Annotated in this window: 54 protein-coding genes and 1 pseudogene (1 of these 55 running past the window's edge); 24 read left to right on the top strand and 31 right to left on the bottom strand. The window is 73.3% G+C overall.

The window, feature by feature from the left end; all coding sequences use genetic code 11:
* On the bottom strand, positions 1-1,228 hold the 5' portion of the coding sequence (locus ACZ4EF_RS19860; protein ID WP_467505671.1) for an MFS transporter. It extends 383 nt beyond the left edge of the window; the window shows 1,228 of its 1,611 coding nt (coding positions 1-1,228); it begins with the start codon at positions 1,226-1,228; the stop codon falls past the left edge of the window.
* Between the two features lie 181 nt (positions 1,229-1,409).
* Here ACZ4EF_RS19860 and ACZ4EF_RS19855 point away from each other — a divergent pair, with 181 nt between their 5' ends.
* Positions 1,410-2,033 (top strand): helix-turn-helix domain-containing protein, encoded by a 624-nt coding sequence (locus ACZ4EF_RS19855; protein WP_467505803.1) that lies wholly within the window; start codon positions 1,410-1,412, stop codon positions 2,031-2,033.
* Here the strand turns inward: ACZ4EF_RS19855 and ACZ4EF_RS19850 are convergent.
* Positions 2,030-3,004, bottom strand: coding sequence for an NAD(P)/FAD-dependent oxidoreductase (locus ACZ4EF_RS19850; protein WP_467505801.1), 975 nt, complete (start codon positions 3,002-3,004; stop codon positions 2,030-2,032). The two genes, ACZ4EF_RS19855 and ACZ4EF_RS19850, sit on opposite strands and share 4 nt — an antisense overlap.
* Positions 3,005-3,287: 283 nt before the next feature.
* On the opposite strand from ACZ4EF_RS19850, the gene ACZ4EF_RS19845 reads away from it, so the two are divergent.
* The 3 genes from ACZ4EF_RS19845 (at position 3,288) to ACZ4EF_RS19835 (ending at position 6,183) form a co-directional block, all read left to right on the top strand.
* Positions 3,288-3,890, top strand: a complete 603-nt coding sequence (locus ACZ4EF_RS19845; RefSeq protein ID WP_401313763.1) for a helix-turn-helix domain-containing protein — start codon at positions 3,288-3,290, stop codon at positions 3,888-3,890.
* A gap of 204 nt (positions 3,891-4,094) precedes the next feature.
* Entirely contained in the window at positions 4,095-5,003 is a 909-nt protein-coding gene (locus ACZ4EF_RS19840; RefSeq protein ID WP_467505668.1) for a class I SAM-dependent methyltransferase, read from the top strand.
* Between the two features lie 307 nt (positions 5,004-5,310).
* Positions 5,311-6,183 (top strand): hypothetical protein, encoded by an 873-nt coding sequence (locus ACZ4EF_RS19835; protein ID WP_401724437.1) that lies wholly within the window; start codon positions 5,311-5,313, stop codon positions 6,181-6,183.
* 25 nt (positions 6,184-6,208) lie between these two features.
* On the opposite strand, the pseudogene ACZ4EF_RS19830 reads toward ACZ4EF_RS19835, so the two are convergent.
* Positions 6,209-6,944 (bottom strand): annotated as a pseudogene (locus ACZ4EF_RS19830) (sigma-70 family RNA polymerase sigma factor); the annotation flags it as partial.
* A gap of 191 nt (positions 6,945-7,135) precedes the next feature.
* The gene (locus tag ACZ4EF_RS19825) at positions 7,136-8,041 is read right to left on the bottom strand and encodes an alpha/beta fold hydrolase (RefSeq protein WP_467505666.1); all 906 of its coding nucleotides are present in this window, start codon (positions 8,039-8,041) and stop codon (positions 7,136-7,138) included.
* A 314-nt stretch (positions 8,042-8,355) separates the two neighbouring features.
* Between ACZ4EF_RS19825 and ACZ4EF_RS19820 the strand changes: the two genes are divergently transcribed.
* Positions 8,356-10,431 carry an AfsR/SARP family transcriptional regulator gene (locus ACZ4EF_RS19820; RefSeq protein ID WP_467505664.1) on the top strand — a complete coding sequence of 692 codons (2,076 nt, stop codon included), beginning with the start codon at positions 8,356-8,358 and terminating at the stop codon, positions 10,429-10,431.
* 46 nt (positions 10,432-10,477) lie between these two features.
* Entirely contained in the window at positions 10,478-10,984 is a 507-nt protein-coding gene (locus ACZ4EF_RS19815) for a macro domain-containing protein (protein WP_467505662.1), read from the top strand.
* A 396-nt stretch (positions 10,985-11,380) separates the two neighbouring features.
* On the opposite strand, the gene ACZ4EF_RS19810 is transcribed toward ACZ4EF_RS19815, so the two are convergent.
* Positions 11,381-11,923: a potassium channel family protein gene (locus ACZ4EF_RS19810; protein WP_355341990.1), complete on the bottom strand. Its 543-nt coding sequence runs from the start codon at positions 11,921-11,923 to the stop codon at positions 11,381-11,383.
* A 250-nt stretch (positions 11,924-12,173) separates the two neighbouring features.
* Between ACZ4EF_RS19810 and ACZ4EF_RS19805 the strand changes: the two genes are divergently transcribed.
* Entirely contained in the window at positions 12,174-12,623 is a 450-nt protein-coding gene (locus ACZ4EF_RS19805) for a MarR family winged helix-turn-helix transcriptional regulator (RefSeq protein WP_355342340.1), read from the top strand.
* A 28-nt stretch (positions 12,624-12,651) separates the two neighbouring features.
* On the opposite strand, the gene ACZ4EF_RS19800 is transcribed toward ACZ4EF_RS19805, so the two are convergent.
* Entirely contained in the window at positions 12,652-13,875 is a 1,224-nt protein-coding gene (locus ACZ4EF_RS19800; protein ID WP_467505660.1) for an FAD-dependent oxidoreductase, read from the bottom strand.
* 212 nt (positions 13,876-14,087) lie between these two features.
* Here ACZ4EF_RS19800 and ACZ4EF_RS19795 point away from each other — a divergent pair, with 212 nt between their 5' ends.
* Entirely contained in the window at positions 14,088-15,206 is a 1,119-nt protein-coding gene (locus ACZ4EF_RS19795; RefSeq protein WP_467505658.1) for a MerR family transcriptional regulator, read from the top strand.
* Positions 15,207-15,252: 46 nt separating this feature from the next.
* On the opposite strand, the gene ACZ4EF_RS19790 is transcribed toward ACZ4EF_RS19795, so the two are convergent.
* Entirely contained in the window at positions 15,253-16,254 is a 1,002-nt protein-coding gene (locus ACZ4EF_RS19790; protein ID WP_467505656.1) for an ADP-ribosylation family protein, read from the bottom strand.
* Between the two features lie 145 nt (positions 16,255-16,399).
* Here ACZ4EF_RS19790 and ACZ4EF_RS19785 point away from each other — a divergent pair, with 145 nt between their 5' ends.
* The 3 genes from ACZ4EF_RS19785 to ACZ4EF_RS19775 all read left to right on the top strand — a co-directional run bounded on the left by ACZ4EF_RS19785 (position 16,400) and on the right by ACZ4EF_RS19775 (position 19,439).
* On the top strand, positions 16,400-17,152 hold the full coding sequence (locus tag ACZ4EF_RS19785) for a M15 family metallopeptidase (protein WP_467505654.1): 753 nt from the start codon (positions 16,400-16,402) through the stop codon (positions 17,150-17,152).
* 93 nt (positions 17,153-17,245) lie between these two features.
* Positions 17,246-17,968, top strand: coding sequence for a flavin reductase family protein (locus ACZ4EF_RS19780; protein WP_355341975.1), 723 nt, complete (start codon positions 17,246-17,248; stop codon positions 17,966-17,968).
* Positions 17,969-18,143: 175 nt separating this feature from the next.
* Positions 18,144-19,439 carry a M14 family zinc carboxypeptidase gene (locus ACZ4EF_RS19775; RefSeq protein WP_467505652.1) on the top strand — a complete coding sequence of 432 codons (1,296 nt, stop codon included), beginning with the start codon at positions 18,144-18,146 and terminating at the stop codon, positions 19,437-19,439.
* 287 nt (positions 19,440-19,726) lie between these two features.
* Here the strand turns inward: ACZ4EF_RS19775 and ACZ4EF_RS19770 are convergent, their stop codons facing one another.
* Complete coding sequence (locus ACZ4EF_RS19770) at positions 19,727-20,851, bottom strand: HesA/MoeB/ThiF family protein (protein ID WP_355342337.1); 1,125 nt, start codon at positions 20,849-20,851, stop codon at positions 19,727-19,729.
* A 305-nt stretch (positions 20,852-21,156) separates the two neighbouring features.
* Between ACZ4EF_RS19770 and ACZ4EF_RS19765 the strand changes: the two genes are divergently transcribed.
* A complete protein-coding gene (locus ACZ4EF_RS19765; RefSeq protein ID WP_355341969.1) occupies positions 21,157-22,440 on the top strand; it encodes a M14 family zinc carboxypeptidase in 1,284 nt (427 codons plus the stop codon).
* A gap of 84 nt (positions 22,441-22,524) precedes the next feature.
* Here the strand turns inward: ACZ4EF_RS19765 and ACZ4EF_RS19760 are convergent, their stop codons facing one another.
* Both ACZ4EF_RS19760 and ACZ4EF_RS19755 read right to left on the bottom strand, forming a co-directional pair.
* Entirely contained in the window at positions 22,525-23,565 is a 1,041-nt protein-coding gene (locus tag ACZ4EF_RS19760) for an aspartate-semialdehyde dehydrogenase (protein ID WP_355341966.1), read from the bottom strand.
* Between the two features lie 113 nt (positions 23,566-23,678).
* On the bottom strand, positions 23,679-24,554 hold the full coding sequence (locus ACZ4EF_RS19755) for a dihydrodipicolinate synthase family protein (protein ID WP_401724461.1): 876 nt from the start codon (positions 24,552-24,554) through the stop codon (positions 23,679-23,681).
* An 84-nt stretch (positions 24,555-24,638) separates the two neighbouring features.
* On the opposite strand from ACZ4EF_RS19755, the gene ACZ4EF_RS19750 reads away from it, so the two are divergent.
* Positions 24,639-25,079, top strand: a complete 441-nt coding sequence (locus ACZ4EF_RS19750) for a GNAT family N-acetyltransferase (RefSeq protein WP_355341960.1) — start codon at positions 24,639-24,641, stop codon at positions 25,077-25,079.
* A gap of 76 nt (positions 25,080-25,155) precedes the next feature.
* Here the strand turns inward: ACZ4EF_RS19750 and ACZ4EF_RS19745 are convergent, their stop codons facing one another.
* The 3 genes from ACZ4EF_RS19745 to ACZ4EF_RS19735 form a co-directional block, all read right to left on the bottom strand.
* Positions 25,156-26,298 (bottom strand): aminoglycoside phosphotransferase family protein, encoded by a 1,143-nt coding sequence (locus ACZ4EF_RS19745; RefSeq protein ID WP_355341957.1) that lies wholly within the window; start codon positions 26,296-26,298, stop codon positions 25,156-25,158.
* Positions 26,299-26,430: 132 nt separating this feature from the next.
* The gene (locus ACZ4EF_RS19740; protein ID WP_467505648.1) at positions 26,431-27,156 is read right to left on the bottom strand and encodes an HAD family hydrolase; all 726 of its coding nucleotides are present in this window, start codon (positions 27,154-27,156) and stop codon (positions 26,431-26,433) included.
* The gene (locus ACZ4EF_RS19735) at positions 27,153-28,055 is read right to left on the bottom strand and encodes a GntR family transcriptional regulator (RefSeq protein WP_401313738.1); all 903 of its coding nucleotides are present in this window, start codon (positions 28,053-28,055) and stop codon (positions 27,153-27,155) included. Before ACZ4EF_RS19735 ends, ACZ4EF_RS19740 begins: the two co-directional genes overlap by 4 nt.
* A gap of 235 nt (positions 28,056-28,290) precedes the next feature.
* Between ACZ4EF_RS19735 and ACZ4EF_RS19730 the strand changes: the two genes are divergently transcribed.
* The gene (locus ACZ4EF_RS19730) at positions 28,291-28,458 is read left to right on the top strand and encodes a hypothetical protein (RefSeq protein WP_355341949.1); all 168 of its coding nucleotides are present in this window, start codon (positions 28,291-28,293) and stop codon (positions 28,456-28,458) included.
* Positions 28,459-28,512: 54 nt separating this feature from the next.
* Here ACZ4EF_RS19730 and ACZ4EF_RS19725 read toward each other — a convergent pair whose 3' ends face one another.
* The gene (locus ACZ4EF_RS19725; RefSeq protein ID WP_355341946.1) at positions 28,513-29,769 is read right to left on the bottom strand and encodes a GNAT family N-acetyltransferase; all 1,257 of its coding nucleotides are present in this window, start codon (positions 29,767-29,769) and stop codon (positions 28,513-28,515) included.
* Between the two features lie 202 nt (positions 29,770-29,971).
* Positions 29,972-30,658, bottom strand: a complete 687-nt coding sequence (locus ACZ4EF_RS19720) for an RsiG family protein (RefSeq protein ID WP_391049725.1) — start codon at positions 30,656-30,658, stop codon at positions 29,972-29,974.
* Between the two features lie 201 nt (positions 30,659-30,859).
* Between ACZ4EF_RS19720 and dtd the strand changes: the two genes are divergently transcribed.
* On the top strand, positions 30,860-31,285 hold the full coding sequence (gene dtd, locus ACZ4EF_RS19715) for a D-aminoacyl-tRNA deacylase (protein ID WP_391049727.1): 426 nt from the start codon (positions 30,860-30,862) through the stop codon (positions 31,283-31,285).
* Between the two features lie 123 nt (positions 31,286-31,408).
* On the opposite strand, the gene ygfZ is transcribed toward dtd, so the two are convergent.
* The 7 genes from ygfZ to ACZ4EF_RS19680 all read right to left on the bottom strand — a co-directional run bounded on the left by ygfZ (position 31,409) and on the right by ACZ4EF_RS19680 (position 37,268).
* On the bottom strand, positions 31,409-32,419 hold the full coding sequence (gene ygfZ, locus ACZ4EF_RS19710; protein WP_355341940.1) for a CAF17-like 4Fe-4S cluster assembly/insertion protein YgfZ: 1,011 nt from the start codon (positions 32,417-32,419) through the stop codon (positions 31,409-31,411).
* Positions 32,420-32,448: 29 nt separating this feature from the next.
* Entirely contained in the window at positions 32,449-32,886 is a 438-nt protein-coding gene (locus ACZ4EF_RS19705; RefSeq protein WP_355341937.1) for a Fur family transcriptional regulator, read from the bottom strand.
* A 139-nt stretch (positions 32,887-33,025) separates the two neighbouring features.
* Entirely contained in the window at positions 33,026-33,589 is a 564-nt protein-coding gene (locus ACZ4EF_RS19700; protein WP_355341934.1) for a heme-binding beta-barrel domain-containing protein, read from the bottom strand.
* 258 nt (positions 33,590-33,847) lie between these two features.
* Complete coding sequence (locus ACZ4EF_RS19695) at positions 33,848-34,762, bottom strand: hypothetical protein (protein WP_467505644.1); 915 nt, start codon at positions 34,760-34,762, stop codon at positions 33,848-33,850.
* Positions 34,762-35,631 carry a hypothetical protein gene (locus ACZ4EF_RS19690; protein WP_467505642.1) on the bottom strand — a complete coding sequence of 290 codons (870 nt, stop codon included), beginning with the start codon at positions 35,629-35,631 and terminating at the stop codon, positions 34,762-34,764. The genes ACZ4EF_RS19695 and ACZ4EF_RS19690 overlap by 1 nt, the downstream gene beginning before the upstream one ends.
* Positions 35,628-36,470, bottom strand: a complete 843-nt coding sequence (locus tag ACZ4EF_RS19685; protein WP_467505640.1) for a hypothetical protein — start codon at positions 36,468-36,470, stop codon at positions 35,628-35,630. The genes ACZ4EF_RS19690 and ACZ4EF_RS19685 overlap by 4 nt, the downstream gene beginning before the upstream one ends.
* Before the next feature lie 54 nt (positions 36,471-36,524).
* Positions 36,525-37,268 carry a hypothetical protein gene (locus ACZ4EF_RS19680; RefSeq protein WP_401313726.1) on the bottom strand — a complete coding sequence of 248 codons (744 nt, stop codon included), beginning with the start codon at positions 37,266-37,268 and terminating at the stop codon, positions 36,525-36,527.
* Between the two features lie 181 nt (positions 37,269-37,449).
* Between ACZ4EF_RS19680 and ACZ4EF_RS19675 the strand changes: the two genes are divergently transcribed.
* The gene (locus ACZ4EF_RS19675; protein WP_355341920.1) at positions 37,450-37,812 is read left to right on the top strand and encodes a DsrE family protein; all 363 of its coding nucleotides are present in this window, start codon (positions 37,450-37,452) and stop codon (positions 37,810-37,812) included.
* Positions 37,813-37,823: 11 nt separating this feature from the next.
* On the opposite strand, the gene ACZ4EF_RS19670 is transcribed toward ACZ4EF_RS19675, so the two are convergent.
* The 8 genes from ACZ4EF_RS19670 to ACZ4EF_RS19635 all read right to left on the bottom strand — a co-directional run bounded on the left by ACZ4EF_RS19670 (position 37,824) and on the right by ACZ4EF_RS19635 (position 43,808).
* Complete coding sequence (locus ACZ4EF_RS19670) at positions 37,824-38,210, bottom strand: DUF3099 domain-containing protein (protein WP_355341917.1); 387 nt, start codon at positions 38,208-38,210, stop codon at positions 37,824-37,826.
* 120 nt (positions 38,211-38,330) lie between these two features.
* Positions 38,331-38,621 carry a DUF1416 domain-containing protein gene (locus ACZ4EF_RS19665; RefSeq protein WP_355341914.1) on the bottom strand — a complete coding sequence of 97 codons (291 nt, stop codon included), beginning with the start codon at positions 38,619-38,621 and terminating at the stop codon, positions 38,331-38,333.
* Positions 38,622-38,640: 19 nt separating this feature from the next.
* Positions 38,641-39,477: a sulfurtransferase gene (locus ACZ4EF_RS19660; RefSeq protein WP_355341911.1), complete on the bottom strand. Its 837-nt coding sequence runs from the start codon at positions 39,475-39,477 to the stop codon at positions 38,641-38,643.
* 167 nt (positions 39,478-39,644) lie between these two features.
* Positions 39,645-39,725 (bottom strand): putative leader peptide, encoded by an 81-nt coding sequence (locus ACZ4EF_RS19655; RefSeq protein WP_355342331.1) that lies wholly within the window; start codon positions 39,723-39,725, stop codon positions 39,645-39,647.
* 236 nt (positions 39,726-39,961) lie between these two features.
* Positions 39,962-40,663 carry an LmeA family phospholipid-binding protein gene (locus ACZ4EF_RS19650; protein WP_355341908.1) on the bottom strand — a complete coding sequence of 234 codons (702 nt, stop codon included), beginning with the start codon at positions 40,661-40,663 and terminating at the stop codon, positions 39,962-39,964.
* Between the two features lie 247 nt (positions 40,664-40,910).
* Positions 40,911-42,551 (bottom strand): hypothetical protein, encoded by a 1,641-nt coding sequence (locus ACZ4EF_RS19645; protein WP_467505636.1) that lies wholly within the window; start codon positions 42,549-42,551, stop codon positions 40,911-40,913.
* A 1-nt stretch (position 42,552) separates the two neighbouring features.
* Entirely contained in the window at positions 42,553-42,840 is a 288-nt protein-coding gene (locus ACZ4EF_RS19640; RefSeq protein WP_391049740.1) for a MoaD/ThiS family protein, read from the bottom strand.
* 113 nt (positions 42,841-42,953) lie between these two features.
* Positions 42,954-43,808, bottom strand: coding sequence for an alpha/beta hydrolase (locus ACZ4EF_RS19635; protein ID WP_391049742.1), 855 nt, complete (start codon positions 43,806-43,808; stop codon positions 42,954-42,956).
* Positions 43,809-44,249: 441 nt separating this feature from the next.
* Between ACZ4EF_RS19635 and ACZ4EF_RS19630 the strand changes: the two genes are divergently transcribed.
* The 6 genes from ACZ4EF_RS19630 (at position 44,250) to ACZ4EF_RS19605 (ending at position 50,224) form a co-directional block, all read left to right on the top strand.
* Complete coding sequence (locus tag ACZ4EF_RS19630; protein ID WP_355341896.1) at positions 44,250-45,044, top strand: response regulator transcription factor; 795 nt, start codon at positions 44,250-44,252, stop codon at positions 45,042-45,044.
* Between the two features lie 43 nt (positions 45,045-45,087).
* Complete coding sequence (locus ACZ4EF_RS19625) at positions 45,088-46,113, top strand: LacI family DNA-binding transcriptional regulator (RefSeq protein WP_355341893.1); 1,026 nt, start codon at positions 45,088-45,090, stop codon at positions 46,111-46,113.
* A gap of 221 nt (positions 46,114-46,334) precedes the next feature.
* Positions 46,335-47,534, top strand: a complete 1,200-nt coding sequence (locus tag ACZ4EF_RS19620; RefSeq protein ID WP_467505633.1) for a S1C family serine protease — start codon at positions 46,335-46,337, stop codon at positions 47,532-47,534.
* Between the two features lie 159 nt (positions 47,535-47,693).
* Positions 47,694-47,975: a hypothetical protein gene (locus ACZ4EF_RS19615; protein ID WP_467505632.1), complete on the top strand. Its 282-nt coding sequence runs from the start codon at positions 47,694-47,696 to the stop codon at positions 47,973-47,975.
* A 48-nt stretch (positions 47,976-48,023) separates the two neighbouring features.
* Positions 48,024-48,764 carry a response regulator transcription factor gene (locus ACZ4EF_RS19610; protein ID WP_391049797.1) on the top strand — a complete coding sequence of 247 codons (741 nt, stop codon included), beginning with the start codon at positions 48,024-48,026 and terminating at the stop codon, positions 48,762-48,764.
* Complete coding sequence (locus ACZ4EF_RS19605) at positions 48,761-50,224, top strand: sensor histidine kinase (protein WP_355341884.1); 1,464 nt, start codon at positions 48,761-48,763, stop codon at positions 50,222-50,224. The genes ACZ4EF_RS19610 and ACZ4EF_RS19605 overlap by 4 nt, the downstream gene beginning before the upstream one ends.
* Positions 50,225-50,238: 14 nt before the next feature.
* Here the strand turns inward: ACZ4EF_RS19605 and ACZ4EF_RS19600 are convergent, their stop codons facing one another.
* Positions 50,239-52,038 carry a bifunctional metallophosphatase/5'-nucleotidase gene (locus ACZ4EF_RS19600; protein ID WP_467505630.1) on the bottom strand — a complete coding sequence of 600 codons (1,800 nt, stop codon included), beginning with the start codon at positions 52,036-52,038 and terminating at the stop codon, positions 50,239-50,241.
* A 294-nt stretch (positions 52,039-52,332) separates the two neighbouring features.
* On the opposite strand from ACZ4EF_RS19600, the gene ACZ4EF_RS19595 reads away from it, so the two are divergent.
* Both ACZ4EF_RS19595 and mshD read left to right on the top strand, forming a co-directional pair.
* Positions 52,333-53,529, top strand: a complete 1,197-nt coding sequence (locus ACZ4EF_RS19595) for an MFS transporter (RefSeq protein ID WP_467505628.1) — start codon at positions 52,333-52,335, stop codon at positions 53,527-53,529.
* Between the two features lie 68 nt (positions 53,530-53,597).
* Positions 53,598-54,539, top strand: a complete 942-nt coding sequence (gene mshD, locus ACZ4EF_RS19590; protein WP_467505626.1) for a mycothiol synthase — start codon at positions 53,598-53,600, stop codon at positions 54,537-54,539.
* The last annotated feature ends 114 nt before the right edge of the window (positions 54,540-54,653 follow it).

Below are 54,653 nucleotides of genomic sequence, written 5' to 3'. Positions count from 1 at the left end.
GGGTCATGGTGAGGCCCATGCCGATGCCCATGGCGAGCATGCCGGGCAGGACGGAGAGGTAGCCGCCGTCCACGGAGACGAGGGTGGCCATCAGGGCCAGGCCCGCGCCGCCGAGGAGGATGCCGAGGGCCATGGTACGACGGCTGCCGACCCGTTCGGCGAGACGCGGCGCGAGGCCCGAGGTGGCCATCATCAGGACGGCCATCGGCATGAGGGCCAGCGTGGACAGCAGGCCCGACCAGCCCAACACGGCCTGGAGAAAGGGGAAGAGGACGACGAAGATCCCGGCCTGGACGCCGAAGACGGCCAGCAGCGCGACGGAACCGCCGGCCAGGCCGCGCTCGCGGAAGAGGCGTACGTCCAGCAGCGGGCCGTGCCGCCGCAGCTCCCAGAGCACGAAGCCGGCGGCGGCCAGGACGCCGACCAGCAGGCTGAGCAGGGTCACGGGCGCGGCCCAGCCCCGCTCGGGCCCTTCCTGGAGTACGAAGATCAGCCCGACCACCGCGACCACCGAGGTCAGCGCCCCGACCGTGTCGAAGGAGTGCGTCGCCGCGTCGCGCGAGTCGGGCACGGACCGCACCGTCATCACGGCGGCCACGAGCACGAGCGCCACGGGCAGGACGAAGAGATAGCGCCAGCTCGCCACGTCGACCAGCGCGGCCGACAGGAACATGCCCAGGATGCCGCCGCCGCCCGCGACGCCGGTCCACACCCCGATCGCCCGCCCGCGCTCCTCGGCCGGGAAGGTGGAGGTGATGACGGCGAGCGTCACCGGCATGATCATCGCCGCGCCCACACCGCTCAGCACCCGAGCCGCGATCATGACCTCGGCCGATGTCGCCAGACCGGCGACGACGCTGGCGCCGCCGAAGACGGCAAGTCCCGTGAGCAGCACGGGCTTTCGGCCCCATCGGTCGCCGACCGCGCCGAGCGGCAGCAGCAGCGCCGCCAGGCTCAACGTATAGATGTTGATGATCCACAGGATCGTGCTCTGCGAGGCGTCGAACGCGACGGCCAGGTCCGGCTGCGCGACGTTGAGGCCGGACACCGAGGCGATGACGGCCATCAGCGCGACGCAGACGGAGATCAGGATCGCGCGGCGCCGACGCGGGTCGTCAACACCCGCCGCGTCAGGGGCTGTTACGTCGACCGGTACGTCAACGCCCGTGCCCACGGCTGCGGCTTCGGCACTGACCCGCGCGGGCCGGTTCGGACTCTCCGTACTCATCTGGACGGACCTTTCACCAGGGACGGTCAACAGGGGAAACGCGGGAGCGATCGTCGCCACGACCGGCCCCGATGTGCAAAATTGTTTGCCGATCGGCAAACTGGGCTCCATGGATCACACGGACGGCACGGCTGGCACGGCTGGCACGGACGGCACGGCTGGCGCGGGCGGCACGGCTGGCATGGCTGGCACGGACGGCACCGACGACGAAGTGGGCCGCACCCTCGACGCCGTCGGCCCCCGCCTGAAGAATCTGCGGCTCGGCCGGGACCTGACGCTGACGCATCTGGCGGCGGCGACCGGCGTCTCGGTCAGTACGCTGTCGCGGCTGGAAGCGGGCCTGCGCCGCCCCACGCTGGAGCAACTGCTGCCGCTGGCAAGGGTGTACGGCGTCACCATCGACGAGTTGGTCGACGCGCCCCGCACCGGCAACCCGCGCCTCAACCTGCGCCCGATCGCCTGCAAGGACGGCTCCACCGTGCTGCCGCTGACCCGCAGGCCCGGCGGCATCCAGGCGTACAAATTCGTCCTGCCCGCCCCGCCGCGCGGCCTCGTGGAGCCCGTCCTGCGCACCCATGAGGGCTACGACTGGATCTACGTGCTCAACGGCACGCTCCGGCTGGTGCTCGGCGAGCACGACCTCGTGCTGAAGCCGGGCGAGGCGGCCGAGTTCGACACCCGTACGCCGCACTGGTTCGGCTCCACAGGCTCGGGGCCCGTGGAATTCCTCAGCCTCGTCGGCAAGCAGGGCGAGCGCGCGCACGTACGGGCGGCACCGGACCCCGCCGCGTCAGAGCGCTCCTAGGGCGCGTCCGCCGCGGCGAGAGCCGCCTCGGTGTCGGCGGCGGCCAGGTCGGCGTTGATGTGCGCACCGGCCAGGGCGCCCGCGGCGGCGGAGGCGCCGACCTGGGCCGTCAGGTCGGTGGCGTTGCCCGCGACCCACACGCCCGGCACCGACGTGGTGCCCGCGGGGCCGGTGGCGGCGAAGCGGCGGCCCATCCCGCCCGGCAGGTCCTCCATCGGCAGACCGAGCCCGGCCAGTCCGTCGGTACGGGCCAGCATGCGGGTCGCGACGGCCAGGACGCGGCGCGGTACGAACCGGCCGTCGGTCAGCCGTACGCCCGCGATGTGCCCGCCCGCGGCGGACCCGGAGCCCTCCGTGGGCCCAAGGCTCGCCGTGGACCCGGAGGCCCGCGTAAGCCCGGCGCCCTCCGTGGACCCGGTCGACTCGACCGCCGCCACCGGGGTGTCCTCGACCCGGATCGCGCGGGCGGCGAAGCGCGTACGGGTCTCGTCGTCCAGGTCGGTGCCGCGCGTGAAGTAGACCAGGTCATCGGTCAACTGCCGGAAGAGCAGGGCGTGGTGGACGGAGGCGGGACCGACGGCGAGTACGCCAACGGGCTCGTCGCGCACCTCCCAGCCGTGGCAGTACGGGCAGTGCACGAGGTCGTGCCCCCAGTGCCGGGCGAGGCCGGGGATGTCGGGGAGTACGTCGCGCAGCCCGGTGGCGACCAGGAGGCGGCGGGCGCGGAGGGTGGCGCCGTCGGCGAGGGTGACCGTGAAACGCGGGTCGGCGCCGGGGACGACCTCGGCGGCGGTCACCTCGCCGACCAGCACCTTGCCGCCGTACCGCCGTACCTCCTCCCGGCCCCGGCGCAGCAGCTCCGCCGGGGGGATGCCTTCGAGGCCGAGGAGGCCGTGGACACCGTCGGCGGGCGCGTTGCGCGGGGTTCCGCTGTCGACCACGGCGACGGAGCGGCGGGAGCGGGCGAGCATGAGGGCGCCGTTGAGCCCGGCGGCGCCGCCGCCGATCACCACGGCGTCGAGGGTCGGGGCGAAGGCGTCGGCCCCATCGGCGGGATCGGTCACACCGGCGGGATCGGTCGCACCGGCCGGATCGGCCGGATCGTTCACGTGCGCGGGAAGCGTCGCGGGCATGGGCGTACCTCTCTATACGTGTCGGCTCTCTACGCGTCGGCTTGCGCCCTTGCGCTGAGCGGGAGCCCCGTCCGGGGCCCGGTACGACCACGCTAAGCGGACTTTGCGCGCGAGGCATAAGATGTTGCCTATGACGCAAGACGATGAAGATCTCGACAGCCTGGTGCGCAAGCGGATTCGCGCGCTGCGGGTGGCGCAGGGCTGGTCGCTGGACGAACTGGCCGGCCGCGCCCGGCTCAGCCCCTCCACGCTCAGCCGGATCGAGAACGGTCAGCGCCGCCTCGCGCTGGACCAGCTCGTGACCCTCGCGCGCGCCATGGACACCACGCTCGACCAGCTCGTCGAGACGGCCACGGAGGACGTCATCTCCAGTCCGATGATCGACTCCGCGCACCAGACGATGCGCTGGGCCGTGAAGGCCGACCCGGGTATGACGGTCGTACGGCAGCGCCTGACGAATCCGCCGCCGGACAGCCCCTCCCGGCTGCGCGCCCACCCCGGGCGCGAATGGCTCGTCGTCCTGTCGGGCACGGCCGTGCTGCTCCTGGGCAACCGGCGCTTCCGCGTGGAGACCAACCAGTCGGCCGAATTCCCGACGATGCTGCCGCACGCCATCGGCGCGGAGGGCGGGCCCTGCGAACTGCTGGGCATCTTCGACCGTGACGCGCGGCGCGGGCACCAGCGCGGCGACGAGAAGAGCGGCGGCGAGGGGGACGGGGTCTGAGCCCGTTCGGCGAATCGGGTACGCCGGGGCCCGCGCAGGCCGGGGCCCGCGACTCGAGTACGTCGAGGCCCGCGCAGGCCGGAGCCCGCGACTCGCGCGGGCCAGGGCGCGCGACTTGCGCCGTCGGCAGCCCGGACGCCCACCGTCTTGCCGTTCCCGAAAGCGACCGGGCGGCCCGCCCACGGCCCTCATACGGTGGGCGCCATGACTCACGCAGCCCCGCACGCGGCCCACGACGCCCATGGTCACGCCCAGCACGACCACGATCACGGCACCCCAAAGGCCAGCGCCTCGCACCACGACGCCGAGGCCGACAGCCAGGCGGACATCCTCGACCTCGACGCCGAAGTCCTCGCCGAGCACACCGCCTCGATCACCGCGTGGCTGCCCGTCGAAGCCGCCCCCCGTCACATCGTGGACCTCGGCTGCGGCACCGGAGCCGGGACCCTCGCCCTGCTCCGGCGCTTCCCCGAGGCCGAGGTCATCGCGGTCGACACCTCGGCCGACCACTTGCACCGCCTGCGCCGCAACGCGGAGGCGGCCGGGGTCGCCGGGCGCGTCCGTACGGTCCAGGCCGACCTCGACACGCGGTGGCCCGACCTCGGCTCGCCCGACCTGGTCTGGGCGTCGGCCTCCCTGCACCACATGGCGGACCCGGAGCGCACGCTGCGCCAGGTCCGCGACACGCTCGCGCCCGGCGGGCTCTTCGCCGTCGTCGAGTTGGCGGGCTTCCCGCGTTTCCTGCCCGAGGACGCGCCCGCGGAGCGCCCGGGGCTCGAAGAGCGCTGCCACGCCGCGCTCGACCACCACCACGCCGAGCACGTGCCGCACCGCGGCGCCGACTGGGGGCCCATGCTGAGTGCCGCGGGCCTGACCGTCGTGGGCGAGCGCGTCGTGACCGTGAACATCGGCCCGCCCCACGCCGAGGCCGTCGGCCGGTACGCGCTCACCAGCCTGACCCGTATGCGCGGCGGCATCGCCGAGACCCTGGCGCCGGAAGACCTCGCCGCGCTCGACCGGCTCCTCGACGCCGATGGTCCGGGCAGCATCGCGCGCCGCGACGACCTGACCGTGCGGACCGAGCGCACGGTGTGGGCGGCGCGGCGCGCGTGAGTACGACCGTGGCCCGCGCCTGATCGGGGACGTTCGCCCGTACGACCATCCGCCGGTACGCCCCGCCGTGGACCGGCACCGGATCGGCCGCGGTGCGGGCCGTGCGGCGCGTGGGCAGCGGGCGGTGCGGGCGACCGGACGGACAGTCGAGGCGCCAACGCCCTTGCCCGTCAAGGCCCTTGCCCTCGACTGCCCTTCGGCCAGAGTTCATCCACCACCGGTGGGCTCGTCCGCCGCCCCGCTGCTCCAATGGATGCCGCCGATGGCCAACTGGCCTTGTCAGCGGTCGACATGGAGGTTCGGGCTGATGAAGATCTGGCGAGCGGGAAGCACGGTGGCCGTCGCGGCCACCCTGGCGCTGCTGCCGCAGGCGGCGTACGCGACGACCTGGCAGCGCCTCCCCGCGTACTCCACCTGGACGGGCATCACCGCCCTGGAGCGCGGGCAGGGCATCGCCACCGACGGCACGTACTTCTACTACTCGGGCACGTACAGCCTCGACAAGGCGACGGTCGAGGGGAACCACGAGACGGCCTCCAACGCCCTTGCCATTCCTGGTGCGTTGAGCGGCGCCTACGGTTCCGACCACATCGGGGACATCGACGTGTACGGGGGCTACGTCGTCGCCCCGATCGAGGACGGCAACGGCTACCGGAACCCGCTGCTCGCCCTGTACTCCGCCAACGACCTGAGCTGGACGGGCCGTTACGTACGCCTGCCCCTCGCGCTGCTGCCCGGCGGCGTCCCGTGGGTGGCCGTCGACCCGGCCACCGGCCTCGTCTGGACCGCCCCCTGGAACCAGGACAGCGCCCAGGGCACCGACGAACTCGTCGGCTACCGCCTCAGCGACCTCCTCTCGCTCCCCGCCGGAGCCGAACTCCCCGTCGCCACCACCGTCCGCCTCTCCCGCCCCCTCAGCCGCATCCAGGGCGCCACCATGCTCGACGGCTCCCTCTACGCCTCCGTGGACGGCGACGGCGACAAGGCCGTCTACGCCATCGACCCCGCCACCGGCACCGTCACCCGCGCCTTCACCCAGGACGTCCAGCCCGACGACGAGGTCGAGGGCATCACCGCCCTCGACCTCGGGCCCTCCGGCGGCCGGCTCCACGTCCTCAACGTCGGCAGCGGCTGGAAGTCGATCTTCCTCTACCTCCAGCACTACCAGCCGGTGGGCTGACGTACCGGCGCCGTTCCGACCCGCCTCAGCGGGCGAGGCGGGTCGGGACGGGGCCGAGGCGGGTGAGTTTCTCGGGGTTGGCCACCGCGTGGATGTGGGTGACGCGGCCGTCGCGGACGCCGAAGGTGGCGGCGGCGACGCGACCGTCGACTTCGACGCGGGCGGCCGGGGCGCCGTTGAGCCAGACGGCGGAGACCAGGCGGCCGGGGCCGGCGAGGAGGGCCGCGACGCGGACGGCGCCGTGCACGGGGACGCGGGAGGCGGGGGCGAGGCCACCGCCGTCGGCGACGGCGACGAAGACGACGTCGGGGGCCATGACGCCGAGCAGGTCCTGGACCCGGCCGGTGCGCAGGGCGGCGAGGAAGCGTTCCACGACGGCCTGCCGCTGGCGAGCGGCCGACCTCGACCCGTGGCCGCCGGGCCGCCACGTGGTCGCGGGCGCGCCGGGCGATCCGGCGTACCGCGGCCACGGACTTCCCGACCGCCTCGGCGATCTCCCCGTACGGCGTCCCGAAGACCTCGCGCGGCACGAAGACCGCCCGCTCGGTCGGCCCGAGCGTTTCGAGGACGGTGAGCAGCGCCATCGAGACGCTGTCGGCGAGTTCGACGTCCTCGGCGACGTCGGGGGCCGTCAGCAGCGGCTCCGGCAGCCACTCGCCGACGTACTCCTCGCGGCGACGCGCCAGCGTGCGCAGCCGGTCGAGCGGCTGCCGCGTGACGACCCGTACGAGGTACGCCCGCGGGTCGCCGACCCGCGACCGCGGACCAGATCTCTCCCGTGTACGGGGACCTGCACACCCACCGCGACCAGGCCGAACGGATCTTCACCGTCTGACCGCCGCCGGAGCCGGAAACCGGCGGCACCGCACCCCCGACGGGCACGGGTCCCGCCGGGCCGCCGCCCGACCACGCGTCCCCGACCGCGTCGGGTTCCGGCGGGCGGGCCTCCGGATCAGCGGGCGAGGAGGTCGCGGAGGGCCGTGACGACCGTCGCCGGGGACTCCTCCGCCATGAAGTGGCCGGTGTCGACCGTGGTGTGCCGGAGGTCGGGGGCCCACGCGGACCACAGCGCGGCGGCGTCGAACCCGAGCGCCGCGCCCCAGTCCTGCTGGAGGACGGCGACGGGCATACGCAGCCGGTTGCCCGCGGCGCGGTCGGCCGCGTCGTGGGTGACGTCGATACCGGCCGAGGCGCGGTAGTCCGCGACGATCGAGGGGATCGCGGCCCGGCAGGCGGCCAGGTAGACGGCGCGCACGTCGGCCGGGACGGCTTCGGGAGCTCGGACCCACAGGTCCAGGAAGTGGCCGAAGAAGAGGTCGGGGCCGGCGGCGATCATCCGCTCGGGCAGACCGGGCGGCTGCGCCATCAGGTAGAGGTGGAAGCCGACGGCGGCCGTGGTGCCGTGCATGGCGTCCCACATGTCGAGGGTGGGCAGGACGTCGAGGCAGGCGAGGTGCGTGACCGTTCCGGGGTGGTCGAGGGCGGCGCGGAAGGCGACCAGGGCGCCGCGGTCGTGGCCCGCGAGCGCGAAGCGGTCGTGTCCGAGGGCGGCGGCCACGGCCACGATGTCGGCGGCCATGGTGCGCTTGGCGTAGACGGCTGGTGCCGTCCCGGCGGGGCCGGCCGTGTCGTCGGCCTCGGCCGGCTTGTCGCTCGCGCCGTAACCCCGCAGGTCGGGGCAGATCACGGTGTGGTCGGCGGCGAGGTCGACGGCCACGTGCCGCCACATCAGGTGGGTCTGCGGGAAGCCGTGCAGCAGGACGACGGGCGGCCCGGAGCCGCCGACGGCGGCGGTGAGGGTGACGCCGTCGGCCGCGGGGACGCGGCGGAGGTCGAAGCCGGGGATGGCGGGTGGCATGGGGTGCCCCTTTCGGTGGGTGGACGTACGCGGGCCGTGCCCCGTACGCGGCGGTGCCGGTCGGTCGTACGCGAGCCGTGCGCGTACGCGGGCCTGGTCCGTAGGCGGTCCTGGTCCGTAGGCGGGCCTAGTCCGTACGCGGGCCTGGTCCGTACGCGGTCCGGGCGTATACGCGGTCTGTGCGCGTACGCGGTCCGGGTCGTACGCGGGCCTGGCGCGTCAACGGGCTCGTGCTTCCAGCGTGTGGGCGGCGGATGAGCAGCCGATGAGCGCGCTACCGTGACCTGGGGGAACTCCCGGAGAGGCGGTACGCGGTGCGGGTGGCGTTCGGCGTGCTGGGGCCGGTGGCGGCCTGGGCCGAGAGCGGGGACGGCCCGGACGAGGCGGTACGCGGTGCGGCCCTCGCGCTGAGGGGGCCACGGCACCGGGCCGTACTGGCCCGCCTGGTCATCGCCCGCCGCCGTGTCGTACCGGTCGCCCGGCTGGTCGAGGACCTGTGGCCGGAGCGGCCGGGGAACGACGGCGCGGGTCCCGGCCCCTCCCCCGCGCCGCCCGCCGACCCCGTTGGCACCCTCCGTACCTTCGTCGCGGCCCTGCGCCGCACCCTCGAACCCGACCGGCCGCCGCGCGCGCCCGCCCGGCTGCTGGTCACCGAGGGCCCCGGCTACGCGCTGCGCGCCGCGCCCGACACGGTGGACGCGTGGCGCTTCGAGCAGGCCGTGACCGAGGCCGCCGGGCTGCCGCCGAAGGACGTACTCGCCCTGCTCCAGCGGGCGTTGGGGTGGTGGCGCGGGCCCGCGTACGCCGAGTTCGCCGACCAGCCGTGGGCCCGCGCCGAACGCTCCCGCCTCGCCGAACTGCGGCTGCACGCCGTGGAACGCCGGGCCGAGGCCCGCCTCTCCCTCGGCCTGGCCGCCGAGGCCGCCGCCGACCTCGACGCCCACGCGGCGGAGCACCCCTGGCGCGAGGACGCCTGGCGCCTGCTGGCCCTCGCCCTCTACCGTTCGGGCCGCCAGGGCGACGCCCTGGCCGTACTGCGCCGCGCCCGCGCCCTCCTGGTCGAACAGCTCGGCGTCGACCCCGGGCCCGGCCTGCGCGCCCTCGAAGCCGACATCCTCCGGCAGGACGACGACCGCCTCGACCCCGGCGCGGGCGGCGCCGAACGCGTCTGGGCCGAGGCCACCGCCGCCTACGACCGCACCGTCCCCACCGGCGCCCGCGCCCGCCTGGAATCCACCGTCACCCTCCTGCGCGGCCTCGCCGTCACCGGTGGCGACGGGCTCCGGTCCGCCCGCCGCCACCGCCTCGCCGCCGTCTCCGCCGCCGAAGAACTCGGCGACCCCCACCTCTGCGCCCGCGTCATCGGCGCCTACGACGTCCCCGCCGTCTGGACCCGCCTCGACGACCCCGCCCAAGCCGCCCAAGTGGTGGCCGCCGCCGAACGCACCCTGACGGCCCTGCCGCCGGGCCCCGCCGAAGAGGCCCTGCGCGCACGGCTGTTGGCGACGATCGCGCTGGAGACGCGGGGCGCGGACGTCGGCGGCGCGAACGTCGGCGGCGGGCGCGGTGGCGGCGGGCGCGGGGCGCAGGCGGCCCGGTTGGCGCAGGAGGCGGCGCGGCGGCTGGACGATCCGGTGCTACTGGCGTTCGCGCTCAACGCGACCTTCATGCAGACGTTTCAGCGGGCGGGTCTGGCGCCGGAACGCGATGCGATCGGTGCGGAGCTGGTCGAACTCTCCTCGCGGCACGGCCTGTTCACGTCCGAGGTGCTCGGCCGGCTCATCCGGCTCCAAGCGGCCTGCGCACGGGGCGACTTCGGGGCGGCGGACGAGCACGCCGCCGCCGCCGACCGGCTGGCGGAGCGTCATGAGCTGCCGCTCGTAGGGGTGTTCACCCGGTGGTACGGGGCGCTGCGGCTCGCGGAGACCGGGACCTTCGAGGCGGCCGAGGCCGCGTACGGGGATGCCGCCGCCGAGCTGACGGGGGCCGGGATGCCGGGGCTGGAGCGCGGGCTCCTCCCCCTCGCCCTTCTGTGCCTGCGGCTCCGGCACGGCCGCGACCTGCTCGTCCTCGCGCGGACCGACGCCGACTGGGGCCCGTACGCCCCGTGGGTCCGCCCCCTCCTCCTGCTCGCCGAGGACCGCCGCCCCGAGGCCGCCGCCGCCCTCCGGGGTGCCCCCGCGCCCCCGCACGACCTCCTCTACGAGGCCATGTGGACCCTCACCGCCCGCGCCGCCCTCGCACTCGACTCCCCGCCAGCCGCACGGCGTGCCCACGCCGAACTGCTGCCCGCCGCAGGTGAGCTGGCCGGCGCCGCCAGCGGACTCCTGAGCCTCGGCCCCGTCGACAGCCACCTGCGCGACCTGGCCGCCGCCCTGCGGACCCCCTGACCGAATTCGACGTGCCCGACCCGCCTTCCCCCGCCATCATCAGTCCATGGTCCACATCGAGGTCGTCCAGGGCGACATCACCAAACAGGCCGTCGACGCCATCGTCAACGCCGCCAACGAGTCCCTCCAGGGCGGCGGCGGAGTCGACGGCGCCATCCACTGGGCCGCCGGCCCCCGTCTCGCCGAGGCCGGCGCCGCCGTGGCGCCCTGCGCGCGGGGGGACGCCGTCGCCACCCCCGGGTTCGACCTCGACCCCCCGATCCGGCACGTCATCCACACCGTCGGTCCCGTATGGAAGGGCGGCGCCTCCGGCGAGACCGACGTCCTCGCCTCCTGCTATCGCCGCTGCCTCGAAGTGGCCGACACCCTCGGCGTCTCCACCCTCGCCTTCCCCGCCATCTCGACCGGCATCTTCGGCTTCCCCGCCGACCAGGCGGCCCGCATCGCCGTCGCCGTCCTCACCCACGCGTCGACTCGCGTCGAACACGTACGCCTCATGGCCTTCGACCGCCCCTCCCACGCCGTCCTCACCACCGCCGTCGCCGAAGCCTGACCCCTCCCCGGGACCCGTGGCGACACTCAGCCCCGTCGTGCCGCGTCGCGCCCACGCGGCGCCAGCCGCCAATAACACACAGCCCCGCGCCCCTAAAAACCTCGACCCACCGACCCCGCACGAGCCCGAGCCCCACAGGGGCGCGAGGAACTGCGCGGACAGCCACGGCGGTGGCGCGCCGTTCGCACGGCGGGTCGTGCCCCGAAGGGGCGCGGGGAACGGCGCGGACAACCCCCACCGGACCGGCGGCCCGGAAACCACCGAGACCACCCCGAACCGACCGGCGAGGCCGAGCAGGCCACCGCAGGGGCGCGGGGAACGGCGCGGGCAAGCCCTGCCGGACCCGGGAGGCGGGAAAGCGGGGGGGGCCGGGCCGGGAGGGGGCGGGACCCCCCGTCAGGGGGGCTGGTCGCGGTGGAGGGTGAGGCGGGTGAGGTCGATGACCAGGCGGAGCAGAAAGGCGAGGAAGACGAGGTCGATGAGGACCTGGACGCTGACGAGAATGCGGGCGAAATCGCTGGTGGGGGCGATGTCGCCGTAGCCGACGGTGCCGAGGGTGACGATGGCGAAGTAGAGCCCGGCGGTGCGGTCGACCGGCTCGGTGAAGCTGCCGGGTGAGAGGTGGGAGAGGGAGACGTAGGCGCTGGCGAAGAGCGCGAGGAAGAAGGCGAAGGTGACGACGAGTGTCTCCACGGCGCGGAGCTGAGGAAGATCGGCGTGGAGGATGCGGCGGAGTTCGAGGAGCATGACCGCGACGAAGACGACGGCGCCGATGCCGAGCCGGATCAGGGCGGCGGCGTCGGGACGGCCGCCGTTGAGCGGCAGGAAGTAGTACAGGACCAGGATCGCCGCCGTGGACAGCACGCAGCGGACCACACTCGCGGCCATCGCCCGGCGCCGCTCGGGGCGGTCGAGGTCGGCCAGCCGCCGCGCGCTCATCGCATCACTCCCTCGCCGGACGGACCGCCGGTCTCGATCGTCCGACGCCCGCACCCCGGCGGCAATCCGGCCGGGTCCGAACGGGTCCGAACGGGAACGCACGGGAAAGGACGGGTCCGAACGGGAACGCACCGCGTTCCCTATTTCCCCTCCTCCCCCTCCCACCCCTTCCATAGTTCGCGTCACGAACCACCACCCGATCGCCCCTATCCCGTAGGCTGGCCGTATGGGGAAGGACGCGGGCGAGCACATGGGAGTCGTCACCGCATTGGTGCGCTCCTCCTTCCTGGTGAACGCCGTGTACGCGGAGGCGGGCCGGGGGTACGGACTGACGCCGCAGCAGGGGCAGTTGCTGTGCGTGCTGATGGGACAGCCCCTGGGGATGGGCGAGTTGGGCAGCATCCTGGGGCTGGCGAAGTCGAGCCTGACCGGTCTTGTGGACCGCTGCGCGCAGCGCGGGCTGGTACGGCGGGAGGCCGATCCGAGCGACGGCCGCGCGGTACGGGTCGCGCTCACCGCCGAAGGGCGGTCGCTGGTCGACGCGTTCTACGCCGACACCTGCCGCCGCGTCGAGGAGTTGCCGTCCGGCCTGACCGAGGCGGAACGGGTCACGCTCGCAGGTCTGCTCAGCCGCGTGGTCCGCGACAACAAGGTGCCCGCCGTCTTCCTCGAACTGGACGAGGGCCCCGTCGCGCACTGAGCGCGCGCCACGTCCCGTACCCGAGGGCTCAGCCCGTGCCGAAGAGCGCCGCGAATCGCCCCACGAGCAGATCCCGCCCCTTGTACGCGGCCACCCGCTCGGCCGGCAGGAGCACGGGTACGGGGGTCGGCCGGTCGTCGGACAGGGTCTGGCCGACACCCCCGCCGGGCCCGAGCGGCAGCAGCACGGACGGTACGGGCGAGGGCCGGTAGACGGCCGAGGGCCGTTCGCCGCGCACCTGGGCGAGGATGTTCTCGGCGACGACGGCGGCGTGCTTCATGGCGTACCCCGCCATCTTGGCCTCGGCGAGGTCGGTGAGGTCGCCGAGCGCGTAGACGTGGTCATGGACGCGGTCGTACGTCCCGCCGTTGCCATGGACGTTGAGCGTGTCGGTCACGCGGACCTGCCCCTTGGGCGTACGGGCGGTGAGGCGGCCGTCGGCGAGGTAGTGGCTGTTGACGCGTACGCCGTAGCAGCGGAACCAGATGTCGGCGGTGACCTGGTCACCGGAGGACGTGGCGACCGTGAACGTCTTCGCCTGCCCCGGCTCGGTCGGCGGCTGTGCGGCCAGGGTCGTACCGAGGCGCAATTCGATGTCCAGCGCGTCCAGTTGGCGCAGCAGGTCGTCCCGAAGCTCCGGCATGAAACCGGACAGCAACCGCTCGGCCGGGTCGAGGACGACGATGTGCTTGTCCGGCCACACGGCCCTGATCTCACCGGCGAGTTCGAGCCCGACGGGGCCCGCGCCGACAATCAACACCCGCTCGGACAGCGCCAGTTCGTCGTGACCGACGCGCAGCCTGCGCAGCGCCTCGGCCGTGGAGTCGGTCTCGGTCTTCGCCGGGAAGGCGTAGTCGGAGCCGGTGGCCAGGACGAGGAAGTCGGCGTCGACGCGGGCGCCGGAGGCCAGCGTGACGCCGCCGGGGTCCACCGAGGCCGCGCGCTCGCGGACCACCCGGCCGCGCGCCAGCAGCCGGTCGTACGGGAAGAACATGTTCGCCGCCCAGTCGGGCCTGACCAGGGCGCGCAGCGCGCCCGCCGCATGCACGAAGGCGTCCTTCGGCTCGATCAGGACGACGTCCGTGTCCTGGTCCAGCGCCTTGGCGACGGCGGCGCCCCCGTACCCCCCGCCGACGACCGCGACCGTCCGCACCGCACCCGCCGCACGCGCCGCGCCCTCCGTACCCGCACCAGCACCAGCACCAGCACCACCACCGACGCCGGAACCCGCACCCGCACCCGCACCCGCCATGTTCACCACTCCCCGCACGCCTCGACATCTCGTTCGCTCTACGAACCATATTAGTTCGTAGAGCGAACCGTAAAGCCGCGCAGGTGAGGGCGCGGACGGCGGGAGAGGCGGAAGGCCGCGGACACTGCTTGACTCTCACGTCGGGGAAGACCCCAGCATCGGACGCGCGCCGGACGGAGGCCCGGCGCGAGGAGGGACGGAGGAGCGCGGGCATGGAGCGGGACACGGGACCCGGCCTGATGGGCATCGGGGCCTTCTCGAAGGCGGCCAGGCTGTCGCAGCGGGCGCTGCGGCTCTACGACGAGCTGGGCCTGCTCTCCCCCGCCCGCGTGGACCCGGCGACCGGCTACCGCTGGTACGCACCGGAGCAACTGGAGAAGGCCCGCCTGGTGGCGTGGCTGCGCCGCCTCGGGATGCCGCTGGCCGGAATCCAGGAGGTCTGCGCCCAGGAGGGCCGGGACGCGGCCCTGTCGGTCCGCGCGTACTGGACCCGCGTCGAGGCCGACACCGCCGCCCGGCGGGACCTGGCCGCCTTCCTCATCGACTACCTGTCCTGGAAGGACCCCGCCATGTCAGCCGCCACCGCACCGCTCGGCATCCGTTACGCCGCCCTGTCCGACACCGGGCTCGTCCGCGAGAGCAACCAGGACACCGCCTACGCGGGCTCCCGCCTGCTCGCCGTCGCCGACGGCTTCGGGACCGGCGGCGCCCCCGCGGGCGCCGCGGCCGTCGACGTACTGAAACGCCTCGACGCGGGCGCGAACACCGTCCCCGCCGGTGAGCTGCTGAATGCCCTGGAGGACGCCGTCGAGCAGGCCGGGCGGGCCGTCCGCGGCGTCGCCGCCGCCGAGCGCGAGCCGGGACACGTCGGCACCACCCTCACCGCGATGCTCTGGACCGGCTCCCAGCTCGCCCTCGTCCACATCGGCGACTCCCGCGCGTATCTGCTGCGCGACGGCGGCTTCTTCCAGATCACCCACGACCACACGATGGTCCAGTCGATGGTGGACGAGGGCCGCCTCAGCCCGGCCGAGGCCGAGTCCCACCCCCAACGATCCCTGCTGGCACGGGCGTTGTCCGGTACGGGCCCGGCCACCGACGGGAGCGCGGGCGCCGACATCCGGCTCCAGGACGCCCGCCCCGGCGACCGCTATCTCCTCTGCTCCGACGGGCTGTCCGCCGTCGTCCCGGCCGATGACGTACACGCCACGCTCGCGACGACCCCGGACCCCGACGACGCGGTCCGCGCGCTCGTGGCCCTCGCCAACCGCAACGGCGGTCCGGACAACGTCAGTTGCGTGGTCGCGGATGTCGTGGAGCTGCCCGCCTGACGCCCATGGCCCGCTGATCCGCCGGACGGGCCCTAGGACTTGGGCCCTAGGACTTGGGCTCCAGCACGTCCACGCGCGGCAGGTCCCGGTGCCGGTGGTGCGCGTCGGCGACGGCGGCCAACGCGGGCCGGTCCAGGGCACGGTAGGCCGCGGCCAGCAGCTCATGGGCGTGACCCTCGCGGGTCGCGTCGCCGACCGAGGCCCAGTGCAGGTCGCGGCCGAGGACCAGCGCCTCCGTCGGATCACCGGCCGCGAGGCGCCGCCGCGCCTCGGCGACGGCCGCCGCCAGCTCGCCGGGGTCCGCGAAGACCGCGGCCATGTGCGTGCCGAAGGCGTGCTCGTCCGCGCCGTTGTGCGGCGGGCGGCCGAGTGCGGTCTCGCCCGCCGCGAGAGCGCCGCCGCCGTCGAGCGTGGTGATCCGGCCGGGCTCGACCGGCGGGCGCCGGTAGCCGTACGTGTGGGCGCGTACGTAGTCCGCGCCGGTCGCGGTACGGTCGCCGGTCTCGAACTCGCCGATTTTCGACCGGAGTCGGACCATCCCCGGCGCGCGCTCCGCGACCTCCTCCGGCCCCCGGCCGGTGTCCTCGTGCAGGTCGTACCAGTGGCGTTCGAGCGTGACGCGGACCGCCTCCAGCGGGGTGCGGCAGGTGCGGTCGATGCCGCCGCCGTCGTCGTTGTTGTAGTACGAGCCGACGCCCGCGCAGGTGCGGCCGTCGTCGTACCAGAGGCCGTAGTGCAGGCCGTCGGTGCCGCCGTGCAGAAAGGTCAGGAACTCCGGCGGGTCGCGGTAGTAACGGCCGTGCGCGCGGATGTCGACGCCGTCGCGGGCTTGCGCGGCGGGGGCGTCGAAGAGGTCCATCACGCCGTACGGCCACAGCTCCAGGTCCGCGAAGGCCGACGCCTCGACGGGGTCGAGCGACCCGATGAAGTCGTGGAACCGGAACAGCGAGTCCGGCAGCTCGAACCCCCAGTCCGCCAGCACGCGCGCCTCGACCGCCGCCCGCAACCGCTCCCGGTCCCGCTCTCGGTCCCGCTCCTGCTCGCTCATCCGTCCGCCCCGTTCCACGACGCCCCGCGCCCGGCTCTGTCCCTGACCCGCGCAGGCTAGCGAAGGCCGCGCAGCCGGGGCGGGGGTGGGGCCGGGCGCGGGGCCGGGCGCGGCACTTGGGCGGGCGGCAGGCGATGATCGGACCATGAGCGAAATCGTGCTGATGTCGGACCCGCGCATCGCGGCCATCCCCGTCGAGGACTGTGACGAGCCGCTGCTCGACGTGCGGAGCGACGTGTGGGGCAACGTGCGGGGCGGCGGACGAGGCGGCGGCGTACGGGGCGGTGGCGTACGAGGCGGGGCGGGAAGCAGCGGCCCCGGTACGGACGGACCGCTCGGCGCCGTCGACCCGCGCCGCCAGGACGACGACGGCAGCTTCGCCCACCTGCGCGAGGGCGTCCTGACCAGGCTCGCGCACGCGCGCACGCTGCTGCCCGACGGCGTCGGCCTGCTGTTCGTGGAGGGCTACCGGCCGCCGTCCCTCCAACGCGCCTATTTCGAGGGGTACTCGGCGCAGCTGCGCGCCGCACGGCCGGAGTGGACGCCCGCGCGGATCAGGGAGGCCGCCAGCCGTTACGTGTCCCCGCCGGAGATCGCGCCGCACAGCGCGGGCGCGGCCGTCGACCTCACCCTCGTCGCGGACGGCCGCGAACTGGACATGGGCACCCGCGTGAACGCCAACCCCGAGGAGAGCGCGGGCGCCTGCTACACCGACGCGCCGGGTCTGTCGGCCGAGGCCCGCGCCAACCGCCGTACGCTGTCCGCCGCGCTCACCGCCGCGGGCCTGGTCAACTACCCCACCGAGTGGTGGCACTGGTCCTACGGCGACCGCTACTGGGCGCTGGCCACGGGTGCGCCGCACGCTCGCTACGGCCCCCGCGAGCGGCCCGGTTCCTGACCGCCGACGCCCCCGTACCGAGGCGTACGGCCCCCCGTACGCGACGTCCGATACCCGCCAGCGACCGGCGGCCTCGCGCACAACACTGGCCGTATGACCTCAGAGATCACCGCGGCGACCGCACCCGCCGTCCACTCACGCATCGAGCCCGGAATCCTCTACTTCGGCACGCCCGTCGTGCTGCTCTCCACCGTGAACGAGGACGGGTCGGCGAATCTCGCGCCGATGTCGTCGGTGTTCTGGCTGGGGTGGCGGGCGATGCTGGGGCTCGGGGCGCGGTCGCAGACGGCGCGCAATCTGCTGCGCGACGGCGCGTGCGTACTGAATCTGCCCGAGGACTCGATGGCGGCGGCCGTGGACCGGCTGGCGCTGACCACCGGCCGCGATCCGGTGCCCGAGGGGAAGGCGCGGCGCGGATACCGTTACGAGGGCGGCAAGTTCGAGCTGGCCGGGCTGACCCCGGTGGCGTCGGAGACGGTCGCGGCGCCGCGCGTCGCCGAGTGCCCGGTGGCGCTGGAGGCGGTGGTCGAGGCCACCCACCCGCTGGCCGAGGACGACCCTCAACAGCGCGGCGGGATCGTGGTGTTCGAGGTACGGATCACGCGCGTGCTGGTGCACGACAAGGTACGGGCGGCGGGCACGCGGGACCGGATCGATCCGGACATGTGGCGGCCCCTGGTGATGAGTTTCCAGCACTTCTACGGGCTCGGCCCGCGACTGCGGGAATCGGCGCTGGCCACCATCCCCGAACGCCTCTACCGAGGGCCCGACATCGGGCGGTCGCGTGCCGACTCGGGGGCCACGGGGCGCTCTTGACACCCGGGGGCGGCCCGCACAGCCTTGGGTGGCGCGCCCACGGCACCCGAACTCCGCTACTCCGCCGGTGGCGCGCGATGTGCGATACGCGGCGCGCCGGTTCGGAGCGCGGTGGGGGTGGGCACGGCGAGTGGACGCCGCCGTGGTCGTGGATGTGGGACGAGGAGGAGCCGTCATGCGCGGGCCAGACGCGTATCCGACCGTGTCAGGTGTCGCGGCGGCGGCCCGCGTACTGACCCGGCGGCATCCCGACCTGTGCCGGATGCGGCTGGCCGGGGAGTCGCGGGCCGGGCGGCCCTTGTGGCTGCTGTCGGTGGGACACGGCAGCCGGCACGTGCTGGTGGTGGCCGGAGCGCACCCGGACGAGCAGACGGGCGGGGCGAGCGCGCTGTGGCTGGCCGAGCACGCGGTCGCCGACCGGCAGCGGCAGGCCGACGCGGATCTGACCTGGGACTTCCTCCTCTGTCTCGACCCCGACGGCACCGTGCTCAACGAGACGGGTCCGGCCGGGCCCCGGCCGCCCGCCGTCCACTACCGGCACACCTACCGCCCGGCGCCGGCCGATCAGCCCGAGCGGGCCGGGGCCTTCCGCGCGCCGGGTGACGAACTCCCCGAGACGATGGCCCTGTTGGCGGCGATCGACGAGCTGAAGCCGTTCCTCCAGTGCACGCTGCACGGTACCGACGTCGGCGGCGGTTGGGTGCGGCTGACCGCCGATGTGCCGGGCCTGGCCGAGCCGTTCGGCAAATACGCGGCCGAACTGGAGATCCCGGTGCAGACCGGCGCCTACGACGCGCTGCACTGGACCGGGTCGGGGCCCGGCGTCGTCGTGCGGCCCCCCGCGGGCACGCCCGGGCGGTTCACCGACGAGCCGGAGAGCGCGGCGGGCTCCACCTGGGCCCGCCCGCACCGGCACGGCGGGCTGACCGCCGTGGTCGAGGTCCCGATGTGGGCCACCCGGCGCGTGGCCGACCAGGACGCGCACCCCGGCCCCGCCCAGGCCGTCGCCTCCCTCGCCGCCCGGCTGCGCAAGGACGGCGCCGCCACCGCGTCGGCGCTGGACCGCGCGTGGCGCCTGCTCTCCCCGCAGGCCGCGCACAGCCCGCTGCTGCGCGGTGTCGAGCAGGCCGTCGGCGCCTTCTCCGGCCTCGCCGACGACTACGAGACGCTCGCCGACGCCTCCCCCGTCCCCCTCACCATGGCCCACGTCGCCGCCCTCGACATCGCCGCCCGCCGTATGCCGCTGCGCGCCTCCGGGATGCTGCTGCGGCTGCTCGACGAGGAGCGCGGCGGCGAGGGCGACCCCGGCGGCGACCACGGCCGCCTGCGCGGCCGGCTGGAGCGCCGGATCGACTCCGGCGCCCGTGACCTGCTGGCCGCGACCGACGCCCACTGGGTGCCGGTCGGCGACCAGGCCGAACTCCAGGCCAGGACCGTCCTGGCAACCGTCGACCTCACCTCGACGCGGTGACCCGCCCCCTCAAGGACCCCGCCCGCACCCCGGAGAGATCGGCGCACCGTGCCGGGGGCACCTCCCGGCCGAAGGCCGAGGAACCGCGCGCCCGACCGCCACGCTCCCGCACGTCACCACCCGCCCCCGGGGGCAGCCCGGTGGTGTCCGGGCCACCCGCCGGTGGGGGCCGCTCGCACCCCTGACGGGGTGCACCGCCCTTTCGCCCGGGCGGCGAGCCGGTCAGTTGGGCGGGCTCGGGCACGACGCTTCCGCAGGTCACCACCCGCCGCTGGGGCCTTGGGCCCTTACGTGGGGTGGTCGAGCGGGCCGCAGGCCGGGCAGTCGGGGCGGCGCGGGTGGCGTTGGAGTACGGGGTCGCCGAGCGCCATGAGGTTGATGCCGTAGCGGAAGCCGGGGCGCATCCGCGGGACGCCGGTGAGCAGGGCGATGGCGGCGTGGGCGACGAGCGTGCCGGACAGACCGGCGGTGACGGCGCTCGCCGGATTCCACGGCATGCGGGGCGAGGCGGCGTCCTCGCTCTGGCCGGGGCGCAGCCGCAGATCGCGCCGTGCGTCCTCGCCCGCGCGCTGGCACTCCCAGCAGGGCCCGTCGCCGGGTACGTGGACGCCCGCGGTGACCAGCGGGCCGCGGTAACCGCCTTCCACCCAGGGCAGGTTGAGGGCGATGCAGACGCGGTTGGCCCAACGGCGGATCTCCGGCGGCCGGTCGGCGCCGAGGACCAGCAGGTCGTACGGTGACCGGCCGCCGCCGTCCGGGGCGAGGAGCGCGGCGAGGGCGTCGGGGCCGCGGATCTCCCGCCGTTCACCGGTGACGGTGACATCGGAGTTGAGGGCGCGCAGCGCGGCCACCGCCGCGTCGGCTTTCGGCCGCCCGATGTCGGCCTCGCGGTAGAGCGTCTGCCGGTTGAGGTTGGACAGTTCCACGACGTCGGGGTCGACGGTGTGGACGTGACCGACGCCGGAGGCGACCAGCGCCTGCGCGGCCATGCCGCCCGTACCGCCGACGCCGAGGACCAGCACGCGGGCGCCCGCCAGGCGCAGTTGGGCGTTCCATGGGCTGGCCCGTGAGCTGAGGTCCATCCAGCGCAGCAGCGCGACACCGCGGGCGTGCCGTACGCGGTCGCGGTCGACGAGCCCCGCGGGCAGCGGCGCCGCCGCGTCGTCCACGAAACCCGCCTCCCGTAAGTCCGCCATCGCGGAGCCGATCGTGGCGGCGTCCAGAAGTAAGCGGGGGTGCGCGGCGGCGACTTCGGCGGCGATCTGCGCCGCGGTGCGTGTGCCGTCCATCGCCTCGGTAAGGGTCCAGATCCAGCCGTCAGGGTCCTCGATCTCGGCGCCGATCCCGTAGATCACACTGCCGATCCTGACGTTGCCGTCGGCGGTGCGATAGGGCTGGTGTTCGGGTTTGATCCGCGGCCTGAGCAGCGCCTCGGAGTCATCGGTGTGCGGTTCGGTGTGCGGTGGTGCCGTCATCAGCCGACCCCCTCGTGCTCCGCCCGTACGCATGAGTACGTACGGACCTTGACACTGTCGCCGGGCCGCCGGAGCCTTGGCAAGGTGCGGGGGAATCAGTGGGGGATCCAGGGGCCAAACCGTTCAACTCCTCAGCGCTGCACCCTGCTTGGACAGAGAGGAGTCACCGTGGCGAACACCACTCTCGTCATCCGACGGCTGGACAAGGAAGAGACCACCGGCGACAGCAACTCCAACGGCACGTGACGTCGGACGCCGACGCCTATCCCAGCGTCGCGGAGGTCGCAGCGGCGGCCTCCGCGTTCGCGTACTCGCGGCCCGTGCTGAGCACCCTGCGGGTGGTCGGCCGGTCCCGGCAGGGGCGTCCGCTGCATCTGCTGACCGTCGGGCGCGGCCGGCGGCACATCCTGGTCGTCGCGGGCCCGCACTCCGACGAGCGCGTCGGGCCCGCGACCGCGCTGCGGCTGGCGCACCGGGTCGCCGCCGACAGCCGCCTGCACTCCGGGGCGGGCGCCTCCTGGCACTTCCTGCTCTGTCTCGACCCGGACGGGACCGTACGCAGCGAGGCCGGGCCGCCGGTGCGGCGCACGCCCGCCGAGCATTTCCGGCACGCGTACCGTCCGCCCGCCGACGAACAGCCGGAGTGGGCACCGTCGATCCGGCCGCCGGACGACCAACTCCCCGAGTCCCAGGCGCTGGTGAGCCTCATCGACGAGCTGCGGCCGGAGTTGCAGTGCTCGCTGCACGGCAACGACCTCGGTGGCAGCTGGGTCCAACTCACGCGTGACATACCGGGGTTGGCCGAGCCTCTCGGCAAGCTCTCCGCCGAGCGGGACGTGCCCGTGCAGACCGGCACGTACGACGCCCTGTACTGGACGGTGTCGGGGCCCGGCGTCTATCTGATGCCTGCGCCGGGCCAGCGCGCCCAGTTCGAGAACCTGCCCGAGGACGTCAACCGCTCGACCTGGATCCGCCCGCACCGCTACGGCGGGATGACCGCGCTCTTCGAGGTCCCGATGTGGGCCAGCCGCGATGTCGCCGACACCACGGCGCACCCGGACCCGGCCCGCGCGCTCGCGGCTCTCGCCGCGCTTCTGCGCCGCCACGCCGACCGTACCCACGCCCTGCTCGACGCCGTACGGCCGCTGGTCCCCGACCCCGGCTCCCCGGCCACCCGCCCCCTCCTGCGCATCACGGGCGGCATGCCCGCCATCATGCGCAGCGTCGCCGACGACTGGGACGGGCTCCACCCCTCCCCCGTCCCCCTCACCCTCGCGCACCTCAACGCCCTCGACATCGCCGCCCGCCGCATCTCCCTGCGCGCCACCGGGATCATGCTCCGCCTCCTCGACGGCCGCGGCGGCTCCGCCGCGCGCACCCTCCACGGCGTCTGTTCCGCCCAGCACGCCCGCTGGGCGGCCGAGTTGGCCGCCGGTCATGAGTTGACGTGGGTGCCGGTCCCCGACCAAGTTGACCTTCAGTCGGAAACAGTTCTCGCCGCCTTCCGCCTCCTCAACGAGACCTGACCCCCCTCCGCGGCGCGCCCCCACCCCACCGCCCTCGCGCAGGGCGGTGCTTTCAGGGCGCTGGGGGCGTACGCCCGAGGGGGTCTAGAGCGCCGCGGTAGCGGCAAGCTCGGCGGCGACGAGCTCGGCCACCTGAACGGCGTTCAAGGCGGCCCCCTTGCGAAGGTTGTCGTTCGAGACGAAAAGCGCGAGCCCGTTCTCGACGGTCTCGTCGAGGCGGATGCGGCCGACGTACGACGGATCGCGCCCGGCGGCCTGAAGCGGCGTGGGAATCTCGGAGAGCTCGACGCCGGGTGCGGACCGCAGAAGGTCATAGGCACGGGCGACGCCGAGCGGCCGGGAGAAGCGGGCGTTGAGCTGGAGGGAGTGGCCGGAGAAGACGGGGACGCGTACGCAGGTGCCGGAGACCTTGAGCTCGGGGATCTCGAGGATCTTGCGCGACTCGTTGCGCAGCTTCTGCTCCTCGTCGGTCTCGAAACTGCCGTCGTCGACGAGGTTGCCCGCGAGGGGGACGACGTTGAAGGCGATGGGCCGGGCGTAGACGGCGGGCTCGGGGAAGGCGACGGCGTCGCCGTCGAAGGTGAGCTGGTCGGCGGATTCGACGACCTTGGTCGCCTGGCCGTGCAGCTCGGCGACGCCGGACAGGCCGGACCCGGAGACGGCCTGGTAGGTGGTGGCGACCAGGGCGGTCAGCCCCGCCTCCGCGTGCAGCGGGCGCAGCACCGGCATCGCGGCCATGGTGGTGCAGTTCGGGTTGGCGATGATGCCCTTGGGTCGGTGGGCGATGGCGTGCGGGTTGACCTCGGAGACGACCAGGGGGACGTCGGGGTCGCGCCGCCAGGCGGAGGAGTTGTCGATGACGACCGCGCCCTGGGCGGCGACCTTCTCGGCGAGGGCGCGGGAGGTGGCGCCGCCCGCGGAGAACAGCACGATGTCCAGGCCGCTGTAGTCGGCGGTGGACGCGTCCTCGACGGTGATCTCGCCGTCGGCCCACGGCAGGGTGCTCCCGGCGGACCGGGCGGAGGCGAACAGCCGCAGCTCCGTCACCGGGAACGCGCGCTCGGCCAGCACCTTGCGCATGACCGAGCCGACCTGTCCGGTCGCTCCGACGATTCCGATCCTCATCCGGCTCTCTCCGATCGATGTGTGCCGTTCCGTACGGCTGCGTGCCGTTCCGTACGACTGCGTGCCCGCCCGGTCGAGTATCCCCCGAGGCGGGAGCGGGGCGGCGGGGCATTTCAGGGGACGAGACGCAGCCTGGTCAGGGCGTCGTCCACGACGGCGGGCGGCGGGGGCAGCAGCGGCAGCCGTACGTCGGGGGTCGGGATGCGGCCCTCCGCGTGCAGCACGGCCTTGATGACGGTCGGGTTCGGCGCGCGGAAGAGGGCGGCGGCCAGGGCGGCGAGGCGGTGGCCGAGGGCCGTGTCCCCCTTGGCGTCCCCCGTGGCCGCGGCCTTCGCCAGCCCGGCCCAGCGGGCGGTGGCCAGGTGCGCGGAGGCGAGGATGCCGCCGGGGGCGCCGAGGGCGAACAGGGCGGGCGCGAAGACGTCGTCGCCCGCGAGGATCTCGAAGCCGTCCGGGTGATCGCCGAGCAGGTCGACGGTCTCGGCGTCGATGCCGCCGGTGGCGTACTTCACACCGGCCACGCCCGGCAGCGCGGCCAGCTCGCGCAGGGTGCGGGCGGTCAGCGGCTGCCCGGTGCGGTACGGCACGTGGTAGACGATCAGCGGTACGGGACCGGCGGCGGCCAGCGCCGCGAAGTGGGCGAGGACCCCGGCCTCGCCCGGCCGGGAGAAGGACGGCACCGTGGCCAGGACGGCGTCAGGCACCACCGGCGCCCCGGCGAGCGCCCCCAGCTCCCGTACGGCCGCCGCCGTGGCGCCGCCGGCCGCGCCGAGCACGAAGCGCGCGCCGTGCTCGCGGCAGACCCGGCCGACGACCGCCGTCACCTCGGCGCGTTCGCCGGGGTCGAGGGCGGCGGCCTCCGCGGTCGTGCCGAGCGCCACGAGCCCGGCCGCGCCGTCCCGCAGCACCTCGTGCGCGAGCCCTTCGAGGGCGCCCACGGCGACCCGGCCCTGTGTGTCGAACGGCGTGACCAGCGGTACGAGGATCATGTCCGCGAGTCTGACCCGAGCCCATGGCGAAGGTCCAGTTAATTGTCGTGCACGGAACCGTTAAGCAGCGCTACTCTCCCGCGCATGTACGAGATCTCCGCGGACCCGGCCCGCCTCGACGTCCCCCGTATCCACGACTGGCTCTCCACCGACGCCTACTGGGCCCTGGGCCGCACCCTCGCCACCCAGCAGGCCGCCATCGACGGCTCCCTCAACTTCGGCGCCTACCACCCCGCCACCGGCGCCCAGCACGCCTACGCCCGCGTCGTCACCGACCTCGCGACCTTCGCCTACCTCTGCGACGTCTACGTCGACCCCGCCACCCGCGGCCAGGGCCTCGGCACCACCCTCGTCACCGCCATCCGCGACCACCTCACCCCCTACGGCCTGCGCCGCGTCGTCCTCGCCACCGCCGACGCCCACGCCGTCTACGCCAAAGTCGGCTTCACCCCCCTCACCGACCCCGACAACTGGATGACCCTGGGCCTCCAGAACCCTTCGGCGCGGGAGCCGCGGAACCGCTGACGCGGCCTCAACAACGCAGGCGGCCCGCACCGCCTACGGGGATACGCGGCTCACGGGGCCTGCGGGCATACGCGGCCTACGCGGCCTCGGCGATGTCACCGCGCAGCGGCGGGACGCGCACGCCGTCGCGCTGCCGCTTGCGCACCCAGTCCACCAGCGCCCGCTCGACCTCCGTACGCGTGGCCACCCGGCGCAGCCGCAGCGGCACCGCGGCCAGGTGCAGCGCCGCCCGCACCCGGCTCACCCCGGCCCCGACCATGCCAGGACCCGGATGCGCGTCGAGCGCGAGCGCCACGCGCATGGTGTCGGCGAACAGCGACTGGGCCCGTTCGTAGGCGGTGTACACCGGCAGGTCCCGTTCGAGCCCGGCGGCGGCCTCCGGGTGTACGCGGAGCACCGCACGCCGCCAGCGCTCGATGACCTCGGGCCGCTGGTCGGCCGGGTACCGCATCCGCACCAGGTGGATGGCCAGGTCGTGCAACGGGTCGCCCCACATGGCGAGTTCCCAGTCCACGACGGTGAGGCCGCCGTCGGCGCGGACGATGAGATTGTGCCGGTGCAGATCGCCGTGGAGCAGCGCGAAGGGCCGCCGGCGCAGCGGCGGCATCCGGTCGCGGAACCAGCGCAACGCGTTCGCCGGGACTTCCAGCGCGGCGAAGAGCGGTGCGAAGTCGGCCCAGTTGGCGGCGCGCACATCGTGCTCGGCGAAGTCCGCGCGGGCCCTGAGGAAGGCGTTGGAGTCGCCGTCCGCGGCCCAACCGGCGGGCAGCGGGGGCAGATCGGCCGCCGACACCCGGGTGAACCCCGCCATCTGACCGACGATGGCGTCCACGACGAAGGGATCCACCGGCTTGCCCGGCGCGCAGACCTCCGCCAGCGCCTGCCCTGGCACGTACTCGTGGACGGAGAATCCGCCGAGTCCCACGTAGTGCCGGGGGGTGTTCTCCACAACCGCCGTGCGCTGCAAGGCGTTCAGGATCTCGCCCTCGTCGGGCCAGACCCGCTCCACGACCTTCAGCGAACCGTCCAGCGGCACCCGCACCTTGACCGGGGTGTGCGCCTCGAAGCGCAGACGCTCCGCCATGCCGGGCGCCAGATCGATGACGTAATTGCTGTTGTGATGACCTGTCAGCCGCTCACCGAAGCGCGTGGCATCCTGCCGGACCGTGTCCCAAGCGGCAGCAAGGCTCTGCTCCCGGCCGGTCGTCAGGACGCCCAAAGCATCGCTCCCACGCGCTCGCGCACTCACGAGACCGCCGAAGGGCGGCCAGTGTTTGGCACGAACATTAGTGGGTAGCGGCAGCCCCCGCCATCGGAGAGCCGTTAAGACCCGGTTACGGACCGCGACGCCTCACCCGTTCGGGCGACGACTCAACGCGCTCGCGGCGACGACGAGGTCACGCATCCCGACGACCACCGGATGGGGCTCGATCTCCTGGAGCCGCGCCACCCGGCTCCTGGACCGCGCGTAACCGAGGAAACGTACCCGCGCCGCCCGCGCCGCCTCCGCGTCCCGCGGCGAGTCACCGATCATCAGGCACTGCTCCGGCCGTACCTTCAGCGCCGTCATGGCCCGCAGCAGGCAGTCGGGGTCCGGCTTCATCCTGGCCGGGTCGTACTGGTCACGGCCGTAGATCCGCGACCCGAAGACGCTCTCCAGCGAATGGCTCTTCAGATACGTCTCGACGGCCTGGGGCGAGTTGTTGGTGGTGATGGCGAGCAGTCGGCCACTGAGCGCCACGGCCCGTACGAATTCGTCGGCGCCCTCTGTCTCGCGCGCGGACGGTACGGCCGACTCCTCGCCGTGCGCGAGTATCCGCTCGAGCTCGGCGGCCACTCCGGGCGGCCAGGGCTCGCCGAGCATGGCGTGCGGGTCCTTGCTGCGCGCCGTCGCCGGATTCGGGGGACGTATCCCGTGCCGGTCGAGGTACCGGCGCATCTCTTCCGCTATCAGGCTGGCCGAATGCCTCGCGAACAGTTCGCAGACCGGTCCGTCGAAGTCGAGCAACAGGCATTCTGCCGCGTCGAGCAGGGCGAACGGGCTGCTCTCAGGTGATTCGAAGTACGTAGGAGTCACTCAAGGAGTGTCAGCGGCTCGGCGATCGTTGACCAGAGTGAGTCAAACCACTCCTGGGACTCGGTGACGAACTGCGAGTCCCGCTCCTTGGGCTTCTCGGTGTTCAAGCCGAACGAGAAGAGCGTCGCGGTGATGCCGAGGACGTCGTAGATGTTGCCCTTGCCCCGCTGGCCGAACTCGACCTCGCGGTCGATCACTTGATAGTGGCCGAACAGCGCGGTCCGCCCGTTGATGAGGTAGAGCTTGTGCATCGGGGTGATCGGTACGGTCCGCACCTCGACCGACTGCTCGACGTCGGGCTGGAATTCGGCCAGGGCCGCGAAAGCGGCGCGCACGGTGAGGACATGGGCGCGGACGAGTTGTCGTAGCCGCCACAGCGGGCGCTCGTCGGAGGCGTCGGCGACCAGCCGGGGAATCGCCAACTGCGCGGACAGGCTGGGCATCATGAGGCGGAGGCGGATCGACTCGGGCTTCAGGTCGCCGTCCTGAACCCGCGTCAGAGGTACGACCAGCGCGCGGCTGAGGGTCTCCGTGGTCAGCGAGTAGGCGTCGATGGTGACGTGCTGGTGCGTGAACGCCTCGTCGATGTGCGGCCGGAGGGCCTTGGAAGCACGTCCCGGCTCCTGGAGCCGAGTCTGCGAATCCGGGCGGTCTTCCTCCCAGCGCAGCACCTCGGACGGGCGTCCGCGCTGATTGTCGATGTAGCCGTCGTCGCGGAGTACGCCCAGCGCACGCTGGATCGTGGGACGGGAGACGTTGAAGCGCTCTTCCAACTCCGCCTGAGAAGGTATGCGTCCGCCGACCGGGTAGCGACCGTCGACGATCTCACCGCGGAGTACGTCCGCGATGTAGCGGTATGGGGGTCGGGAACCGTTGGTTCCGGCGTCTTCCTCGTCCACAAGACGACGTTACAACTTCCGGCGGGACAACGGTGCTTACCTGACCCGAGTTTATCGATCTCGGCCAACTGGGCACACCCTTGATAGAGGCAGCCTCTCTCAACTTCTCATTCGGGTAGGGAAGTTGAATGATCCAGCCTCATCGGGGGTCGCCAACTTCCCGTCCGATGGCGTGCGGGACATCGCAGCCACCCGCCTTCTGCAAAAGCGCGGAGTCGCGAAGGAGGGATCGGTCATGCTCGCTCTCAGTTTGTGCGCATATGCCTTCGAAGAGATCATCCAGTGGCGGTACGGCGCGGCAGGGGCCATCGCCGTCGGGCTGGTGGGACTCGGTCACAAGATGCGGAACACCACGTTCACCTGCATAGGGATCACCGCGATAGCGCTGCTGCTGGCGCAGTGACGGGCCGCGGAAAAGCGGGCAACCGGGTAACCGGCTAACGGGTCAGCGCGGGGATCAGAAGACGTCGGGGCACCAGGGCCGGCGTGGGGTGCGGAACAGGGCGTCGGCTGTCCTGGCCGCACCCGTTCGGTGTTCGGAGACACGGCCGAGGGCGGCGAGGCGGACCGGGGACTCGTCGCCGAGGTAGAGGCAGCCGAGGTCGGCGACGGACAGGGAGAGGTCGGCGGAGGCCGAGGTGGGGGTGCAGGAGGCGGCGCCCGAGGGCGAGGTCTCCAGGAGGAAACGGCCGCCGGCCAGGCCCGCGGGGTCGTGGACGTCGAGCACGAGGGCGGCGGGGCCGCCCGCGTAGGTGCGGGCGGACAGGGCGGCGGGCACGTCGAGCATCCGCAGCCACATGAAGTCGGCGTAGGTCTCGGTGCGGGCGGCGCGCGGGTCGCCGAGGAGCAGCGGCAGGAGGTCGTCGGGCGCGCGGTGGCCGGACTTCAGCAGCGTCACCCAGTCCAGCGCGAGCAGGAAGCGCCACAGCGCGGTCTCGGCGGCCGGGGAGGCGGCGATCAGCCCGTGCACGCTCAGCTCGACCTTGGGGAACTTGCCCGGCCAGTGCTCTTCCTTGGCGGCGTACGCGGCCAGGCCGTCGACCCGGCCGTCGGCGTCGCGGTAGACCACGAAGAAGGGCTCGGTCCACGGCTGGGAGTCCAACGGCCGCTGTCCGGTGTTGACTTCCCACCAGTAGGGGGTGCGGTTGATCGCGCCGGGCGTCACCGCGCGGACCCGCTCGTGCAGCGCGGGGCCGACCTTGCGTACGTCCTCGACGGTCACGAGGTCCACCCGGCCGCCGTCGGTCGGACCCGCCCAGCGCCGGTCGAGGCCCGCGCGCGGCACGTCGATCTCCCAGTCCGTCACCCAGGTCGCCGCGCCGAAGCCGTACCGTCCGTAGATCGGATATTCGGCCGCGACCAGGATCGACACCGGCTCGCCGCGCTCCTTGGCGGCGGCCAGGTCGGCCGCCATCATCCGGCTGGCCAGGCCGCGGCGGCGGTGCGTGCCGGTCACGGACACGTTCGTGACGGCGGAGGCCGCGACGGCCGCGCCGCCGGGCACGGTGAGCTGACGCGGCATGCTGCGGAAGGTCGCCACACAGCGGCCCTGGTCGAAAGCGCCCTGCGTCCGGCTCAGGTCGAACGCGGCCCTACGGGCCTCGACCTCCGCCGCGCTCACCGAGGGCGCGAGATGGAAGCCGGCGAGCTTGGCCCGCACCCAGTCGGCGACGTCGGATTCGGCCAGCGTGCGGATCTCAGGGCTCGAGGTCATACGCGCACGCTACGGACGCTCCCGGCCGTCCGCACCCGAATTTCGGCCGGGGAGCCGCCGGGCGCGCCGACCCGCCGTCACCCCGCGCCGACCCGGCGCCACCGCGCGCCGAATCGCCGCCGCCGCGCCGAACCGCGCCGACCCGCCGTCACCCCGCGCCGAACCGCGCCGGGCCGCCCCACCGCGTCCGACGGCACCGCCCTCACCCGTCCGACAGCAGGTCGTCCACCTTCGCCTCGCCCTCCCGGTACCGCCGGGTGATCTCCGCGCTGCACCCGTCCACCGTCTGCTGGAGGGCCTGGCGGCGGCGTGAGACCTGCTGCTCGTTGCGGACCAGGCGGCCCATCGCCGCGTCCAGCTCCGGGTCGGTGCGGGCGTCGAGGTCGGACAGCTCCACCTCGGCGAGCATGTCCTCGGCGAGCTGCCGCACCCGCTCGGTCAGCGGGGTGCCGAGCGTGACGTGGCGGGCGGAGGAACGGACCCGCGAAGGCCCGTCGGTCAGGATCTCCGAGAGCCGGTCGAGCACGGGCGACGTACTCGGCGCGTCGGGGCCCTGCCCCGCGGCCGTACCGCGCGCGTCCCGCCCGCTGCGCCTGGCCTGCTCGGCCTGGAGGATGTCGATCCTGCCGTGCAGCATCCGCCGCAGATACGACAGGTCGGCCTCCTCCTGCTGCGCGTCCCTGCGCAGGGCGCGCAGCGCGCCCAGGTCGAGCGCGCCGAGGTCGGGCGCGGGCAGGTCGGCGAGCGGGTTGCGCGGCGCGGGCGTGCGCAGCGGACCCCGTGAACCCAGCGGACCAGATCCGTCGGCCTTCAGCATGCGGTGGCCCTTCGTGGTGGGCGCCGTCGGTACGGCAGTGCCGGAAGTCTCTCCAGCGCCGGAAGTGGTCATGCCTGTTGTCCCCTCCGTGGCGGCGCCTGCGCCGCCACCCTTCCGATGCTGCCACCTGCCCCTGTCACCCCGCAGCGACTCTGCACCCGAACGGCCGTCGCAACTGTTGTGCGAAGCCGCCGACCGGGCGTACGTTCCCCTCCCCGCGCTCCCCCTCACCCGTGTGGGTGGCGTGCGGGCGCGGCAGGCCACAATGGGCGCATGCGAGCGGTGGCCCAGCGGGTGAGCGAAGCGGAAGTCGTGGTCGACGGGGAGAGCGTCGGTGCCATTACGGGGCCCGGCCTGTGCGTCCTGGTCGGCGTGACGCACGACGACACGAAGGAGAAGGCCGCGGCGCTGGCCCGCAAGTTGTGGACGCTGCGGATCCTGCCCGACGAGCGGTCCTGTTCCGACATCGGCGGCCCGCTGCTCGTCATCAGCCAGTTCACGCTTTACGGTGACGCCCGGAAGGGTCGCCGCCCCACCTGGAACGCCGCGGCGCCCGGCGACCTCGCCGAACCCCTGGTCGACGAGGTCGTCGCCCAGCTCAGGGCGCTTGGCGCGACCGTCGAGACGGGCCGGTTCGGCGCGGACATGAAGGTCTCGCTGACGAACGACGGCCCGTTCACGGTGGTCATCGACATGTGAGGCGGAGGCAGGCGAGGCAGGGGCAGGTGAGGCGGGGGCAGGCGAGAGGGGCTTACGGAGCCCGCGCCCCCGACAGCGGCCTCACCGCACCCGCGCCCCGAAATGCCACACGCGCCAACGGACCTACGGCGCCACGACCGTCTCCTGCGACGCCGCCGTCTGCTCCGCCATCAGCACCGCGTCCTCCGGCGTGTTCCGCTTCACCAGGGCCAGTGCGATCGGCCCCAGCTCCCAGTGCCGGGCCGAGGACGTGACGAAGCCGATCGCGCGGCCGTCCTCGCCGTCCGAGGCGAGCCGGACCGGGGCGCCGTGGCCCGGCAGCCGCACCTCGCTGCCGTCCAGGTGCAGAAAGACCAGACGGCGCGGCGGGCGGCCGAGGTTCTGGACGCGGGCGACCGTCTCCTGTCCGCGGTAGCAGCCCTTCTGGAGGTGCACCGCGGTCTCCAGCCAGCCCAGCTCGTGCGGGATCGTACGATGATCGGTCTCCAGGCCCAGCCGCGGCCGGTGCGCCTCGATGCGCAGCGCCTCCAGGGCCAGCGCGCCGATCGGCGGCGCGGCCTTCGCGGCGAAGGACTCCAGCTCGGCGCGCGGCACGAAGACGTCCCGGCCGTACGCGGTCTCCCGTACGGCCCACTCCGACGGCACCGCCGTGATCGAACCGGCGGGCAGGTACACCACCGCGTAAGCGTCCGTGGCGTCCGCGGTCTCGACGCGGTAGAAGAACTTCATGCTCTCCAGGTAGGCGAGCAGCGCGCCCTGCGTGCCGGGCTCGACGTGCATCCAGGTCGTGGTGCCGTCGTCCACCAGGTACAGGGCGTGCTCGATGTGGCCGTTCGCCGACAGGACCAGCGCCTCGGTCGCCTGCCGGGGGGGAAGTTTCTCGACGTGCTGGGTGAGCAGCAGGTGCAGCCAGGACAGCCGGTCGTCGCCGGACACCGTCACCACACCGCGGTGCGACTGGTCCACGAAGCCGGTGCCGTCCGCGAGGGCGCGCTGCTCGCGGAAGAGGTCGCCGTAGTGCGCGGCCACTCCCTCGTCGGGGCCCTCGGCGAGGACAGCGCCGGGCAGCGACAGCAAAGGACTCTTCTTCACGCCGGTGGTCGCGCCGTCCGTCATGTTCACGCCGTCAGTCATGCCGTCAAGACTACGACTCCGCGCCGGTGCTACGACTCCGCGTCCGAACGCCTGTCCGCGCAGTCCCGGCAGCGGCCGAATATGGCGAAGTGCTTCATGTCCGTCTCGAAGCCCAGCTCCGCGCGCAGCCCGTCCTTCAGCGGCTCGGCCAGCGCGACCGGCACCTCCGTGACGGAGTCGCAGTCGCGGCAGACCAGGTGCATGTGGTCGTGCCGGTCGGCGAGGTGGTACGTGGGGGCGCCGTGGCCGAGGTGGGCGTGGCTGACCAGGTCCAGCTCTTCCAGCAGCTCAAGGGTCCGGTAGACGGTGGAGATGTTGATCCCCGAGGCGGTCTTGCGGACCTCGCACAGGATGTCGTCGGGCGTCGCGTGCTCCAGTACGTCCACGGCCTCCAGCACGAGCTGGCGCTGGGGCGTGAGCCGGTAGCCGCGCTGCCGCAGATCGGTCTTCCAGTCGATGGTCACCACACGGCCAGTGTAGGACCGTCCCGGAAAGCCGACCGTCCCGGAAAGGCGACCCTGGCTTCCCCGGCGTACGCGGGGCGCGGACCCGGGCGTACGCGCGATGCCGGGGCGTACGGCCGGCTCCGCCTCCGTGGAGCCCGGCCTACTTGAAGAAGGCGATGCCGTCGTCCGGCAGGTCCTTCAGGTCGGCGGCCCACTCCCGCGGGTCCACGACCTTCTTCAGGTGCGCCGACATGTACGCGCGCAGCGGCACCGCGGGGGTGGCCTTCTCGCCGACCCACATCAGGTCGCTGTTCACGTACCCGTACAGCCGCTTGCCGCCGCTGTAGTCGGGCGCGCCCGCGAGCCGTGCCACGGCGTCCGTGACCAGGTCGATCTGCGGCTTGCCGTCGGCCAGCTCGCCGGTCCAGATCTCCACGACGCCCTCGTCACGCGTGGTGGTGACGTCGACCTTGCGGTCCTTGTCGATCCGCCAGAAGCCGCTCTCGCTCTCCAGCGGCCTGACCTTCTTGCCCGCTTCGTCCAGCACCCACGAGTGCGAGGTGTACTCCAGGAACGGGCGGCCGTCGTGCGTGAAGACGACCTCCTGCCCGAAGTTGCACTTCTCGGAGCCCGGGAAGTCGTGGACGCCCGCGCCCTCCCACCGGCCGAGCAGGAACACCAGCGGTACGAGGTCGGGGTGCAGGTCGGACGGGATCTCGATCATGTCAGCGCTGGCCCTGGTAGAGCTTCTTCACCGCGTAGAACGCGAAGAGCGCGACGCCCAGGCAGACGAGCACGAGCAGGGCGTCGTAGACATACTCAATTTGCACGGGACGTGCTCCTCGGACGGATCATGCGGACGGGCCGCGCACGAGTCTAGTGCGCCGCCCGTCCGAAGGCGCGGCCAGGCCGCGTGACGTGCGCCCCAGCGCCCCGCCCCGCCGCCCCGCCGCCCCGCCCCGCCGCCCGCGGCTTCAGGCGCTCAGCCGAGCAGTTGCGCCTGAAGCCGTACGGTCTGGCGGAACGGCACCGCGGGTGTGCCCCGCTTGACGCCCGCCTGCCGGCCCGTCGACTGCACGACCAGCGCCAGCGTGTCCCCGGCGTGGACGAAGGCGTACCGCGTCGCCGTGTCGTCGTACGGCGGGGTCTGGGCGTACGCGGAGACGGTGACGGGGACGGGCAGGGAGTCCGACTCCACGGAGTTGTCGCCCTCCTTGCTGTCGACGCCGGTCAGCGTCGTGTACTCGGCGCTGGTGGCGTAGTCACCGGCGTAGGCGGTGCTGACGAACTGCACGAGGTAGATCTGCGTACGGGTGCCGTCCGGCATGGACCAGGCGCGGCCCGCGATGTGCCGCAGGCCCTGTGCCGTGAGCGTGGTCCCGGCGGCGGCGCGGTCGCCGACGTCGAACCGCCCGACGTAGTCCTCGGCGGGCACCCAGCCCTTGACGCCGGGCAGCATGGTGTCCTCGACGGCGCCTTCGGGCAGCGGCAGCAGCAGTGACCTGAGGTCGGCGTAGTGGCGGCCCGAGGGGTTGACGCCCGTGTCCAGCGCGCCCGGCTTGCCCGCGGGCAGCTTCGGCAGCGCCAGCGGCGGAAACGTCCACCGGCCGTCGTCCGGCGTCTTGAGCCCCGGCACCTTCGTCCGCTCCGGCTGCGTCACCGCGTACGCCGTCGCCCCGCCGAACGCCGCGAAGACCAGAACGGCGGCCGTCCACCGCGCCAGCGCCCGCAGCCGCCGCCTCGGGCGGCGGGTCACGGGAAGGAGGTGCGGCTCGACGGCCGGCGCGTCGCCGGGCCCCTGGGACTCCGGCCGGGACTCGGAAAGCCGCTCCGGCTGAGACGGCGGCTGCGGCGCGAGGGGGGTGGCGGGCTGAGCCGCAGGCGAATTGTCGGGCATCAGACGGCCTCTCCCGGGTCCTTGATGCGGTCGAGTTGCTGGGCGAGGAGTTTGGCGGCCTCGTTCTTCTGGAGCGGGACGACACCGGAGGCGGTGACCGTGACCATGAGGTCGCCCTCGGTGGCCTGGCAGAGCATCTCGTCGAGTCTTTCGCCGGGCTCGGTCGGCGGCAGCACGCACGTCGCGCCGGGGTGGCCGTCGATCGTGGGCCCGTTGCGGAAGACGCCCAGCGCCTTGGTGAACTCGGTGAAGTAGTCGGTCTGGGCGTGCGCCGCCGTTTTGTTCTTCATCTGGACGATCTCGATCTCGACGATCAGATTCTCGATCGACCGGTACGTCCGCATGCCCGCGCCCTCGATGTGCAGCTGCGCGAGAGCCTTCTCCGTCTTCGCGCGCTGCTTCTTCGTCAGCCCGCCGAGGTCGCCCTTGACCAGGTCGGCGGCCTTCGTCGCGTTCAGTTCCACGTCGTTGCCGAAGCCCTCGACGTCCGGCCCCGGCCCGTAACCGGCGGGCATCGGCAGCAGCAGCTCACTCAGCCTGCCGTAGTGGCTGCCGCCGGACTTCGCGCCGAACTCCTCGGTGGCGGTCGGCGCGGGCGGCGTCCAGGGCGTGGCCACGGCGGGCTTGGCCGACGTGCCGTCGTCGCGCTGTTTCAGCACCGCGTAGCCGATCCCCCCGCCCGCCGCGACGGCCACCAGGGCGCCGACGGCGATCAGCGCGGGCCCGCGCCGCGACCGTACGGGAGCGGGCACGGGCGCGGGAGCGGGCGCGGGCACGGGTGCCGGAGCGGGAGCGGGCGGGGGTACTGCCGGGGGCCCGAAGGGGGCGGCGGGGACGGACGGCGGTACGTTCTCGGGCTCGTCGGTCACAGCCGCTCCAGTTGCCGCTTGATGAGGGACAGGACGGCCTTGACCTTGACCGGGTGCTCCGAGTCCAGGACGACCTCGACGAAGAGGTTGCCGACGCGGGCGAATCCGATGCCCCGGTACTGCGGCAGATAGCCGTCGCTCTCGTACGGCATTCCCGAGCCCCACGCCTGGCCGTCGGCGGTGCCGGGCACGGGCGCGTTGTGGGCGAAGTGCGGGTTGGTGCCCGCGGCTCCCACCTGCTCGGTGAGGTGCCTGCCGGTGTACAGGGTCGCCTCGTCACGGAACTGCACGACTTCCACATGGGAGAAGTCGTGGGGGGGGTCCGTCCAGCCGGCGCCCGCCACCCGGCGGAAGTCGTTCTGGGCCAGCCGGGTGAAGGCGATGTCGGGGCGGCCGTAGCCGTCGGCGTATTCGACCAGCGACTGCCAGCCGCGTTCCAGCTCCTTCGTACCCTTCGTCTTCGGCGTCGGCACGAGCAGTTTCAGCAGGTCGCCGTCGTAGACCGCGTTCCGGTCCTGGGCGACGGGGAGGGCCGGGACGTCCGGGCCCGTCCCCCTCGGCTGGGCCAGCGCGGGGCCGGTCAGCGGGGGCAGCGGCGTCGGCTCACGGTCGTGCTGGATCTTGTAGCCCACGCCTCCCCCGGCCAGCACGCCGAGCACCAGCGCGGCGGCGATCAGCAGCGTCGTGCGCCCGCGCGGGCGCGGCGAGCGCGGCGGGTGCGGCGGCGTGGGCGGGAGGCCCTGCGCGGGCGGCGTGGGCGGGAAGTCCGGCGCGGGCGGCGCCTCGGGCTCCGGCTCGGGGCCCCGCTCCTGGGCAGGGGTGTCTTCGGACAGGGACAAGGGGATCTCCACGAGATGGTTCGGAAGGAGAAGGTCGCGCGGCCGGACCCGAGGTCAGTGACCGGTCTTCAGCCGCTGGAACTGGGCGTCGAGCAGGCGCTGGACCAGCGCGGCGGACGGTGCCTTGCCGCCGGTCAGGGTGATCGTGATGTGGACGTCGCCCTGGTGGGCGACGGCGACCACGGCGCTGGTGCTCTCGGCCGAGGAGGACTGGAGGTTGTAGGCGCGGGCCGGATAGGCGGTGGTCAGCGGAATCCGGGCACCCTGGTACGAGTGCTGCGCGTCGTACGCGGCGGTCTGTTCCGCGCTGCCGAAGCGGATCAGCCGGGCGCTGACCTCGAAGGCCCCGTCCCCGGTGAGGTAGGTGCGGTAGGCGCCGGTCCGGAAGCCGTACGTCTTCAGGGCCGCTCGGGCGTCGGACGGGTCGGAGGCGCTGCCCGCGATGTCGTCGGCGGTGTACGGCGAGCCGTCCGGGTCGCCGTAGACGTCGGCGTCCGAGGGCGCGGGGAGCAGGAAGAAGCGCAGGTCACCGGTGTGGACGCCGTGCGAGACCCGGCCCGGGACGCGCGCGGCGGCCGTGGGGGCTGCCGAAGAGGGCGTGGCCGCGCCGGTCGTCGGGGCCGCTGTCGCGGCGGAGGGCCTGGCGGGCGGGGCGACGGACGCGTCGGCGTGGCCGGAGGAGGAGCCGAGGGCGACGACCGCCCCCGCTGTCACGGCCGCCACGGCGACCAGTCCGGCCACGGCGCCGAACAGCGCGCCACGGCCGCGGCGGCGTACGCCACCGTCGTTCAGTTCCACAGAAGCCCCCCCGGGCGTACACGCGTGCGATGCACGCGGACTCGCATTATGTCGAGACGACACAGCGGCTTCACAACGAAATTTGCCGACGCCTGCGTGACGTACGACACAACCGGAGGGCAGAGGTGCCACCGGTACGGGTGCGGTGCGGCTCCGGGACGGCTGCGCCTACGCTGGCCGGATGGCGAAGAAGCTCGTGATCAAGGTGACGGCGGGCGCCGACGCGCCCGAGCGGTGCTCGCAGGCGTTCACGGTGGCGGCGGTCGCGGTGGCCAGCGGAGTGGAGGTCTCGCTCTGGCTGACCGGTGAGTCCGCGTGGTTCGCGCTGCCCGGCCGCGCGGCGGAGTTCGAGCTGCCGCACGCGGCGCCGCTGCCGGATCTGATCGACGCGGTGCTCGCCGCCGGGCAGGTCACCTTGTGCTCGCAGTGCGCGGCCCGCCGTGACATCAAGGAACAGGACGTCATCGCGGGCGTACGGATCGCGGGCGCGCAGCTCTTCGTCAGCGAGATCATGCCGGACGGCGTGCAGGCGCTGGTCTACTGAAGGCGCGGGCGCTACGGCGGACCGCCGCGGTCCAGCTCGTCCCACCACCGGTCGGACTCCGGGTCGCCGGACGAACCGTAGCTCTGGCGCTCGGACCGCGCCGGGGTCATCCTCCGGTGCTCCTCCATCGAGGTCGCGCCCGGCGGGGGCGGGTCATCGCGCTCTTTCCCGGTCGGCTTGCGCTCCTCGGGCCGCAGCGGCTCCTCGTCCCACCACCGGTCCTCAGGGCCCTTCCGGTTCGCCACGATCGCCGCGACCGGCGGGATCACCATCGCCACCAGGCACATCGCGATGGCCGCCGGCACCGACCAGATGCGGACAACCGACCACGCCATGACGAACAGCACCACGCAGGTGCCCATCATGGCGAAATACCAGTGACGGCGACGCGCGTTCACCCTTCAACGGTACGTCCGCCACGCCGGATCAGCACCCGCCGCGCACCCCCCGCCGGACGGGGTTCCGGCACAGCGAAGGGCCGCGCCCCCTTGCGCGGGGTGCGGCCCTTCACGGCGGGGTCAGACCGCGATGGCGACCTCGGACGGGGCGCCCTGCTGGGCGACGACGGTGCGGTCGACGGTGGCGCCGGGGACGAGGGCGCGGAGCGTCCAGGTACCGGGGGCCGCGAAGAAACGGAACTGCCCGGTCGCGGAGACCGGCACCTCGGCGGTGAACTCGCCGCCGCCGTCGAGCAGCCGGACGTAACCGGTGACCGGCTCGCCGTCGCGGGTCACCGATCCCTGGATGATCGTCTCTTTCGCCACGTCAACTCCTGCCAGATCGGGCCCACCGGCCTTGGCTCCACACATAACGTTCAGTCCTCCGGGGTCAGTTGGAGCCGAGCTCGATCGGAACGCCGACCAGCGAGCCGTATTCGGTCCACGAGCCGTCGTAGTTCTTGACGTTGGCCTGGCCGAGCAGCTCGTGCAGCACGAACCAGGTGAGCGCGGAGCGCTCGCCGATGCGGCAGTACGCGATGGTGTCCTTGGCCAGGTCGACCTGCTCCTCGGCGTACAGCGCCGTCAGCTCGTCGTCCGACTTGAAGGTGCCGTCGTCGTTGGCGTTCTTCGACCACGGGATGTTGCGGGCGCTCGGCACGTGGCCGGGGCGCTGCGACTGCTCCTGCGGGAGGTGCGCCGGGGCGAGCAGCTTGCCGGAGAACTCGTCGGGCGAGCGGACGTCGACCAGGTTCAGCGAACCGATCGCGGCCACGACGTCGTCGCGGTAGGCGCGGATCGAGGTGTCCTGCTCCTTGGCCTTGTACGTGGTCGCGGGGCGCTCAGGCACGTCCACGGCCAGGTCGCGGGAGTCCAGCTCCCACTTCTTGCGGCCGCCGTCGAGCAGCTTCACGGAGTCGTGGCCGTACAGCTTGAAGTACCAGTAGGCGTAGGAGGCGAACCAGTTGTTGTTGCCGCCGTAGAGCACCACGGTGTCGTCGTTGGCGATGCCCTTGGCGGACAGCAGCGCCTCGAAGCCGGCCTGGTCCACGAAGTCGCGGCGGACCGGGTCCTGGAGGTCGGTCTTCCAGTCGATGCGGACGGCGTTCTTGATGTGGTTCTTGTCGTAGGCCGAGGTGTCCTCGTCGACCTCGACAATGACCACCTTGGGGTCGTCGATGTGGGCCTCGACCCAGTCGGCGTCCACCAGGACGTCACTGCGGCTCATCTTGTTTCTCCTCCGGGGCAGTACGGATGTGCGGTGCGCGACGGGCGCGCGGGGCTTGCGAGGGATACGCGATGCGCGTGATGCGCGGGGATTCGCCTGGCAGGCAGGGGAGGCAGGCTGCGCCGGGGGCCGTTACGGCCGGCATCGGCACGGAGGAACCGCCACCCCTAGGGCATGCGACAGAGCATGGCGGCGACGCGGCACAGGTCGACTGCCCGCCGCTTCGTGAGATCCGCCTGTCGCTTCATGGTCCCGATCGTAGGGATATCAACCCGTAGGTGTCACCGTCGTGTCATATACCGAGACAAGATTGTCCGCATGGCGGAATCACCATGCCACGCAACCCGTGTCTCGGCCCGTCCGGCGGCCTGCCGACGGCGTACGAGCGGCTTAATACCCCATGCCGGACCGTTCCGAACCACCCGATCGGGCGATACGGTCACCCCGCCCACCTGCGGAGGACTGCGGTACGGACACCGCCGTCTCAGTTGGCGAGAACGACGTTCTTGCCGCCCGCCGCCACCGACAGCCCGTCCGGCGTGCTGGTCACGGACGTCAGCGCGATCCCGGAGGGCAGGTGGGTGAGCTGCCGGGTGAAGTCGATCTGCTGCCGCACCTGGTCCTCCAGGCCCAGCTCGGTGAACGCCTTCGGCAGCTCCGCCGCCTGGAGGCCGATCTCGTCGGCGCCGCGCACCGTCACCTCGCTGAGCACGCTCAGCCTCGCGCCCATGAACTCGCCGGTGATCTTGACCAGCGCGCCGCCGTCCTTGCTCTTGGCGTCGCCCGCCGACGAGACCGTGATCCCGGTGGGCGCGGCCTTCGTCAGGTCCTCGTAGGTGAGGAAGGCGATGCCGTCGGCGGTGTCCGCGACCGCCCGCCGGTAGCTGTCGGAGAGCCGTACGCCGTGCAGGTCGGCGTGGAAGGAGTCGATCCGCAGCGTCTGCTCGCCGTTGCCCGCCGCGATGTCCTTCGCGGAGATCTTGACCTCGTCCAGCTTGCCGCCGGCGGCCTGGGTGAGGAACGGGAAGCCCTCGATGGACACCTTGGGCTTGGTGGTCAGGCCCTCGGTGAGCGCGGCGCGGTCGGCGGCCTTGTTCTGCGCCACCGACACCGTGATCCGGTCGGCCGCGACGAAGAGGCCGCCGAGGATCACCAGGACGATCAGAACTGTCCGCGCCACTCGCATGTGCTGTCGCTCCCCGCTCGTTCCCCGCTGATCTCCCCTCAGCCCTGACGGCGGGGCAGACCCGACGGTTCCCCGCGCGGCCAACCGTTACCGCGGCTCAATCCGCCCTTCACACGGTGCGCACGTGACCTGTGCGCCGCCTGTGCGAACAATTCACCGCCCACGGGGACGGACCACCGCCCGGGCAGACGGATCACCGCCCGCGCGGACGGATCACCGCGCGGGCGGATCGAGCCGGTGGTCGCCGTCAGCCCGTGAGGACGCGGCCGAGGATGTAGACGGCCGGGGCCGCGGCGGTCAGCGGCAGCGCCACACCCGCGGTGAAGTGCACGAAACGGGACGGGAAGTCGTAGCTGGCGACCCGCAGGCCGATCAGCGCGCAGACACCGCAGGCCGCGGCGAGCAGGACGGCGTCCCCGCCGCTCATCCCGGTGGCCGGTCCGGTGGCGAAGCCGGTGGCCGCGGCGGCCAGCAGCGCCACGACGACGGAGGCGGCGCCCGGCAGCGGGAGGGCGCGGACGAGGGCCGCCAGGGCCACCGCGACGGCGCCGACCACGACCGGATCGGACCCGGCGTCGGAGGCCGCGGTGGCGAGGTAGCCCGCCGCGACGACCGTGAGCAGCGTGGACGCGGAGGTCGCCGTCAGCGAGGACATGCGTTCGTCGGCCGAGCCGTGGTGCCGCAGTTGCAGGACGAGCACGAGGAGCAGCCATACGCCGAGGGTGCCGATCAGCACCGCGGGGCCGTGGTCGTCACCGGCGATCAGCAGGCCGATGTCGGCGGTCACGCCGGACAGGAACGCCAGCGCGATGCCCTGCCGGGCGGGCCACATGCCGTTGAGCCGGAACCATCCGGCCGCCGTCACCGCCTGGAGCACCACCAGCAGCACCGCGAGGCCCGGCTTGCCGAGCGCCGCGCCGCCCGCCATCAGCAGGCCGAGCGCCGCCGTCAGCGCCGCGGGCTCCAGCCCGGGGGCGATGATCGGTGAGCCGGTCCTGACCGGTGCCTGCGGCTGCCCCTGGGCCGGGGACTGGCCCTGGCCCTGGTCGCCGTGCCTGCCCGGCGTCTGCTGCGGCAGGCTCTCGACCACCGGCAGCACGGCGGTCTGCTCGACCCCGCCCGCCTGCGGGTGCGGGTGCGCCGCTCCCTGGGCCCAGTCCGCGCCTCCCGCGTGCCCGCCCCACGCGTCCCCGGGCGTCGGCGGCGCGTACGGCGCCCCCGGCTCCGAGTACGGCGGCATGGGCCCGGCCAGCGGCTCCGGCACGTACGTCCGGCCCCCGTCCGGGTAGTCCCCGTATTCGCGCGCGCCATACCCCTCGTCGTGGCCGCCGACCGGATAGACCCCGGCCCCCTGACCGGCGTGCCGGCCGCCGCCGTCCTGACCGTCACCGGCGTACGCGCCACCGGGCGCCGCGTATCCCTGGCCCGCGTATCCCTGACCCGCGGGCCCGCCGGGTGCCTGGCCGCCGTACGAACCGCCGCCGGTTCCGCCGTACCCGGCGTCCTGGCCCGCGCCGTGGCCGCCGCCCGGATACGCGGTCCCGCCGTTGTCCCCGGGCGCTCCGTACCCCGCGGCCGGGTAGCCCTCGGGCGCCTGGCCGCCGTACGGGCCCCCGTGGCTGCCGTACCCGGAGTCGTGTCCCTCGGGTGCGTAGGAGCCAGGGACGTAGGTGCCGCCGTGGCCCTCGGCCGGGTACGTGCCGGGGAGCTGACCGCCGTAGCCGGGGTCGTAGCCACCGCCGGTTGGCGCGTCACCCGGGGCTCGGTGCCTGGCGTGGTTCGGGTCGGACGGGGAGCGGCCGTCGTGGTCGCCCTGGGCGGTGTCCGGGTCCGCGGGCCGCCGGCCGGATTCGTCGCCGGGCTGGAAGCCGTGCCATTCGTTGGTCATGTCATCCTCCCGCGAACGGTGGGAGGACCTCCACCGTGCCGCCGTCGGCCAGTGCGACCGAAGTGTGGTCCCGGGTGCCGACGGGGTTGCCGTCGACGAGGTAGGAGCTGCGCAGCAGGACGCGGGCGAACTCCGGGCGCTGGGCGTGCCGTTCGCGTGCGGCGGCCAGGGCGTCGGCGAGGGTCGCCGCGCGGTACGGCTCCTCCGCCGTGCCCGCGGCGGCCTTGGCGGCGGCCCAGTAGCGGATCGTGCCCGCCGCCGGGCGCGCGGCCGTGTCGGGTGCGGCCATCGCGGCTCCGTCCTTCGTTCTGTCCTGTGCTCGCCGTACGTGTCACTTGCCGTGCGTGTCACTCGCCGTGCGTGTCTGACGTGTGGTGCGGCGTCCATCATGGCCCGTCCACGTCACCTCGCGGGAACGCGGCCCGTCAGCCAGTCGCCGATCCGGCGCAGCAGCGCGTCGTCCGCGGCGTTCTCCGCGTGGCCGAAACCGGGTTCGATCCACAGCTCCGCCCGGTCCCGCCCGGCCGCGTCGGCCAGCGAGAGCGGGTGGTCCAGCGGGAAGTATCCGTCCCGGTCGCCGTGCACGATGAGCAGCGGGATGTCCGGGTCGATCAGCGGGACGGCCTCGACCGGGGAGAGCGGCACCGGGTCCCAGTCCGCCGCGCGGATGCGGGTCTTCAGGCCGAGCCGCGAGACCAGGCGGCCCGCCGGGCGGGTGATCGCCCAGTGCACGCGGCGCATGGGCGCGGTGCCGCGGTAGTACCAGCGGGCGGGCGAGCTGACGGAGACGACCGCGTCCACACGCGCCGGTGAATGCGCCGTCGTGCGCCCGTCACGCGCCGGGCGCACGACCCCCCGCCCGTCCACCCGCGCGTTCCGTCGTACGTCGCCACGTACGCCGTCCCCGCCTGCGTCGTTGCCGCGTACGTCATGAGGCCCCGCCGCCGAGCACACCGCCGCGTGCACCGTCTGTCCCGCCGCGTGCCGCAGGACCACGGAGCCGCCCATGGAGAAGCCGACGGTGGCCACCCGCCGGTAGCCGAGGCGGCGGGCCCAGGAGACGGCCGCGTCGAGGTCGAGCACTTCGAGATCGCCGACCGTGGACAGGCCGCCGGACCGCCCGTGACCGCGGAAGGAGAAGGTCACGACACCGGCCGAACCGCCGAGGACACGGGCCGCCCTGCGCACCGCGGGCCGCTCCAGCGCACCGGTGAATCCATGGGCCACGACGATCGCCAATTCGCGCTCTTCGGCCATCGATTCGCGCACTTCGGCCGCCGATTCACCCCTCGAATCGGCGGCCGATTCACGGGTCGTTTCGACGCGCCGGACATCACCTGTCCGGTCCGCCGTATCGACCGCCGATTCCGTGTCCGCGGGCCGGTGTTCCGCCTCGATCCGTACGCCGTCGGCCGTCAGGAGCGTTCTCCGCCCAGCGGCATTACCGTCGCCGGAAGTGATCGGTGCTACACGGAAACGCTGGTCATCGGTCTCGGCAGGGCTGTCCATGTGGGCTATTCTTCCGTGCAAGAGGACCTGGGCAATGTCGCCCCCGGGTCCTTTCGTGCTTTCCGGCACGAGGTACGTCCTCGCAGGGACCGAGGAGGGTTCGGAAATGAGCAAGCGCACCGCGTGCGGAAACCGCGCACAGCCACGAGCACACCGACGAAACGTCCGGACGACCGACGGGAGCTGCCGGTGAGTTCTCTCCTGCTTCTGACCAATGCCCTCCAGCCCTCCACCGAAGTGCTGCCCGCGCTCGGGCTGCTGCTGCACAGCGTCCGCGTGGCGCCCGCCGAGGGCCCGGCCCTGGTGGACACCCCGGGCGCGGACGTGATCCTGATCGACGGCCGCCGCGATCTGCCGCAGGTGCGCAGCCTGTGTCAGCTCCTGCGCTCGACCGGGCCCGGCTGCCCGCTGATGCTGGTCGTCACCGAGGGCGGACTCGCCGCGGTGACCGCGGACTGGGGGATCGACGACGTGCTGCTGGACACCGCGGGTCCCGCCGAGGTGGAGGCCCGGCTGCGGCTGGCCATGGGCCGTCAGCAGATCACCACGGACGACAGCCCGATGGAGATCCGCAACGGCGACCTGTCGGTCGACGAGGCCACGTACAGCGCGAAGCTCAAGGGCCGGGTTCTGGACCTGACCTTCAAGGAGTTCGAGCTGCTGAAGTACCTGGCGCAGCACCCGGGCCGGGTCTTCACCCGCGCCCAGCTCCTCCAGGAGGTGTGGGGCTACGACTACTTCGGCGGCACCCGCACGGTGGACGTGCACGTACGGCGGCTGCGCGCCAAGCTCGGCGTGGAGCACGAGTCGCTGATCGGCACCGTCCGCAATGTCGGCTACCGCTTCGTGACCCCGGAGAAAGTCGAGCGGGCCGCCGAGGAGGCCGCCAGGAGCGAGGCCGCGCAGGGCCGCGGGCCGCAGCGTTCCGACGAGCCCGCGGACGTCCCCGTCGAGCGGCTGAAATCCGCCGAACAGACCGTATGACGAGCCATGTGACGACTGGATAGACACGCGTAGACTGCGCGACGTGCCCAAGGTGACGCGTGACGACGTGGCAAGGCTGGCGGGGACGTCCACCGCGGTCGTCAGCTACGTCATCAACAACGGACCCCGGCCGGTAGCCCCGGCCACCCGCGAGCGCGTGCTCGCGGCCATCAAGCAGCTCGGCTACCGCCCGGACCGTGTGGCCCAGGCGATGGCGAGCCGCCGTACCGACCTCATCGGCCTGATCGTGCCCGACGCGCGCCAGCCGTTCTTCGCGGAGATGGCGCACGCGGTGGAACAGGCCGCGTCGGACCGCGGGAAGATGGTGCTGGTCGGGAACTCCGACTACCTCGACGAACGCGAGGTGCACTACCTGCGGGCCTTCCTCGGCATGCGGGTCTCCGGGCTGATCCTGATCAGCCAGGGCCCCAGCGAGAACGCGGCGACCGAGATCGACGCCTGGGACGCGCGTGTGGTGCTGCTGCACGAGCGGCCCGAGGCGATCGACGACATCGCCGTGGTCACCGACGACATCGGCGGCGCGCAGCTCGCCACCCGCCACCTGCTGGAGCACGGCCACGCGTACGTGGCCTGCCTCGGCGGCATGGAGAAGACGCCGGTGATCGGCGACCCCGTCACCGACCACGTGGTCGGCTGGCAGCGGGCCATGCAGGAGGCGGGGCGGTCCACGGAGGGCCGCCTTTTCCAGGCCCCGTACAACCGGTACGACGCCTACGAGGTCGCGCTGGGCCTGCTGGCCGGGCCCGACCGGCCGCCAGCCATCTTCTGCGCCACCGACGACCAGGCGATCGGCGTGCTGCGCGCCGCGCGTGAGCTGCGGATCGACGTGCCGGAACAGCTCGCGGTCGCCGGGTTCGACGACGTGAAGGAGGCCGCGCTCGCCGATCCGCCGCTGACCACGGTCGCCTCCGACCGGCAGGCGATGGCCAGGGCGGCGGTGGACGCGGTGCTCGACGACTCGCTGCGGGTGCCGGGCGCCCGGCGCGAGCGGCTGCGGCAGTTCCCCTCCCGGCTCGTGGTGCGGGGGTCGTGCGGCTGCCACGGGTAGCCGCGGGAGCCGGGGCGCACGGCCGCCGCGCGTAGCCGTACGCGCGGCGGTGCACGGGCGGCGGTGTACGGGCGGTCGCGGGCGGGCCGCGGTGTACGGGCGGTCGCGGGCGGTCGGGACCGGGCGTTCCCGATCTTGTTTATATGGGGCATACCCACTTCTGCCGGGCTTCTCAGCGAGTGCTCAGGAAGCTCTCATCTTCCGGGCACAGAGTCATTGTCATGACCGAGAGCAGCCGCACCGGCGGCGAACACCAGAACCCGGACGAACCGCAGCTTCCGCTCTACTTCGGCAATGAGGCCCCCCAGGTCTCCGAGCCGGAGGCCCCGCAGTACCGCCAGGCCCCCGACTACGACGCCCCCTCCGCGACCGGCTTCCCGCCGCCGCCCCCGTACGACCCCGCCACGCCCGCCGTCGCCGGGGCGTCGCCCGCTCCCCGCCGCAAGGCCCGCAAGCCCGTCGCGCTGTTCGCCGCCGTCGCGCTCGCGGCCGGTGTGATCGGCGGCGGCGCGGGAGCCCTGATCGGCAACGCGACGCACGACAACGGAACGACGACGACGGCCAGTTCGGCGGTCAACGCGAGCGTCGTGAACGGCAGCGTCAGCAGCGTGGCCAAGGCGGTCAGCCCCAGCGTCGTCGAGATCAACGCGACGTCCGGCGCGGGCAAGTCCACCGGCGCCGGTGTCATCATCACCAGCGGCGGCGAGATCATCACCAACAACCACGTGGTCGCCGGATCGACCTCGGTGTCCGTGACGTACAGCAACGGCAAGACGGCCACCGCGACGGTGGTCGGCACCGACTCCGCCAAGGACCTCGCGCTGATCAAGGTGCAGGGTGCCAGCGGACTGCCCGCGGCCACGCTCGGCGACTCCTCGAACATCGCCGTCGGCGACTCGGTGGTGGCCATCGGCTCCCCCGAGGGCCTGACCGGCACCGTCACCAGCGGCATCGTGTCCTCGCTCAACCGCGACGTGACCGTGTCCACCGACGAGAACCAGGGCCAAGGCCAGGGCGGCCAGGGCAACGGCCAGTGGCCGTTCTCCTTCGGCGGCAACCAGTACAACGGCGACACCGGCAACTCCACCACCACGTACAAGGCGATCCAGACCGACGCCTCGCTCAACCCGGGCAACTCCGGCGGCGCCCTGATCAACATGAGCGGCCAGATCATCGGCATCAACTCCGCGATGTACTCCGACGCCTCCTCCTCGGGCAGCAGCTCCGGCAGCGTCGGCCTCGGCTTCGCGATCCCGATCAACACCGTGAAGTCCGACCTCGCGAGCCTGCGCGCGGGCGGCACCAGCGGCAGCGGCAGCGGCACGACCGACAACAACGGCAGCAGCAGCGGGAACGGCAACGGCAACGGCAACGGGAGCAGCACCGGCGGTAACAGCGGCGGCGGCTTCGGCGGCTTCTGAGCCGACGGGACCGCGGGCACGCGGAACAGCTGAGGGGCCGCCCTCGCCCCTCCGCCTCACCGACCCTCCGCCTCACCGACCCTCCGCCTACCCAACCGTCCGTCCCCCCCGCCCCTCCGGAAAGAACGGCACCACCCCGAACCACCCTGGGAGAACGCCATGAGCAGCAGCACCCTCACCGTCAGCGCCAACCGGCTGCGCCGCGCCCTCAGTGCCGCCGTCTCCTGGAGTCCGCACAACGCGGCCGTCGCCACCGGGCCCGCCGATCTCGACCTGCCGCTCGCCCACATCGCCGCCAGCGCGGCCCGCGACGCGGCGGCGGACCGGGCCGTCCGGCGGGAGTCGGCCCCGCGCCCCGCCGAGGTCTCCGCCTCCGCGAAACCCGTGAGCCGCGCGCACCGCGGGACCGCACGACGCGGGACGCGCGCCGTGCGACGCTGAGAGAGTTCCGGCACCATTCCGATGTCCATCAGTGAGGTACCCGACACCATGAGCCCCGGCGACAGCGGCGAGGCCCCCGCCCGCATCCTGATCGTGGACGACGAGCCCGCCGTACGGGAGGCCCTGCGCCGCAGCCTCGCCTTCGAGGGGTACGACACCGCCCTGGCCGCGGACGGGCTCGCCGCCCTCGACCAGGCGGAGGCGTACCGCCCCGACGCGATCGTGCTCGACGTCCTCATGCCGCGCATGGACGGCCTCACCACGGCGCGCCGCCTGCGCGCCACCGGAGTGACCACCCCGATCCTCATGCTCACCGCGCGGGACACCGTCGGCGACCGCGTCACCGGCCTCGACGCGGGCGCCGACGACTACCTCGTCAAGCCCTTCGAGCTGGACGAGCTGCTGGCCCGGCTCAGAGCCCTGCTGCGGCGCAGTTCCTACGCCACCGTCGGCCACGAAGGCGACGGTGGCGGCCACGCGCTCACCTTCGCCGATCTGCGGATGGACACCACCACCCGCGAGGTCACCAGGGACGGGCGCCCGGTCGAGCTGACCCGGACCGAGTACACCCTGCTGGAGCTCTTCCTCACCCACCCGCGCCAGGTCCTCACCCGCGAGCAGATCCTCAAGTCCGTCTGGGGCTTCGACTTCGAGCCCTCGTCCAACTCCCTCGACGTCTACGTCATGTACCTGCGGCGCAAGACCGAGGCGGGCGGCATGCGACGGCTCGTCCACACGGTACGAGGAGTGGGGTACGTCCTGCGCGCCCCGGACGGCGGCCACGCGTGAAGCGGCTCCCCCTGAGGTCCCGGCTCACCATCCTCACCGCGGCGGCGGTGGCCGTGGCGGTGGCGGTGGTGTCGCTGGTCTGCTGGCTGCTGGTGCGCGACCAGCTCATGAGCGAGCTGGACAAGTCGCTGCGCCAGCCGGACATCGTGCCGGTGCAGCAGATCTCGCGCACGCTCAACACCCAGGGCTGCCAGTCGAGCGTTCCGGCGATGAACAGCACGCAGGGCGCCAACGGCGGCTCCGTCGGCTTCATCACCACCAACACCCTGGCCCAGGTGGTGCTCTCCGACGGCACGCCCTGCTGGGTGCAGGGCCGTACGACCATCCCCGTCGGCCCCGCCGACCACGCGGTCGCGGACGGCCAGCGACGCGACGCCCTCCACACGGTGACCGCGCCCAACGGCCAGAAGCTGCGCGTCTACACCTCACAGGCACGGATCAATCTCCAGCCGGCGGCGATTTCCGTGGCCCGGCCACTGAGCGATGTCGACCGCCCGCTGACCACCCTGGCCTGGGTCCTGCTGGCCGTCGCCGGGATCGGCGTGGTCGGCGCGGCGAGCGCGGGGCTGTGGATCGCGCGGACGGGGCTGCGGCCGGTGGACCGGCTGACGGAGACGGTGGAGCACATCGCCCGCACCGAGGATCTGAACGTCAACATCCCGGTGGAGGGTGAGGACGAGATCGCCCGGCTGAGCGCGTCGTTCAACGCGATGACGGCCGCGCTGGCGTCGTCGCGCGACCGGCAGCAGCAGCTCATCGCGGACGCGGGGCACGAACTGCGCACGCCGCTCACGTCGTTGCGGACCAACATCGAGCTGTTGGAGCGCAGTGAGGCCACCGGCCGGGCGATCCCGCCGGAGGACCGCAAGGCGCTGATGGCGTCGGTGAAGGCGCAGATGACCGAACTGGCCTCGCTGATCGGCGACTTGCAGGAGCTGTCCCGGCCGGACGCCGTACCGACCCTTGAGGTGGTGGCGCTGCACGAGAGCGCGGAGACGGCGCTGGAGCGTGCGCGGCTGCGCGGGCCCGACCTGAAGATCAGCGCGGAGCTGGCGCCCTGGTATGTGCGGGCGGAGCCCGCCGCGTTGGAGCGGGCGATCGTCAATCTGCTGGACAACGCGGTGAAGTTCAGCCCGCCCGGCGGCGGGATCGAGGTGCGGCTGGCCGACGGGCAGCTCACCGTACGCGATCACGGGCCGGGCATCCCGGAGGACGAACTGCCGCATGTCTTCGAGCGGTTCTGGCGGTCGCCGTCGGCGCGGTCGCTGCCGGGCAGCGGGCTCGGGCTGTCGATCGTGGCGCGCACGGTGCAGCAGTCGGGCGGCGAGGTCGCGCTGACCCGGGCGCCGGGGGGCGGCACGCTCGCCGCCCTCCGGCTGCCGGGAGCGCCGACCGCGCCGCCCGAGGGGCCCGCCGTGTCGTCCGGCGGCTCCACCGTATTCGCCGGTTTCGACGAATGACCGTGCTCTGAGCCCTACTTGATGACGGTGACCCGGTCGGCGGCGGGCGGGGCGAGGGGCGCCGCGGCCGTGGAGTGGGCGGTCAGGTAGGTGGCGAAGGCGGCCAGGTCGTCGCCGCCGATCAGCAGGGACGTGCCCTGGGCGAGGACGGGGAAGCCGTCGCCGCCGCCGGTCAGGAAGTTGTTCATCGCGACGCGGTAGTTGGCGGCGGGGTCGATCGGGGCGCCGTTGAGCTTGACGGAGTCCGCGACGACGCGCGCCGCGCCGGACTTGGTCAGGTCGAGCGTGTAGGTGAGCCCGGCCGAGATCTGGAGGATCTTCGTCGCCGCCTCGTTCGGCCCGCTGACCTGCTGCTGGAGCGCGGTCACGAGCTGCGCGCCGGTCAGCGTCTCCAGGTTCACGGTGTTGCTGAACGGCTGTACGGCGAAGCCCTCGGCGTAGGTGACGACGCCGTCGCCCTCGTTGCCGGAGGCCGCGTAGACCAGGTCGGTGCGGATGCCGCCGGGGTTCATGAACGCGATCTGCGTGGTCGGGTCGAGGGTCTTGGCGTATTCGAGCTGCGCGTCGGCGATGAGGTCGCCCAGCGGCGTCTCGTTGGTGCCGGTGCGGGCGATGTCGCCGCTGATCCAGCCGACGGTGCGGTTGGCGATCGGGGCGGCCAGCGCGTTCCAGCGGGTGATCAGCGAGGTCATGTCGGCGGCCTTGGGCTGGACGCGGTCCACGACGTGGTTGCTGCCCTTGACCGAGGTGCGCACGATGTCGCCGGTGCGCTTGTCGACCTTCATGTCCAGCTCGGTGTAGAGCCGCCCGAAGGACGAGGCGCTGGTGACCAGCCGGGGCTTGCCCGCGGGGTCGGGGATGGTGCAGACGTACGCGTTGTGGGTGTGGCCGGTGACCAGCGCGTCGACGTCCGGCGAGATCTTCTTCGCGATGTCCACGATCGGGCCGGAGATGCCGGTGCCGGGACCGCCGCTGTCGCAGTCGTAGTTGTAGCTGCCGGAGACCGGGAAGCCGCCCTCGTGGATCAGCGCGACGACCGACTTGACGCCCCGCTTGCGCAGTTCGGCCGTGTACTTGTTGACCGTCTCGGCCTCGTCGAGGAACTTCAGGCCCTTCACACCGGACGCGGTGACGATGTTCGGGGTGCCCTTGAGCGTGACGCCGATGAAGCCGACGCGGACGCCCTTGACGTTCTTGATCGTGTACGGGGCGAGCAGCGGGCGGCCGGTCTTCTCGTTGACGACGTTCGCCGACAGGATCGGGTAGTCGGCGCCCTTGAACTTCTTGCCCTTCTCGTAGCAGCCCTCGACCGGGTGGCAGCCGCCGTTCTGGAGACGGAGCAGTTCGTCCTTGCCCTCGTCGAACTCGTGGTTGCCGACGCCGGTGACGTCGAGGCCGATCTTGTTCATCGCCTCGACGGTGGGCTCGTCGTGGAAGAGGCCGGACAGCAGCGGGCTCGCGCCGACCAGGTCGCCCGCGGCGACGGTCAGCGAACGGTCGTGGCCCTTGCGGGCGTTGCGCAGGCTGGTCGCCAGGTACTCGACGCCACCGGCGTCGATGGTCTTGACGGTGCCGTCGGCCTGCTGCTCGGTGACGCGGCCGGAGGAGCCGGCCGGGGGCTCCAGATTGCCGTGGAAGTCGTTGATCGTCAGCAACTGGAGGTCGACCGTGTTGCCGGACTGCCCGTGGCCCGGCTTTCCGGGGTGGCCGGGCCGGTCGTGGCCGCCACCGTGCTGGGCGGGCCCGGCCGCGACAAGCGCGCCGACGGCCACGAGCCCGACGGCCGCGACGGAGATTCTGCGCGTCAGAGACATGGATCCCCTCGGATCAAGGACTGGCGTCGGCTGGGGTCAGCCGCCGTCAGATGAAGTCAACAACTGGTCAAATACGGGTCACGCGGAGGGCAGCATAGAGTCAACGCGCGTAGCGCGGCAGGGGGGCGGGGGTTAAGACCCGGTTACCGCCCGGTGGGCCGGGATCGTCCGGGTGAGGTCCGGTGGCGCGATGTCGCCGCACCGGGTCTCACGATGCGAAACGAACTGTCTCAAACTGCGGAGCAGCCGCCATAGTTGGATGCACCACCCACTCACCGAGGAGGTGCTTCCGACGTGCGTCGTTGGATCATGCTGGCGCTGGGAACGGCCGCGCAGACCGCGGCCTGCGCCTTCGTGTACGGGGTCCCGTATCTGGCCGACGAGCTGCGCGGCCAGCAGGGGCTGAGCCTCACGCGGGTCGGTTTCCTGGTGGCGTGCCCGACCGCGGGTCTGGTGCTCGCGCTCTATCTGTGGGGCGCGGCGGCCGACCGGTGGGGCGAGCGGGTGGTGATCGCGCTCGGCCTCGGCATCGCGGCCGGCGCTCTCGGCGGGGCCGCCTGGGCCGCGCACGGCATGGTCGCGCTCGGCGCGCTGCTGGTGCTGGCGGGCGCGTCCGGCGCCTCGGTCTACTCGGCCAGCGGACGCCTGGTGATGGGCTGGTTCTCCGCCGAGGAGCGCGGGCTGGCCATGGGCATCCGGCAGACCTCCACCCCGCTCGGCATGGGCGTGGCCGCCCTCGCCATGCCGCCGCTGGCCGCCGCGCACGGGCTGCGCGGCGCCTTCGGCTTCCTCGCCGCGATCTGCGCCGTCATCGCCGTGCTGATCGCGGTCTTCGCCGCCGACCCGGCGCGCGCCGAGGCCGCCGCGGCAGGACCCGCGCCGAACCCGTACCGCGGCTCGCGGCTGCTGCCCCGCATCCACGGGTCGGCCGCGCTGCTGGTGATCCCGCAGTTCACCGCGGGGGCCTTCGCGCTGGTGCTGCTGGTCGACGTACGCGGCTGGTCGCCGGTGCACGCCGGGCAGCTCATCGCCGTCGCCCAAGGTCTGGGCGCGGTGTCCCGCATCCTGGTCGGCCGCTGGTCGGACCGGGTCGGCGACCGGCTGCGGCCGATGCGGCAGCTCGCCGTCCTGACCACCGCCGTGGTGGCCGCCACCGCCGTGAGCACCGCCTTCCCCTCCCCGCTGACCCCCGTGCTGCTGGTCGCCGCCATCGCGATCACCTCAAGCACCAACGGCCTGTCCTTCACCTCCACCGCCGAGCACGCGGGCCCCGCCTGGTCGGGTCGCGCCCTCGGGGTCCACAACACCGGCCAGAATCTGACCGCCGCCGTCGTCCCGCCGGTCATGGCCGCCGTCATCTCGGCCACCGCCTACTGGCCCGGCTTCGCCCTCGCCGCCGCCACGACCTGCGTCTCCGCCGTCCTCATCCCGATCCCCCGCCGCGCCGCCCCCGCCGACGCCGAGGGCGCCCGCCGTACGGTCTCGGCCTGACCGACGCTTTCGGCTCCGCGGGCACCCGCCGCCACCGATGCCGGGGGCACCCGCCGTACGATCTCCGCATGACCGACGCGCGGATCGAGGCCCTGACAGAACTGCCCGCTGACACCGCCGAAGCGGTGCTCGGCCTGATCGAGGCGGCGACCGCCGCGGACGGGCAGCCCGCCGTCTCCGAGAGCGGACGGCTCCATGTGCGCGGCGGCGCGCGCGAGGGCGTACGGCACCTGCTGCTGTGGACGCCTGGACAGGACGGGGCCGGGGGGGCCGACGGGGCCGGGGCCGACCTCACCGGATACGCGCAGATCGACGGCTCGGACCCGGTCGAGGCGCCCTCCGCCGAACTCGTCGTCCACCCCGCGCGGCGCTCCCGCGGCCACGGCCGCACCCTGGCCGCGGCCCTTCTGGACGCCACCGGCAGGCGCGTACGCGTCTGGGCCCACGGCGGGCACCCCGCCGCCCGGCACCTCGCCGTCCAGCTCGGCCTCAAGCTCTTCCGCGAGCTGCGGCAGATGCGGCGGCCCCTGACCCCGGACGCCGCCGACCTCCCCGAGCCGCGGCTGCCCGACGGCATCACCGTCCGCACCTTCGTCCCCGGGCGCGACGACGCCGCGTGGCTCGCCGTCAACGCCGCCGCCTTCGCCCACCACCCCGAGCAGGGCTCCCTCACCCAGCGCGACCTCTCCGACCGCCTCGCCGAGCCCTGGTTCGACCCCGCCGGCTTCTTCCTCGCCTTCCGCGGCGACGACCTCGTCGGCTTCCACTGGACCAAAGTCCACCCCGAAGGGCTGGGCGAGGTCTACGTCGTCGGCGTCCTCCCCGCCGAGCAGGGTTCCGGCCTCGGCCGCGCCCTCACCGCCGTCGGGCTCCGCCACCTCGCCCGTGACCGCCGCCTTCCCGCCGCCCTGCTCTACGTCGACGCCGACAACCCCGCCGCCCTCTCCGTCTACGAACGCCTCGGCTTCACCACCCACGAGGTCGACCTCATGTACCGCACCGAAACCTAAGCCCCCCCCCCCCCCCCCCCCGGGCCTTCCCCTCGGGGGGGCGGGCCCCAGGGCCCTCCCCCCCATCCACGACCTTTTTTTTTTGGGGGGGGGGGGGTGGGCCGCAGAACCAGC

It is taken from the genome of Streptomyces sp. NPDC025721 (genome assembly GCF_055558595.1).
This window is presented reverse-complemented; position numbering and strand designations above follow the sequence as displayed.

What these genes read in the sequence shown, in the direction of transcription:
- ACZ4EF_RS19855 (WP_467505803.1), top strand. Translation starts at nt 1,410, where the DNA reads ATGGCTGGCACGGACGGCACCGACGACGAAGTGGGCCGCACCCTCGAC.
- ACZ4EF_RS19850 (WP_467505801.1), bottom strand. Translation starts at nt 3,004, where the DNA reads ATGCTCGCCCGCTCCCGCCGCTCCGTCGCCGTGGTCGACAGCGGAACC.
- ACZ4EF_RS19845 (WP_401313763.1), top strand. Translation starts at nt 3,288, where the DNA reads ATGTTGCCTATGACGCAAGACGATGAAGATCTCGACAGCCTGGTGCGC.
- ACZ4EF_RS19840 (WP_467505668.1), top strand. Translation starts at nt 4,095, where the DNA reads ATGACTCACGCAGCCCCGCACGCGGCCCACGACGCCCATGGTCACGCC.
- ACZ4EF_RS19835 (WP_401724437.1), top strand. Translation starts at nt 5,311, where the DNA reads ATGAAGATCTGGCGAGCGGGAAGCACGGTGGCCGTCGCGGCCACCCTG.
- ACZ4EF_RS19825 (WP_467505666.1), bottom strand. Translation starts at nt 8,041, where the DNA reads ATGCCACCCGCCATCCCCGGCTTCGACCTCCGCCGCGTCCCCGCGGCC.
- ACZ4EF_RS19815 (WP_467505662.1), top strand. Translation starts at nt 10,478, where the DNA reads ATGGTCCACATCGAGGTCGTCCAGGGCGACATCACCAAACAGGCCGTC.
- ACZ4EF_RS19810 (WP_355341990.1), bottom strand. Translation starts at nt 11,923, where the DNA reads ATGAGCGCGCGGCGGCTGGCCGACCTCGACCGCCCCGAGCGGCGCCGG.
- ACZ4EF_RS19805 (WP_355342340.1), top strand. Translation starts at nt 12,174, where the DNA reads ATGGGAGTCGTCACCGCATTGGTGCGCTCCTCCTTCCTGGTGAACGCC.
- ACZ4EF_RS19800 (WP_467505660.1), bottom strand. Translation starts at nt 13,875, where the DNA reads ATGGCGGGTGCGGGTGCGGGTGCGGGTTCCGGCGTCGGTGGTGGTGCT.
- ACZ4EF_RS19795 (WP_467505658.1), top strand. Translation starts at nt 14,088, where the DNA reads ATGGAGCGGGACACGGGACCCGGCCTGATGGGCATCGGGGCCTTCTCG.
- ACZ4EF_RS19790 (WP_467505656.1), bottom strand. Translation starts at nt 16,254, where the DNA reads ATGAGCGAGCAGGAGCGGGACCGAGAGCGGGACCGGGAGCGGTTGCGG.
- ACZ4EF_RS19785 (WP_467505654.1), top strand. Translation starts at nt 16,400, where the DNA reads ATGAGCGAAATCGTGCTGATGTCGGACCCGCGCATCGCGGCCATCCCC.
- ACZ4EF_RS19780 (WP_355341975.1), top strand. Translation starts at nt 17,246, where the DNA reads ATGACCTCAGAGATCACCGCGGCGACCGCACCCGCCGTCCACTCACGC.
- ACZ4EF_RS19775 (WP_467505652.1), top strand. Translation starts at nt 18,144, where the DNA reads ATGCGCGGGCCAGACGCGTATCCGACCGTGTCAGGTGTCGCGGCGGCG.
- ACZ4EF_RS19760 (WP_355341966.1), bottom strand. Translation starts at nt 23,565, where the DNA reads ATGAGGATCGGAATCGTCGGAGCGACCGGACAGGTCGGCTCGGTCATG.
- ACZ4EF_RS19755 (WP_401724461.1), bottom strand. Translation starts at nt 24,554, where the DNA reads ATGATCCTCGTACCGCTGGTCACGCCGTTCGACACACAGGGCCGGGTC.
- ACZ4EF_RS19750 (WP_355341960.1), top strand. Translation starts at nt 24,639, where the DNA reads ATGTACGAGATCTCCGCGGACCCGGCCCGCCTCGACGTCCCCCGTATC.
- ACZ4EF_RS19730 (WP_355341949.1), top strand. Translation starts at nt 28,291, where the DNA reads ATGCTCGCTCTCAGTTTGTGCGCATATGCCTTCGAAGAGATCATCCAG.
- ACZ4EF_RS19725 (WP_355341946.1), bottom strand. Translation starts at nt 29,769, where the DNA reads ATGACCTCGAGCCCTGAGATCCGCACGCTGGCCGAATCCGACGTCGCC.
- ACZ4EF_RS19720 (WP_391049725.1), bottom strand. Translation starts at nt 30,658, where the DNA reads ATGACCACTTCCGGCGCTGGAGAGACTTCCGGCACTGCCGTACCGACG.
- dtd (WP_391049727.1), top strand. Translation starts at nt 30,860, where the DNA reads ATGCGAGCGGTGGCCCAGCGGGTGAGCGAAGCGGAAGTCGTGGTCGAC.
- ygfZ (WP_355341940.1), bottom strand. Translation starts at nt 32,419, where the DNA reads ATGACTGACGGCGTGAACATGACGGACGGCGCGACCACCGGCGTGAAG.
- ACZ4EF_RS19700 (WP_355341934.1), bottom strand. Translation starts at nt 33,589, where the DNA reads ATGATCGAGATCCCGTCCGACCTGCACCCCGACCTCGTACCGCTGGTG.
- ACZ4EF_RS19695 (WP_467505644.1), bottom strand. Translation starts at nt 34,762, where the DNA reads ATGCCCGACAATTCGCCTGCGGCTCAGCCCGCCACCCCCCTCGCGCCG.
- ACZ4EF_RS19675 (WP_355341920.1), top strand. Translation starts at nt 37,450, where the DNA reads ATGGCGAAGAAGCTCGTGATCAAGGTGACGGCGGGCGCCGACGCGCCC.
- ACZ4EF_RS19665 (WP_355341914.1), bottom strand. Translation starts at nt 38,621, where the DNA reads ATGTGTGGAGCCAAGGCCGGTGGGCCCGATCTGGCAGGAGTTGACGTG.
- ACZ4EF_RS19660 (WP_355341911.1), bottom strand. Translation starts at nt 39,477, where the DNA reads ATGAGCCGCAGTGACGTCCTGGTGGACGCCGACTGGGTCGAGGCCCAC.
- ACZ4EF_RS19655 (WP_355342331.1), bottom strand. Translation starts at nt 39,725, where the DNA reads ATGAAGCGACAGGCGGATCTCACGAAGCGGCGGGCAGTCGACCTGTGC.
- ACZ4EF_RS19650 (WP_355341908.1), bottom strand. Translation starts at nt 40,663, where the DNA reads ATGCGAGTGGCGCGGACAGTTCTGATCGTCCTGGTGATCCTCGGCGGC.
- ACZ4EF_RS19645 (WP_467505636.1), bottom strand. Translation starts at nt 42,551, where the DNA reads ATGACCAACGAATGGCACGGCTTCCAGCCCGGCGACGAATCCGGCCGG.
- ACZ4EF_RS19640 (WP_391049740.1), bottom strand. Translation starts at nt 42,840, where the DNA reads ATGGCCGCACCCGACACGGCCGCGCGCCCGGCGGCGGGCACGATCCGC.
- ACZ4EF_RS19635 (WP_391049742.1), bottom strand. Translation starts at nt 43,808, where the DNA reads ATGGCCGAAGAGCGCGAATTGGCGATCGTCGTGGCCCATGGATTCACC.
- ACZ4EF_RS19620 (WP_467505633.1), top strand. Translation starts at nt 46,335, where the DNA reads ATGACCGAGAGCAGCCGCACCGGCGGCGAACACCAGAACCCGGACGAA.
- ACZ4EF_RS19615 (WP_467505632.1), top strand. Translation starts at nt 47,694, where the DNA reads ATGAGCAGCAGCACCCTCACCGTCAGCGCCAACCGGCTGCGCCGCGCC.
- ACZ4EF_RS19610 (WP_391049797.1), top strand. Translation starts at nt 48,024, where the DNA reads ATGAGCCCCGGCGACAGCGGCGAGGCCCCCGCCCGCATCCTGATCGTG.
- ACZ4EF_RS19600 (WP_467505630.1), bottom strand. Translation starts at nt 52,038, where the DNA reads ATGTCTCTGACGCGCAGAATCTCCGTCGCGGCCGTCGGGCTCGTGGCC.
- mshD (WP_467505626.1), top strand. Translation starts at nt 53,598, where the DNA reads ATGACCGACGCGCGGATCGAGGCCCTGACAGAACTGCCCGCTGACACC.